The sequence below is a fragment of the Flagellimonas sp. 2504JD1-5 genome, from assembly GCF_053618295.1.
Genome location: NZ_JBSIOU010000002.1, coordinates 403,311 through 459,359, shown reverse-complemented (window position 1 = coordinate 459,359; position 56,049 = coordinate 403,311). Strand labels below are relative to the sequence as shown.

Sequence of the window (56,049 nt, the reverse complement as noted above, 5' to 3'; positions counted from 1 at the left end):
ATTAAAGGTTGGTCCACCACCATCATCAACAACGCATCTGGGTTTTCTTTTTTCAAAATGTGCTGTAATCCAAATGAAATGGAGCTTCCCATCCCTGCTTGCCATTCAGAATTCACAATTACTTCGGCATTAAGGGATACAGACTCCAAAATCTCATCTGCATATGCTCCCAGTACTACATACACATTTTCAGTTAAGCCCGTTGCTTGATTTACGGCGTTTTCCAAAAGTGTACTACTTCCCCATGGCAATAGTTGCTTGATCTCCCCATCCATCCTGATGGAGGCTCCAGCGGCCAAAATTAAAATGGTTATGGATTTGGGCATGGTTCAGCTATGGATGTTACCCATTTTATGCTTTAATAGCAAAGGTTCTTTGTTATTTACAACGGAAAGAATTTCACTTAAGATGGAAATTGCTATCTCCTGAGGTGTTTCTGCACCCACATCTATACCCGCAGGCCCATGAATGTTTTCGATAAATTCTTCTGAAATATCAGGATGCCTTTCCATAAGTTCATCAAACAATTTTTCTCTCCGCTTAAATGGCCCTAAAAGTCCGATATAGGCCGGTTCCGTATCTTTTAAGGAGATTAAAAATTGAAGGTCCTTGACAAAACTATGTGTCATAATGACTACAGCGGTTTGCTTGTCCAAAGCCGGCTGAAAGGCCTCGGGCTCAACATTTATTAGTTTATGAATTCCAGGAAAATCCTTTGCAGTTTTCCCCTCTCTTGGGTTGGCAATTACGGTAACTTCCCATCCCGTAAGTGAGGCATACTTACACAGTTGCACAGCATCATGTTCAGCTCCTATAATGACCAATTGAAAGCAAGGTTGCATTTCCTGTTCAAAATGAAGGTGTTCCTTTGCAATTTTTTGAACATGTTGATTCACAGGGAGTGACGCTTCCTCAAAATGGAAATAAGTGAAGTAGTCGGCACAATCACTCTGACTCTTTTTATAACAGGATTTGATTTTAAATGGCAGCCTCTTTTGAACCGTATCCCAAAATTGGGATAAAAACACATCACTGGGTTTAAAAACCTCCAGCAAAATGTAAAGTATTCCTTCACAGCCCAATCGGTATCTTCCATCATACTCCATAACTCTGGAAATTCCGGTATCAAAAACGGATTGGGCCTGACGCAACACTTCTTTTTCCACACATCCGCCACTTACAGCGCCAATAATGTCTCCATTTTCAAAAATCAGCATGCGGACGCCAGGACGTCTGTACGAAGAACCGTCCAACGCAACAACCGTAGCCAGAACAGCTCGTTGGTTTTCACGTTTTTCATATTGGTGGACAATGTTCTTTAATTCGTGAGTCATTCTTACAAGATTCTTTTTGCCGGGATACAAGGAACTAAACTGTTGACCTCATAAGATTCATTCGGGTTTAATCGGATGAACCCGTCCGCTTTGGACAGACTCAACAAATCTCCTGAACCGGTCGTGGAAACCTCTTTTGCCATCAATTTTCCGTCTCGCAAATAGATTTCAACTCCCAAAAACCTGGTCAAATCAGTTTTATTCATAATTGGCTCACTTAAAAATACAGTAAATTGGGTAGTGGACATTCCCAAAGTTTTGTTAAGCCAAGGTTTAAAATAAACATGGTAGTTTGTAAATGTGGAAACTGGATTTCCCGGAAATGAAAAGATTATAGTTTTATGGGATTCATGTTTTCCAAACCAAAAGGGCTTGCCAGGGCGCTGGAGTACTTTATGAAATATTTTTTTTACGCCTAATTCATCAAAGGTGGATGGCAAAAAATCAAATTTTCCTTTGGAAACTCCACCGCTAAGCAGCAGTACATCATAGTGTTCTATCAATTTCCCAAGTTTATTTTTTAAAACATCGGGTTCATCCACTAAATGGTACATATCAGCAGCTACCGATTCATTTCGCAAAAGAGCACTCAACGAATAGGTGTTCGATTTTCTGATTTGATGTGGAAGCGGTTTTTGATTGACATCGACCAGTTCATTTCCTGTAGCAATGACAGCAATTTTGGGCAATTTCTTAACCAAGACTTCTGATTTGCCGACGGTAGCCAAAACTCCAATTTCTGCCGAAGTTATCGCAGTACCAACAAACATCAGCTCATCCCCCACTGCTGTATCACTTGCTTGATAATGGATATTTTGCCCCTCCCTTATGGGTTTATGAATACTAAAACGATTATTTCCTTTCTGTGTATGCTCATACATTACAACGGTGTCCGCATTTTTAGGGACTACAGCTCCTGTCATTACCTCAATACATGTTGACTCATCTTCTAAAACAAGTTGCTGACTTCCTGCTTGTGCAATACCGGTGATTTGGAAAGATGTGTTTGTGTCAATACTCGAATTGAATTTTATGGCAATCCCATCTTTGGTGGCCCTATCGAAGGGAGGAAAATCCCTATCAGCTACAATGGTCTCAGCAAGTATTCGTCCTAAGGATGATTCCAACGAAACAATTTCAGTACCGTAATCCTGAGATTGGGCAAGTACCTTCTGAAATGCTGTATTAAATGCAATCATTAAAATAGCGTTAGTTGTAATCCATTTTTAATCAGTACCCGTATTCCAACAAAAAGTACCAGAAGTGCCGTAATCAATCGAATTCTATTTGCTGAGAGCTTCCCCAGACTGATCCGTACCCCAAGTTGCCCTCCTAACAAAACGGCCAGCAACAATCCCACAATTTCCGGCCAGAAAATCTGAAAGGAACCACTCCAAAACAAGCCTCCAAGTCCAGAAATTGAGTTCACCAAAATGAAAAAACTAGCTAATGCTGCTATCACTATGGGTTTATCCCATTTCATATGGTTGAGCACCGGGGCTAAAAAAATACCTCCACCTATCCCTACCAAACCCGACAAAAGCCCAATCGCACCTCCCAACAGATAGGAAAGATAATTTGGATATTTTTTCAATGTATAGTTTGGTTTAAGCACCATGGTTTGATAAATCAACGCAATTGCTGAAACGATAAGCGCCAAAGCAAGAATAATAAAAAAACTATGTTCTTTTAGCTGAAAAGATGCGCCTAAAAATGCCAAGGGAATACTCGTAATTACAAAGGGCAAAAACTTTTTGAAATTTAGGTGTCCGCTTTTATAAAATAAAACGCAGCTTCCGGTCACCACGGTCAAATTGCAAAGTAATGCTGTACTTCGGATGGTTAAAAAACTGGTCACAACAAGGGCCAAAATGGCCAAATAACTTGATCCTCCCCCAAAACCAACAGCTGAGTACAGTGTGGCTACAATAAAAAAGGAAATAAGTAACAAGATAAAGTCGCCAGGGGCTATGGACATAAGGCCATCATTTTGTTCATCCCTCCTAAAATAGAATAAAAAGTTAAGTTGGGATGGGCTTCTTGAAGTTGCTTGACCGCCAATTCGCTTCGTTTTCCAGATTGACAAATAACATAGACCTCCTTGTCCCCTTTGTTAGGAACATATTGACTTAAATCATTTAAAGGCATATTCAAGGCTTCCTTTAAATGGTTGCTGTTGAATTCCTCTTCGGTCCGGACATCAATTAAAGTGATTTTAGTCCTTGATTCGCGAATGGATTGAAAAGCTTCTCCACTTACAGATTGTACTATATTACAATCCAAAGGCTCATAAAACTCTTGTAATTGCTTTCTCTTTTTGTTAACCGCGTTGGTTTTGAAAGTAATTTTGCTGGTATGTTGGTTCAATCCATTAAACAACAGAAGTTTCCCAGAAAGTACTTCCCCTACTCCGGTTAATAGTTTTATCACTTCCAGTGCTTGCATAGTTCCAATGATTCCTGGAATCACTCCTAAAACACCATTTTCGTTACAATTGGGTACTTCATCTGGAGAAGGCATATTCGGATACAAACATCGATAGGTTGGTCCATCCAAATGGTTGAATACACTCACATGGCCTTCGAACCCATGTAAAGCACCATAAACAAAAGGTTTGTTTAAAATTACGCAAGCATCATTGATAAGGTAGCGCGTTGGAAAATTATCTGTGGCATCTACTACTACATCATAATCCTTGATGATATCCAAAGCGTTTTCCTTGGTCAGAAACGAATCGTGGGAAATTAAAGTTGTTTCAGCGTTTTGCTCCTGAAGCTTTTGAAGGACAACGTCCAATTTTTGCTTTCCCAGGTCATGCTCCGAGTATAAAATTTGTCGTTGCAAATTATGCAACTCTACAACATCTTGGTCCATCAATCCCAATGTTCCCACACCCATGGCATTTAGATATTGGAGTGCGGGAAGTCCCAAACCACCCAGGCCGATAACAAGTACCTTACCTTTGGTAAGTTTGGCCTGTCCAACTTCCCCAAAATCCTTGAGAACAGTTTGTCGGGAATATCTAGACTCCATTGGACAATGTGATTTTGGATTTTATAAATTCATAATCCTCCAGGGAATTGGCATTGTACAAAACTTCATCTTGTTCTGGATACGCTAGGCCTATTTCAGAATTGATTAAAAATTTACGTGGACAACTGCTATCCGTGGATTCTAAATGGGAAATTGCTCTTGCAAGACCTTTTGGTTCCCATATGGTAATCAAAGGTTCTGGCAATCCCGATTCTTTTGTCGCAAACGAAGTCGCCAATTTTTCAGGATTCCTGTTTTCAACCAACTTTTTTAACGAACTCAAATTTATTAGAGGAAGGTCACACGCCAACACCAACCAAGCGACCTCTGGATGTTTTTTATGGGCACTTAATATGCCATTGAAAGGTCCACGATATTCATTTTGATCCACTATAACATTGAAATCTTTTAATAATGAATCCTCCTGTTCTTCCCGCATGCTGAGATAAACTGTATCGCAAATCTCATTCAACAAGCCATAAAGATATTCTTGATGAGGCACGGAATGATACTTGAGCAATCCCTTGTCCGAACCCATTCGAGTGCTTTTCCCACCGGCTAAAACCAAGCCGTATAATTTCGGAATATCCTGTTTCATTATTTTTGGATTTATCAACCTCCTATTGAGGTCATGGAATTTTCAAAGATGGTACTTGCGTGTTCTTCTTGTGCTTCAAAACCGGTCTTTGCGCGGCTTCCAACCGCTTTTAGAATTGCATTCTGCACTCCTGCAACTTCATTTTTCCCTCTGATAATTTCCCTAAGATTGGCTTTAGGTTTACCATATAAACATGTAATCACATCCCCAGTTGCGGTAACCCGAAGTCGGTTACAACTTCCACAAAACGTTCTACTAAAAGAAGGTATTATTCCGAAAGTACCCTTATGACCTTCAACCTTATAATTGATAGAGGTGGATGTAGGAGGTGATTCAAGTTTTTCAAAATTTGGGTAGGATTTTGAAATATGTTCCAAAATCGCCTTGTAGTTCCACTTAATATTCGTGAAATTTTTGCCACCGCCATTAAAGGGCATTTCTTCCAAAAAACGAACGGAAACACTGTAGTGTTTCATCAGCTCTAAAATGGGAATGATGTCTTGTTCATTTTGACCTTCAAGGACTATAAAGTTGATTCTTACATTGAATCCTTCGGTTATCAATCGGATTAAATTATTGTGAACTGTATCAAATTGATTACGTCGAGTTATACGTTCAAAGGTTTCTCGATTAATGGCATCCAGACTCACATTGATGTGCCTGATGCCCAAAGACTTCAACTCATCTATATAAGGGCCAATTAATGTGGCATTTGTTGTTACTGAAATGTCATTGAGACCTTTCATTCCGCTTAATTTTCGCAATAAGATCATCAAATCTTTGCGAACAAAGGGTTCTCCTCCAGTGATTCGAATTTTATCTATTCCTTGCCCAACCAAAACCTCACTGATCTTGGTAAGTTCATCAATGGTAAGAAGCTTATTGTTCTTAACAAATTCAATTCCCTCAGATGGCATGCAATAGTTACATCGAAGGTTACATCGGTCCGTTATAGCGAGCCTTAAATAGTTTATTTTTCTATTGTGATTGTCGACCAGCATATTTCTTTGTCAAAGTATCCGAAAGATAATACTTCTACACCTATTATCCCCCGCTTACAGGGGGAATAAGTGCAATTTCATCGTAAGAATTGATTGTCTCCCCATCTTCAGCGTAGCTGTTGTTCACGGCTACTGCCAAAGAGGAAAGCTTATTGAGTTCTGGGTACGTTTCCCCCAAAAACTGTTTTAATTCTTTTACTGTTTTTGGAATTTTTCGGCCTGTGGCACTAGATGTGGGGACAGACAATGTGGAGCTTCCAACAATGTCCTTGGTAATCCCAAACAATAATATCGTCATAAAATCAACCTATAATTTCCTTTTCAGGTACTTTTAATAATTCTGGTGTTTTGGTGAATGGTTGTTTGTAGAGTCTATTTCCTGTAGCCGCTTTAAACGCATTTGCTATGGCGCCTCCAGCCGGTGGAAGCGTAGGTTCTCCTAAACCGGTTGGTGAAAGCTCATTTTGTATAAAATGGGTTTCCACCAAAGGTGCTTCTTTCATCCGAATTAGACGATATTGGTCAAAATTGTTTGCTGTGGGTCTTCCATCCTTGAATTGCAATTCTCCGTACATGGAATGCCCTACTCCATCAATCACGCCACCTTCTATCTGGTTAAGCGCACCCATTGGATTTACCACGATTCCGCAATCCACAACACAGGTAATTTTCTTCACCACAGGTTCACCATTTTCAATTTCAACGTCCGCTACTTGGGCCACATGCGAATTGTGACAATAGTAGTTTACGAATCCTTGATATACGTTTTTTGGTTTGGTTCCCCATCCAGATTTTTCAACTGCAGTTTTAATTACTTCCTTCATTCGATCTGGTGAATACTGAATTCGCTCATCTTCATCAGGTTTTACGTTGTCCAATAAATCCAACCGCAATTGAATCTTGTCAACATCCATTACTTCTGCTAGTTCGTCAAAGAAGCTCTGCTCGGCATAGGCCAAGAAATTTGTGTACGGGGCTCTCCAAGCTCCTGTAGTAATGTTACTATCATAACTGGCAACATCGACCTGATAGTTTTCCACAGCACCAGCAGGAAAGAAATTAGGTATAAGCCCGTACATATTATCATTTACTGCGGCTTCTTTCAAGTGATAGGCTGTAACTCTCCCATCTTTAAAGCCCGCTTTGATTCTATATTTAATAGCCATTCGATAGATACCATCTTCCATGTCATCTTCTCTCGAATAAACAACTTTTACAGGTTTTTTGATTTTATCCGAAATTTCGGCAGCTTCAATTACGAAGTCACCATATAACCTTCTTCCAAAACCACCTCCCATTCGGGTCATCTCAAGATGAATATCCGTTTCTTCGCGCCCCAACATTTTAGATACCAGCCCTGCTTTCCATGCTGGTGTTTGGATTGGGCCAACGAGATGTACTTTTTCATCGGTCACGTTTGCAAAGAAATTCATGGGTTCCATACAATTGTGCGGCAAAAAGGGAGATTCATAAGTACGCTCCAAAATTTCGTCTGCTTCAGCAAAAGCTTTTTTGATATTTCCATCGGAACGCATGGTGTTGAACTTGTTGCCATCCAACAAATCGTTCAGGATTTTATCGTGTTCCTCCGTACTTTCAACTTTTGAATCTTCTTCCCAAACTGCTTTGATTGCTTCCTTTGCCTTCATTGCCTGCCAGGTAGATTCCGCAATAACCACCACCTTATCACTTGAAGATATTTTACTGCCAAAGCTTGGGTCTTCTGCCAAAAGTCCGCGTACTTTTTCACCAATAGTGACAATATCTATAACACCGGACATGGCACGGGCTTCCGTATCGTCATAGGAAACCAATTTCTGACCAAAAGAAGGTGGGCGTAGCACCGAAGCGTAGACCATTCCATCCGCTTTATAATCCAATCCGAATAAAGGCTTTCCTGTAACAATCTTATTAATATCTACATTGGAAGCATCTTTCCCCATGATCTTATAGTCCTTGGGTTCCTTTAAGGTAACTTCTTCAGGTACTTCCAAAAGAGCTGCCTCATTGACAACATCACCGTAGCCCAAGGTTTCTCCGGCTGCATTGGTAATTACTCCTTCATTAACTGTACATTCGGAAGGGTCAACACCCCAACGGGCCGCTGCTGCGCTCACCAACATGTGTTTGGCTTTGGCACCCGTCTGACGAAGAGCATCCCATCCAAATCTAATGGACTGACTACCTCCGGCAACCTGACGTTGATAATTTTCAGTGTCCAAGATGCCTTGTTCTACATAAACATCTTTCCAAGCTACATCAAGCTCTTCAGCAATGATCATAGGCATGGAAGTCTTTACCCCTTGTCCAATTTCAGGGTTGGGCGAATATATAGTGACGGCACCGTTGTCCGCTATTTTTATAAAGGCATTGAAATCGTTATAGTCCAAACTGGCCAAATCTATTGCGGGTTCGGCTATGACCTTTGGTTTGCAGGATTGCAACAGATTAAAACCTATTACCATACCGCCTCCGGCTAAAGAGGAATTACGAATAAAGGCCCTTCTACTTAATGTGTTGGATTTATTTGCTGACATTTTTTAGTTTTTAGGTGTACAATGGAATGATTAATCCATATTCTCTGAAGCAATCATAACTGCTTTTCGAATTCTTGAATAGGATGAACATCGGCATATATTACCGTGCATGGCATTTTTTACATCCTCTTCGGAGGGACTTGGGTTGTTTTCCAAGAATGCTGATGCTGTCATAATCTGCCCAGCCTGGCAGTAACCACATTGTGGCACATCCACTTCTTTCCAAGCTTCTTGTACTGGATGGGTTCCATCTTCTGAAAGCCCTTCGATTGTTGTAATGGACTTCCCATCAACCTGTGATAAGGTAAGGGAACAGCTGCGCATTGCAGTCCCGTCTACATGAACGGTGCATGCTCCACATTGTCCTATTCCACAACCATATTTTGTGCCCACAAGATCCAAATGATCGCGTAGCACCCATAAAACCGGAGTGTCTGAAGCCACATCAACTGACTTAGACTCTCCATTCACTTTAATTTGATACGTTGGCATAGTTTTTTGAATTGAGATGTTGTCAGTTTGAAGTTACCAAGAATTTATCTCGATTGCTTTTTTTTTAACAACAACGGCATTTTTTTAACTTTTCTTTAAATCTATTATCGCCGTTCAAAATAATTTTCAGGGGAATTGAACGTTTTTCAAGCAGAACCTCAATTTTATGAAAATGAAAAACGCAATCAAGTACCTATCTATATCTTTTTTTATAATCTTCCTTGTTTCCTGCGGTAATGCCGATGATGATGTGAGCTTTGACATCAATCAAGGTGAACTTGGAAAAGGAAAAGAACCTGACAATTGTTTAGGTTTTGAAGATAACGGGCTCTTACTTTCCATTCAGGATCAATTTACCACCTTGCCCGGGAAAGTTTCCATTCTTTTTAAGGTGTCAGATCTGTTGGGAAATCCCATTTCTGGGCTTACCGCAAATCAATTCACCATTTATGAGCAAGGTAGAAATGATGATTGTTTCAATACGATTTCATCTTCTGAATCCCTGGCAAGAATTTCACCCAACTCCCAGATATTTAGCAACAATACCTTATTGGTGTTGGATTTAAGCAATAGCGTATTGGAAAGCAGTTTGGATGAATTAAAAACTGCATCCACAAGTTTTATCAATAATGTAATGCCTTCTCCAGAAACAAATTCTTTTAAAATGGCCATTTATTGGTTTGATGGGGAAGACCAGCTCCACCTTTTAAACGATCTTACCTCTTCTACTACAGAACTTACGGCCGCTATTGATGGGATTACGGCGGATATCAGCAACGATCCTTCAACCGATTTATACGGAGCGGTTATAAAATCGGTGGATTTTGCAGAGGATTTATTGCAGGAAAACAATCAAGCATCGATCATTGGAGCTGCTTCCATTGTTTTGTTCACTGATGGAACCGATCAAGCTTCCCGTTTCACAAAGGACGCTGCGCTTAAAGCAGTTGATCAGGCGGATCGAAATATTTCATTCTTCACCATCGGGCTTGGAGCCGAAATAGATACCGAAATCTTGAAAGAAATTGGGAAAACTGCCAGTGTTTTTGCCAGCAATAAAGAGGAATTGGAAGCAACATTTACCCAAATTTCCCAAAGAGTTTCTGAGCAAGCAAATAGCTTTTATTTATTTGAATATTGTACTCCTAAGCGTGATGGAAGTGGGGATAACAACTTGGTGATTCAGTTGACAGATGCGGGTTTACAGGGGGCTGTGCAAACGAAATTCAGCGCAAACGGATTCACAGGTGGTTGTGAATAAATAGGCTTCATTGTTGTTTTTCATGTAACAAAAGAACGGATTTGAGTCTGCTTTAAATTATTATCTTGAGCTCCAAACTAAACGTACTTAACATGATTTTTGGCAGAAAACTTTCTTATGTATTGATTCTCAGTGTTATTTCATTAAACCCATTCTTTGTTAACGCACAAAAATTTCATCCCCTTGAAGGAAGATGGGATTTGGAAATGGAATTCAAAGGAAAAACGGTGCCATCTTGGTTGGAGGTACGCCATTCCGGAGTTGAAACTTTGGTCGGCCGATTTGTTTTTGCCATGGGAAGTGCCCGACCAATATCTGAGGTGAAAATCCATGGGAATAAATTCAGTTTTGACATTCCAAAGCAATGGGAACCGGCTGGAAATGATATGGTTTTTCACGGAGAATTGATTGATGATGTCCTTAAGGGTACCATGATCTATACTGATGGTAGTGTTACTTCTTGGAAAGGTGTTCGGGCGCCTAAACTACTAACAACTGAAAATCCAAAATGGGATAAACCGGTGGCTCTTTTTAATGGAAAAAATTTGGATGGCTGGCATTTGGATTCGGACAATAGCCAGTGGTCCGTTGAAAATGGAATACTTACAAATGCAAAGGGAGGTGCTAACCTCATCAGTGACCAAAAATTTACCGATTTCAAGCTCAAGGTTGAATTTCGCTATCCCGAAGGGAGCAATAGTGGAATTTATCTAAGAGGGCGTTACGAAGTTCAAATAGCAGACAATAAGGGCCTTGAGCCTTCCGATATTTATTTCAGTGGTATTTATGGTTTTCTTGAACCCAATGAAAACACAGCCAAAAATCCTGGAGAATGGCAAACATATGACATCACTTTAATTGGAAGAAGGGTAACCATTGTAGCGAATGGCAAAACGGTGATTTCGGACCAAACCATTCCTGGAATCACTGGAGGCGCATTGGATAGCAAGGAAGGGGAACCGGGATCATTTATGATCCAAGGTGATCATGGCGCCGTTGAGTTTAGAAAGTTTGAGATTACACCAATAAAACAGTAATAAAAAAAAGCACATCTTTAAAGATGTGCCTTTTCATTGTTTGCATATTGGATAGAGTTACTTTATAGGTGTCAATTCAATATTTCTCCACTTCACACGAATTCCACCTCCATCATGAATTTGTAGGGCAACCCCACCTTCACCTTTTCCTATTTTCTCATCGGTCAGTTGCACCATCTCTACCCCATTGAGCCAAGTAGTAACGCTATCGCCATTTACCAAGATTTTCATAGTGTTCCACTCCCCCATTTTAAGGGCTTTGTCTTTTTCCGCATCTGGCTTGATTAACCATCCTCGGCCGTAAGATTCGTAGATTCCGCCAGTGGCATGTCCGGGAGGGGCAACTTCTACCTGCCAACCAGAAACTTTGGTGCCATCAACCGTAGAACGGATAAAAACCCCACTGTTTCCATTATTTTCCTGTTTGAATTCCAAAGTCAACTCAAAATTCTTATAGAATTTTTTTGTGCTCAAATATCCATAACCCGCCTTGGGGCCACTTTCACAGATTAATTCGCCGTTTTCAACAAACCATTTTTCTTCTCCATGGTTCACCCAACCTTTCAAATTCTTACCGTTGAACAGTTTAATTGTTTTTTGCGCATTTCCAAATTGTACTGAAAAGACCGCTAAAAGGATTAGGATAAATTTTGTTTTCATTTTTTGATTTTATCTTGTTTTAAAGGCATTCAAGGTAGTGATTTCCCTACTTAACTGATGGGTTTGGAACGGCTTTTGGTAGGGTTTTTAGACCAACGATTGTTTTTAAAGTATAGACAACAACTAATTGCATCCTAAGGACCAAGAAAAGTTTAACTCAAAAAAAAGAATATTATGGATGTAGTAAAAGAAATAATTCAGAACAGTGCAATAGGTCCGCTATCAAACGGATACAAAGGTGTAATACTTTCTCTATTTGCCTCGATTGTGGGAACTTTACTTACCATGTTGATTGTTTTACTGGTAAAAGGCTCTGAAATGAATATCCAATTTGGATATTAACGATAGATCAGTGCATTCCGAAAGTTTTGCCCCTTCAATGGCTTGGACAAATCCAAAAGGAATCCATTGATAACAGCATGGGTCAATTTCCCTTCTCTTTCCAAAAAGAAAGTGGGATTGACTCCCGGAGCAAGGTTAAAATCTTCCAATTTGAAATCCTTTCCAACAACGTGCATTGGTTCATTGTTATGGGTAAGCTCCACAATTGGTTCGGATTTGGTATAAGCAATACCTGCTTCCAAGCAAGATTTGATATCATTTCTTTTACAGTCAAATCGACCTTTGATTCTTGGAGGTACAATCTTATAACCAGAGGCATCAAAAGTTTCGTAACCATAGAAAGTGGATAAATCTCCTTGATCTATAATAATGCTTTTGTTGTAAAATGAATCATGCTCTTCATCATCCACTTCTTGTCGGTAGATTCCCAAATCAAGGATATAATCTTTGCCTAACAGCTCATAAGTGACATTCTCAATTTTTAAATCGAAAAGTTTTCTATCGTTTCTGGGGATTTTCTCGTAATCTTCAATGGGAATGTCCAAATAACTTTCTTGGGCAATGGTATAAAGCGCCGAAAGAATGGAAACATAGTTCAGCTTTCGTATCTCTTGTTTTTCAATATCGTTGGTATAGCCGCCAGATTCTATCAAAATAAGGCTTGTCCCCCATTTGGCGATGTTATCCCCAAAAGCACGAGGCTCAAAATCATCGCTGTAGCGTCCCACCTGTCCGGGAGCATAGTTTTGGATGATCTTGTTCATATAGACAATCACTTTCATGGCATTGGAACGCACCTCATTAATGTCCTTTTCATAATTATATGCCGTAGCCAAATACGAAATAGTGGCAGGTTTGTTGGTCAATTCGGCATTGTAATAGGTGCTTTGGTCATGCAGGTTGAAACCGAATTTGGCGTCAAGGCTATCACGAACCATTTTTAAGGTTCTCCCTTCGGGAGATTGTAATCTTAGGGCATCCCGGTTTATGTCAATTCCTAAGGCGTTACGGCGTTGATACACTTCTGCCCCATCTGGATTCAACATGGGCAGGAAATGGAGTTTGAGTTTTGATAAGATTTCTCTTTTTTCCTTTTCGAATTGCGGAGCATCCAAAAAATTGAGGATATCAAAAATGGCCTGGGTCGCCGTGGGTTCATTCCCATGCATTTGAGACCAAAGGAAAATATTTGTTGGTCCTGAACCAATACTGATCAAATGTAAATCTCTACCTTGAATGGACTCTCCTACTTTTTGCACCTCAAACTTTGGATTGGCGGCAAACCGTTGAATCAGTGGTTGTATTTGTTGATGTTTGATCCTGCGTTTTTGTAGGGATGACTCTTTATATTGCTCGTAAGTTTCGTATAGGTTGGTGGTAATGGTTTCTTGGGCGTATGAAAGAACACTGAAACATCCTATCAAAAGAAAAATTCTAAATCGCATATTATTTTTTTGCGGGTACGGGTTTAAAATTAAACCTTTTCGTCGCTTTTCTCACTTTTTTCATAAAATCCGTTCCAGGATCCGTTTTTTCGGTACGGTAACCATCATCTACTTCCAGCCATAATGGATGTCCCTCGAATAGCGTATACTCATAATGACCTATCAGATATTCGATGTCATATTTTTCAGCCAAATAACTCACAAGCCAAATATTTGAGTTTAATTGTTCCCTGGTCAACGGATGTTTATCCAATCCGCCAACATTTTCCACACCTATGGAACAGTGATTTAACCCAATCACATGTCTTCCCATATAATTTTCGGGCATCAACCTATAAATGGTTCCATCACGGTCCACCAAAAATTGGGTAGAAACATTTAAGCCGCTCACATTTTCAATATCTGGACGCCAATTGGGTAATTTTGTGTCCTTAAACGCATCAAATGATTCCTCAAGGGTTGGAATGGCGGTCCAGTGCAGCACTATCATTTTTGGCTGAATTTCTGGATTGTCTTGTTCAATATTGTATCGTTGGGAAAGATATTCCTTGGTCAATTCAATCCGTTCCTCATTGAAAACTATAGGCTGATCTATAATGTTTCGTTGTACTTGGCACGACCACAGCAAGCTTAAAAAGACTATTATATATGCTGTTTTTCTCATTTCAATCAGAAGTTGATGTGCTATCAATTGGAACAGCATAACAAATAAACAATTTCCTTTTTCCCCATTCCCTGGCTTTTTTTACATCGAGCCCCATGTAAAGATCAATTCGATTGCGCCATCGTTTGTTCATTTTATCTTTTACATAAAAGGTGTCGGGAAAAGTGTCAATTTTAACCATGGTATTATGTTTAAGACCTAGTTTAATTAAATCTCTGGATACAGCAATACTTTTCATTCCAGGTTTTAGGGTATCTCCCCAAGCAGCAATGCTGGGGCTAATGCTATCTGTTTGCCAGGCTACTGAATTATAAGCGGAGGCGGTAACCTCGAGTCCCCTCCAATCCAATGAATTATTCACCATGTACTTAGGCTCATTTTTACAAGCAAACAAAATGAACAGAAATAACAAATGGCTCCTCAAGGTGATGGTTATTGAAAGTTACTAAAGTTACGTATTCTTATTCTTGAAAGCCTCTTTCGGCAGCGGTACATAGGTATTATCATTCAACATCATCGGAAAAGTTTTGTTTTTCCAATCCTTTTTAGCCTGCGTTATGGTTTCCATGCTCGATGAAACAAAATTCCAATAGATATATCTTTCCTCTGGAAAAGCTTCCCCTCCAAACAACAATAAATGGGAATTTGAATGTACAGTGATGTCGCAAGTATCTTCAACTTTACTGACCAAAATATTCCCTTTTTGAATGACTTCGCCACACGCATCGATACTGCCTTTGTCAATACAAATTCCAATCTCACCTTTTAATTCCCCATTTACATTTAGTTTATAAGCTTCCTTTGTTTTGATCTCTACCATAAACAAAGGTGAATATGTAGGTACAGGGGATTTTTTTCCATAGCCTTCGCCGGCAACCAGGGTAAACTCGGCATCGCCATCTGTCCACCTCGGTAAATCCCTTTCTTCTATGTGATGGAACTGTGGCTCCATATCCTCCAAATCTTTGGGCAATGCCACCCAAATCTGATATCCCTGCGCCATAAATGTTTTGCCATTTCTCAAATGTTCCGGGGTTCTCTCCGAATGGGAAACCCCTTTACCCGCGGTCATCCAATTAACAGAGCCTGGTTTGATCAACTGTTTGGTCCCCAAACTATCTTCGTGCATAATCTCGCCGTCGAACAAATAGGTCAATGTGGATAATCCAATATGCGGATGCTGATTTACGTCCATATATTTATGGGGACCAAGTTGCACAGGTGCCATATGGTCGATAAATACAAATGGCCCAATCATCCTTTTTTTACGAAAAGGAATAAACCGACCAACCAAAAAATCCCCAATATCACGACTACGTTCTTCTATGATCATTCCAATGTTGGACATATTCTAATTGTTTATTTTAGTAACTGAAAGTTACAAATCTTAATTCATGAAACTACTCAAACGTATCCTAATCCTACTATTGCTGGTGATTGGGGTTGTAATTTATCTCAATTACCCAAAACTGACCATCATTTCAGGCTATGCATCAAAAAATATGGCTTCCGGGGTTTTTGTTGCTCAACGCTCTGTTGCTTCGCTGGCACAAAATGACAATAACGTACCTCTAATTGAACTCGCTGATACCGAGGTGGACACTGAGCATCAATGGGTATCGGCTTCCGTTTATGGCTTAATGAATCGGAAAGCTGTATTTCGGGAGGGGCTGGGTACCGTTTTGGTAAATGATGATTATGATGAAAGTAAAACTATACCTACGCCGTTTCGGAACCAGCCAATGGATACTATCCCTTATCCTTATGGCCAAGCGAATCCGAAGGATTCCATATTCGAAGATGTCGATATGGGACAATTGGACAAAGCTATAGCCATGGCTTTTGGAAATCCTGAAGTTCAAAAAACCCGAACACTTTTGATTTTGTACAAAGGACATTTACTGAAGGAAAAATATGTAGATGGTTTTACCAAGGATACTCCAATTTTGGGATGGTCCATGACCAAAAGCGTGTTGGCGACCTGTTTTGGTATTCTGGAACATCAGGGAAAATTAGACATGTCTTGGCCCGCCCCAATAACCGAATGGGAAAAGGACGACCGAAAAAACATTACCCTAAACCACTTGCTGCGTATGCAAAGTGGTCTGGAATGGGATGAAGATTATTCCAAAATTTCGGATGTGACCCGGATGTTATTTCTTGATACAGACATGACCCAAGCTCAAAGAATCAAGAAAAGCATTGCCAAACCGACTGAATTATGGAACTACTCATCAGGTACTACCAACTTGTTATCTGGGATTTTACGACAGCAATTTAGATCACATCAACAATATTTGGATTTTCCCTATGCCGCTTTTATTGATAAAATTGGCATGTATTCCATGATTCTCGAAGCAGACATTGCAGGAAATTTTGTTGGTTCTTCCTATAGTTGGGCCAGTACCCGTGACTGGGCAAGGTTTGGACAGTTGTATTTGGATAGAGGAAATTGGAACGGGGAACAAATCTTTGATCCGGAATGGGTAGATTATATAACAGAACCTACACTATATTCCGATGGCACATATGGCGCCCACTTTTGGTTGAATGTGAATGGCAAGTATCCTGACGTGCCCAAGGACTTGTATTCATGCAATGGGTACCAAGGGCAGTATGTTTTTGTAATTCCCTCAAAAAACTTGGTCGTTGTACGCACGGGATTGGCCGAAGATTCTGATTTTGATGTGAATAGCTTCCTGTCAGAGGTCGTAAAATCCGTACCGTAGGTCGATAATATATCTTAAAAAGAACAGCAAACCACAATAAAAAGCCACTTCACAACAATAATTTCATTTACGGGAACACTGGTGCTACATTTACAATGTAATAATAACGAAAGTAAATTTTTTCATTTTCATATAGTGTTCTCGTAAAAGAGTCTTGACCCAAGTGGCAAGGCTCTTTTTGATTTTGGATATTCCATTTGGAAATGTGACCCACTACAATTCTGGGTGTCCTATTTCAAAAACAACCCATGAGAACAATATTTTTTACACTTACCATAGTTTGTTTATCTGTTTTTCATGCCCAAGGGCAATCAACTGAACCTGAAGCCGTACTCGCTGAAGTTGAAGAAGTCTCTCAACAACAAAAATCAGATTACGAGTTGAAATTGGAAGAGAAAGCCGCCAAGAAAACGGTAAAGGCGCTTAAAAAGCGAAGCAAAATGGAAAGAGCTGTGCTAAAACTGAAAACCAAGCAACGCACGGATAGGATAAAACTGGAAAAACTAAATGCCAGACGTAAAACTTCAGCTCAAAATCTTTCTGAGGTTGCTAGTAAAAAATTGAACCTTAAAGTGTCCAAGTTAGAAATGAAAATGGCCAAGGATAAGGCCAAAATGGAAAAATTGGAGCATAAGCTACTGCAACTTTAATTGTCTTTCCAATTTGAATTAACGAAAGGATTCCTTAGGGGATCCACTTGTCCTTACCAAAGTCTGGCTTTCGTTTTTCCAAAAAGGCATTTCTTCCCTCAATAGCTTCGTCTGTCATATAGGCCAACCGAGTGGCTTCACCGGCAAAAACCTGTTGCCCTACCATCCCATCATCGGTAAGGTTCATGGCAAATTTGAGCATTTTAATAGAGGTTGGGGATTTTTCCAACACTTCTTGCGCCCATTGGTAAGCCGTTTCTTCCAATTCATCATGGGGAATAACAGCGTTCACCATTCCCATTTCATAAGCATCTTGTGCGGAATAGTTTCTGCCTAAAAAGAAAATTTCCCTGGCTTTTTTCTGTCCAACCATCTTTGCCAAATAGGCTGAGCCATATCCACCATCGAAACTGGTTACATCGGCATCGGTTTGTTTAAAAATCGCATGCTCCTTGCTAGCCAAGGTCATATCACATACTACATGTAGACTGTGTCCCCCTCCAACGGCCCATCCAGGAACCACTGCGATGACAACTTTAGGCATAAACCGAATCAAACGTTGTACTTCCAAAATATTCAATCTGTGGTACCCATCTTCGCCAACATAACCTTTATGTCCCCTAGCTTTTTGGTCGCCACCACTACAGAATGCCCATTTACCGTCCTTGGTCGATGGTCCTTCAGCAGAAAGTAGAATAACCCCAATAGAGGTATCCTCCTGGGCATCATAGAATGCTTTATAGAGTTCGCTAGTGGTTTTTGGCCGAAAGGCATTTCTAACATTGGGTCTATTAAAAGCAATTCGGGCTACCCCATCACATTTTTTATAGGTAATATCTTCAAATTCGATGGCAGTTTGCCAATTGGGTGTCTTGGTCATTCAAAAATTGTTTGTCCAAAGATAAATAGATTGCTAAAACTGGTTATAAAAAGTAGCGTTATGGTCAATTTGTCTGGATATCGACGAGCACTTCATCGAGATCTTGTTTTTTTTTAAAATATGTAATGTTGCTAAACGTTCATTTTATTAAATCAGAACACTTATGCATAGCCCCAAACCTTTTTTACGAATTGCCCTATTCCTTTTTCTTTCGCTTTTAATCTTTTCTTGCAGTACTGAGGAAATAGGTCTTCCTGAAACGGAATCGGAAAATGAAATGTCCGATTCTTATGGGCAGGATCCAAATGACACTGACAATCCTGATGATTCTCACCCTCCTGAAAACCCCGACACCCTTGTTTTGGAATCCGGGTTTACCATTGATGAGGGGCATAAGTTCACCAATCTTATTCTTTCAGAAAGTGATTATGATAAATTTTTGGTTGATGAAGGTGATATGAAATTGGTCACAAACAAGGTCTATGAGCATTTCAATGACGATTTTGATTTTATCATCATTTTAAATGTTGAAGCATCACAACCAGACAATCTTTATTATGGATTGTCAACACCGGCGCAAAACGATATTGAAGGACTTGGAAGAAATATTTGGGACAATACTACTGCTTATGGATCATCTGGAAAATTAAAAACCGTTATTCATATGCCAAGGGCAGAGTATATCCGAAATGGCCCATTCTTACATGAAATCCAACATTATTGGACTAATCATGGCCTTATACCTACCACTATTGGTGGACATTGGGGTTATTCCAGTGCAGGTGGGCAATTAGGAGGTTTTGATGAAATTGAGGACTTGGGCAATAACACCTATCGAGGAAAAATGGAAGGTGAAGTTGGTTTTGGCACTGTGGCCAATGGTGGAAATTCAGTCCCTTATTCCAATTTGGAACTTTACGCCATGGGGCTCATTGGTCCTGAAGAGCTGGAATCAGTGCTTGTTGCGGAGAACCCAGAATCCACCTCAGAATTTGGTGTATTTACAGCGGATGCCATCACTACTCATACTGCTACTGATATCATTGCGGAAAATGGAAATCGCGCACCCTCGCATGAAAACGCTCAAACTGAATTCAAAGCTTTGGTAGTTGTGGTTTCAAAAGGCACGGTTCCTCAAGAAAAATGGGATACACTGAATTCCAATCTTGAAAATTTTGCAAAGCAAGGTGATCCTGATGCGTCTTGGGGCAGTCTTTATAATTTTTGGAAAGCGACTTCAGGAAAGGCCTCCTTCAGTTTTGAGATAGTCAATGGGAATTTGAAATAGGTCACTCACCTTATTTAGATCTTTTCATTTACTGTCTTAACTTTTCCTGTTTTTCTCCTCAATCCATTTGGACATATATTTGGTGCTGGCATGGGTTTGGTGCTGTAAAAGTTGTCCGATATAGTTTTGGTTACGATGTGTGGCCAACTTCAGCAATATTGCATCCAATTTATGCTTTAATCTATCCAGCAACATCTTTTCATTGTAAACTGTGTTCACAATTTGAATCCCATTAAACTGCGCTTTTTCCCATCGTTCGTTATGTTGATATAGGGAAATGGCTTCCTTGGCAAATGAGGTTGCATCATTGGTAATACTTCCACCCCACTCCAATTCAGCGTGCATACCTTCTGCTGCAATTTGAGTGGTAATACTCGGCGTACCATTTCGCATAGCATCTACCAGTTTTCCTTTGATACCAGCCCCAAAACGAAGTGGCGCCAAGCAAATCCGGGAATTTTCTATTTCTTGGTCTAAGTTTTCTACCCACCCCACAACTTCAAAACCATTTTTAGGGTTATTCATTTGCATTATTTGTTGAGGCAAATAGGCTCCATATATTTTTAATTTGGCCTCTGGTAATGCTTTTCGAATCAAGGGCCAAATAGATTCCTTTAAATATATGATGGAATCCACATTGGGAGCGTGTTTGCCATTTCCATAGGAAATAAAATCCTGTCGTTCCTCAAAGCTGGACCAATTTTGCTGTTGTTTCTCCGCTATTCCTTTCAGTATAAAAGGAAGGTGCAGCATTATAGTATTAGGAACATTCAATTTTTTCGTCAGCAAACCCATTTCATAAGTAGAAACCATTAGTGTGAGGTCACTTCTGTAGATACTTGCCACCTCCCTTTTGGTTATGTCACTCGCCAACCATTCTTCCACGGTCCATTCAACACTCTTTTTATGGCAAGTTTCACGGGTCTTGCGCAAGGAATGCAAATCTTCCGTGTTTAAAATGCGAAGTGCACTCGGAGCAAACCCAGCTACACGCCATCCAAATTGTTCTTCGACCATGAACCGGTCAAACAATACAACTGTGGGCTTAAGCTGTTTAATGAATTCATCAAAACTTGGATGATTCAACTTCAGGGAAACACAATGGATGTCCAAAGCTTCCAGCTTCTCGCTGAAATTGGTTTTAGAGGAGGTAGAACCGAATGTTATTTGGTATCCGAAACTTTTAAAGGCATGGATCAATTGCATCATTCGATGTCCAGCAGCTGTTGTGTTGGGTTCAGGCCATACATAACCGATGATGAGGAGTTTTTTGTTCATTAGACAGAATCAAGTAAAATATATACTATCTGTTTCAATGGTTAAAATCTTAAATTCCAGGGACCAAATTCCTATCACTACAGAAATCCAAGAATTCAACAATTACATTAAGGCCGCAAACTTTTTGGAGATACTTGAGCGTAGCTTGCGCTCATAATCCTCCTCCAACCACTCCTTGTAGTTTTTGGTATTGTTCATAATGCAATAGGAGTATTGTCGCACGCGATAGGCAATTTCCTCTTTGAGTTCTTTGGCCAAGATTCGGGCATCAAAGACATCTTCACTGTTCTCTACACAGATTGTTGCATGTTGTTCTATACTCATTTCGAGTACTTGTTTGGATTTGCCTCCCTTTGCAAATACCTTTTTGTACTCTTCCTTGATATCAAAGGTAATATCTTCCGATTTGCTAAATTTCACCCTAAGGGAATCTGGCATTTCATAAACGAACTCACGTTCTATGTCCTCATCATTTTTGATGTTCTCTAGATAAAAATCTGGAAAATGAAATATTTCCTGCCAATCCACAGGAGCATCCCATGGGCCGAATCTGGCAAGATTGTTTCCAAGATCTATTACATTGAAATCATCTTTTTCCTCAAGCACGCGTGAACCGCGACCGATCATTTGAAAGTAAAGCGTTAAGGATCTTGTTGCTCTGTTCAAAATAATGGTCTGAACGCTGGGTTCATCAAAACCGGTGGTAAGTATACTCACCGAGGTGAGAATGGCGTTTGGGGTATTCGCAAACCAATCCAATATTTCTCGCCGCTCCGTGGCTGTATTTTTGTTATCCAGATGTTTAATGTCATACCCAGCCTTCTTAAAGGTTTCATAGACATAAAGTGAAGTACTTATTCCATTGTTGAAAATAAGTGTCTTTGTGCCTTTGGCTATTTCTTCATAGGCCGAAACCAATTTCCCCAACATGCTATGATTGCCATAAAACTCATCCGATGATTTAACGGTATAGTCACCATTTATTCCAAGTTTAAGGGTACGGAGGCTTACATCGTAATTGTACAGATTGGCTTTGGCCAAAAAGCGTTTTTCAATCAACGATTTGATGGACTCACCAATAATCAGGTGTTTATAGTGGTCCTTCATGGGCAATTTTATATTGGAACTCAAAGGGGTTGCAGTAACTCCCAATATGGTAGACTCTTCAAAATACTTGAAAAGTTTTCTGAAGGAATTGTAATGTGCTTCATCAATAATAACGAGTCCAATGTTATTAATGCTGACCTTTTCTTCTTGAAGTCTATTATTCAAGGTTTCGACCATGGCCACAAAGCACATGTACTCATCTTGATCATGAAGTTCTTTGACTTCACTATTGATAATTTTATTACTGACACCAAATCCATGCAACATTTTGGAGGTTTGTGCACTGAGCTCAATTCTATGTGTGAGCACAATGACCTTTTTACCCGTTTCTTGGATGTATCTTCTGGTTATTTCAGAAAAAACCACAGTTTTTCCCCCACCGGTAGGTAATTGGTATAAAATATTGGTTCCTTGCGGAAGCTCATTGATATGCTTGAAGATTTTCTTTAAATCTTCATGTTGATAATCGTAAAGTGTCTTTTTGCTTACTACTTTTTCTACTTCCAAAGAAATATTGAATTAAATGTTGGAAACTAACAAACCTTACAAAATTAGGCGTTTTTATCCTATGGATAGACCCCATGTTTTTATTTCTATCAACCTACTATCAACAACTGGATTATTGAAATAAAAACGCAATATTTTGTAGCTGGTTATAACATTTTGATAATAATATCAAATGCCACTTGGATAATTATCTTTTATGATGTATTATGTAAGCTATAACCACCTGTAACAGAATTCTCTTATGCGGCAGCTCAAAATTATTAAGCAAGTAACCAATCGCGAATCCAAATCCCTTGACAAATATCTACAGGACATTAGCAAGATTGATTTGATTACCGCTCAGGAAGAGGTTGAATTGGCACAGCGTATTAGAACGGGTGACCAAATTGCATTGGAGAAGCTTACCAACGCCAACTTAAGATTTGTTGTTTCTGTAGCCAAACAGTACCAAAATCAGGGGTTGACTTTACCTGATCTAATTAATGAAGGTAATGTAGGTTTGGTAAAAGCGGCACGTAGATTTGACGAAACCCGGGGATTCAAGTTTATTTCGTATGCGGTTTGGTGGATCAGGCAATCCATTCTGCAAGCCTTGGCCGAACAATCGAGGGTGGTTCGATTGCCGTTGAACAAAATTGGTTCCATAAACAAAATCAAAAAGACTTTTTCATATTTGGAACAGGCGCATGAACGGCCGCCTTCGGCAGAAGAAATTGCCAAGGAACTCGACATGACCGTGGATGAAGTAAAACAATCGTTGAAAAATACTGGAAGACATGTTTCCATGGATGCGCCTTTAAAGGAAGGTGAAACATCTAGCTTATATGATGTTTTAAACTCGAATGAATCTCCAAAACCTGACCGGGATTTGATGCACCAATCATTATATACCGAGATTAACAGGGCTCTTGAAACTCTCTCCCCAAGAGAAGCGGATGTCGTTCGTTTATATTATGGGATTGGAGACCAACAGTCTATGACTCTGGAGGAAATTGGCAGTACTTTTGACTTGACAAGGGAACGTGTACGCCAAATTCGGGAAAAAGCAATTAGAAAATTACGACATACGTCGAAGAGTAAAATCCTAAAGTCATATTTGGGAGGATAGATAGCTAATTCAAATAAAAAAAGGGATGCTCTAAACATCCCTTTTTTTATGCTTTCACTTTAAACAATTATGGACGGCTCAGCTGACTGATGTTGAAATCGGTCAAAATATCATTTAAATCCTGAATAAAATTTAAATAAGCCGAGTTTTCTAGATTTTGATTTTTCATAAGATATAGTTTTGGGGCTTTGACTATAGGTAGTCCAGTTCTACAAGTTCGTTGGAGCTCAAGATTTCGTTCAATTCGTGAAGAAATGCTAAATATTCTTCACCATAGGTATCGTATAACATAGTACAGGCAGTTTATTATTTGGGTTGTACTTATAACGTAAACCTAACAGAAACATTATGCTTTAACAATAAATTGTGGTGAAATTCCCAAATCAAGTTGTGAAATCCTTAAAATCATGTTTTGTAGGATTTATCAACACATAACTATAAGTGCTTTACTTTTATTAAAAATCTACATTTTAGTGTTGAAACGGCCCTAATCCATCTCATAAATATCAGGTGATATATCAAAATCCACACCAATACTTGGCCTATAATCAGAAGGTTTTATATCGAACTCATCGTATAAAAAGCAAAGACTCATAGGCAGGCGCTTGTTTTCCACTGTAACGGAGACTGTGAGTTGATAAAGAAGTTGCTGTTTAACCCTTGTAGCCTTTTGGCTTATTTTAGGATTTGGATTTTTTTCCAGTTCCAGCAACAATGGAATTTCTTTTTCGTCGCCGATTTCTAAAATTTGATTTAGTAAAATTAGTTTGCAATCTTGGTCAGAAGCGTGTTCAAACAACTGATGAAAGATGCTCTCATGGTACTCGGGGAGACTATGATCTTTCATGCTATGTTGGGTTTGGTTTTTACATATTGCGTAGTACTTCAATTTCAAAATCAACCAATTCGTCCACTTTTGGAAACTCAACCAGGAATTGGTTGTATAAGAAATTCAGGTATTTTAGGTCATTATCGGTTTTGCAAACGGTAATCATTTGCTCCGTAATTTCCAATAAACTCACGGTTTTCATCATTCTGAGACAGGGCTGAATTTTCTGGCAAGCAAAATCCACTCCTCTAAAGTTTTTTGTCTGCAAATGCACTTTTACAGCACCAATGAACTCCAAAATGTTCTGCTTGTACAAACGGATAAGCTCTTCCAAAAGCTCCATTTGGCCCATGCATTCGGTAAGTACAGGTTTCAGGTTTACCTTGTCCGTTTGCAGAAAAGATTCCAAGTTCTTCTCAATTCGTTGGGTTTTGGATTGGGATTTCCTGGTTTTTTTTTCATTCAAAAGTGCTTCCGACTTTGCAATACGATGTCCAACTGCGTTCAAGGCTTCTGTGATTTCTAACTGTTTAGGCGTTAAATCTGTTTTTTTCAATAGGGCCAAAAGCGAAACTAGGACATCGGTATCTTTCGCATTTTTGTTTTTTTCAAGAACCTCCGAATTTTTGTTCGGACTTTCGATACCCACTTGTTCATAAATTACATTAAGCTGCTCCATCTCCGGAACTCCAAAAACCTTGTCTTCCAATCCATTCTTAAATTGGTCAAAGGACTTTTTCAGTTTTCCTGCTTCAACGGTACCGAGTTCTTCATAAGAAAAACTGCTCAATCCAATTTCCAGCTTTTCCAAATACGTGAGTAATTCTCTTGTTCCCAAACTTCCCAATGATTATTGTTATACCTAAAAATGTGGATTTGACATTGGGATTCCAATTTAATGTTCTATAGTGCTATCATTTTGTTGTCAAATTGCTTTATTTGTATGTGTAAACCAACCGTCATGAAACATTTATCGATACTACTAGGCACCTTGTTGTTATTTTCATGCGCAAAAAAAGCAGAAACCTTGGAGGAAAAAGCGAAGCGAATCCATCAAAATGTCATTACAATTGATACCCATGATGACATCAATGTGAAAAACTTTACCGATAGTATCAATTACACCCAAAATCTTGAAACCCAGATTAATTTGCCAAAGATGAACACCGGGGATTTGGACGTGGCCTGGCTCATTGTTTATACTGGTCAGGATTCCTTAAATGCTGATGGATACGCAAAGGCCGCTGATAATGCCATTTCCAAGTTTGAGGCCATTCATAGATTATGCAATGTATATGCACCGGACCAAATTGAATTGGCCTTGACCTCCGAAGATGTTAGACGCATTGTAGACTCAGGTAAAAAAGTGGCAATGATCGGGGTTGAAAACGCCTATCCAATTGGCGAAGACTTGTCAAAATTTGAGGACTATTATAAGCGAGGAGCCCGCTATATTTCGCTCTCCCACAATGGTCATAGCCAATTTTGCGATTCCAATACTGGGGAAAAGGATGATGTTTGGCTACATAATGGTTTAAGTGAATTGGGCAAAGAAGCTGTAAAAGAGATGAATAGACTTGGTATGATGATAGACATCTCCCATCCTTCCAAAGCATCCATAATGCAGATGATAGCGCTTTCCAAAGCACCAATTATTGCTTCGCACTCTTCTGCCCGGGCACTGTGCGATCATAGTCGAAATCTTGATGATGAGCAGCTATTGGCCTTAAAGAACAATGGTGGTGTGGTGCAAACAGTTGCTTTTAGTTCGTACTTGAATACGGAGAAGCATGAAAAACGTGCGGCTTACATGAAACAAATCTATCAAGAAATAGCTGATTCTCTTGGAGTCAATTGGTACGAACGTTCCCAGTTTGCCAGTTTAACCAAGACGCAGCAGGAAGAATTCATGGAAAACTACCCCAAAGTAACAAAAATGGGAGACGAAAAAGCTGCTAAGAATGCCAACGCCCCAAGCCCTGTTAGCGTAACTGATTTAGTAGATCATATTGATTACATGGTGAAACTTATCGGTATAGATCATGTCGGTATTAGCTCCGATTTTGATGGCGGCGGCGGTATCGAAGGTTGGTCCGATGCCTCGGAAACCTTTAATGTTACTCTTGAACTGGTAAGGCGAGGCTATTCCGAAGAGGAGATCGCCAAACTTTGGGGCGAAAACCTACTTAGGGTATTGGACAAAGTACAGGAAATAGCTTCTCAGCACTAAGCACTTTTCTTTTTTCGTTCTTCGAGCCTGTCTTTTACATATTCCACTTTGGTTTTTCCGTGTGGTTTTGGATTCCCGTTCTCATCAAGGTTAACCATTATAATATGATCTACAGTAACAATACTTTCTTGGGTCATTTTATTGCGTACCTCACAGTTCAAGGTTATTGAGGTAACCCCGAACTTCACTACTTCAATTCCTATTTCAATGATGTCCCCCTTTTGTGCACTACTCATGAAGTTTATCTCGGACATGTATTTGGTAACCACCTTTTTGCTTTCAAGCTGAATGATGCTATAAAGAGCGGCCTCCTCGTCAATCCAGGCCAATAACTTTCCTCCAAATAAAGTCGCATTGGCATTTAGATCTTCTGGTTTGACCCACTTTCTTGTATGAAATCGCATAGCGTTTATTTTTTTGTTTCGCCCAACAAAATTTAACCTTTTCAGCAAAAATGAAGTGGATAAAGTGCTATTTAACAGAAAGATTCCTTAATTATAAATTTTGTTAATCAAAAAATAAATTTTTCTTAATTCGTTGGCGTATAAGATTTCAGCTCCATAAATTCAAGCATCAATCTAAATCAACGAACATTTATGGAGGCCATTTCCAACTACTATTCCGACCCTAGTTTTACTGTTTTTAAAGTACCCAAATGGAGAGCCAAGCTCTACAAATTTCTATCTGTGGATGTTTGGGGAAATGTACCGAGTAATTTACAAAGAGGTATCTCGTCACGGTACAGTGCTTTCTACAACAGGCCCATTTCCAAAAAGATTATTGAGCCTTATATCCGGTTGAATTATTCCGACAAAAATTATCTGGAAAAATTCAAGCCACCAAATGGAAAGATGGATTTTGAATGCTTCCAAGACTTTTTTATTCGGGAATTCAAATCCCTCCCAAAAGTGGATAGTCCATACGTTTGGCCCTGCGAAGGATTGCTTTGCGATGAGGAGCGAATTGATAATTTACGTTTGGTCTGTATAAAATCTGATATCCGGACAGTGGCAACGGTATTCGGGATTGACGATAAGCAAATTCCAAAAGATTATACCTTTACCAATGTCTTTCTGCATAACAAAAATTACCACAGAATCCATTCGCCCATAGATGGAACTATTACTAGAATCCAACATGTCCCAGGTGATTTAGTAGTCCTACGGCCTTGGATCTATAAAGAAAACCCATCTTTACCCGCATTCAGGAATGAACGCTACAATATTGATATTACCGATGAAAACGGAAAAATCTGGTATTTGTCCATTGTCGGAGGTCCGGCAGTGGGGACAATTGCCCTAGCGGAGGATATTGCCGAAGGAAGTAAAGTGTCCAAATTACAAGAGTTATCGCTTTTCTATTTAGGTTCTACCTGTTGCATGGCAGCTCCGACTTCACCTAGATTCCACACCAAAAACACTTTTGTGGAAGTTGGTGTACCTTATTAAAATAAGGTGTCTGGTTTTGCTTTCACCAATGTATGGGGTACGGTGAGACTTTCACCAAACTTCTTATTTAGTTTCTCGATGAAATGAGCCGACAACAATGGTGATTCAAGTTCCAAATTTTGATGCACAAAAAAATGGATGTTTCGCAGTCCCATGTTCTTCCATTGAGACAAGCGGTCAATCCACTCGTCCAATCTCGGATAATCCGATTTATGGTTTGCTCCTACGTATCGAACAAAGGCTTCGTTGTTGGTCAATCGCATATGCATCAAATCCCTTCTTCCGGCCGTATCAACCAGAACATTGGCCATATTGTTTTCTTCAAGCAAATGATACAACTCCTGGGCAACCTTTTCATCATTGAACCAATCCGTATGCCTAAATTCCAGCGCCAAAGGAAACTCCTTCGGCCAGTATTCTACAAAGCGTACTACCCTATCCCAGTTTTTAGGCCCGAAATTATTGTGCATCTGTAAAAAAATGGTTCCAAGTTTTTCTTTTAAGAGGGAGGTGACTTCAAGATAGCGGTCAGCTATTTCATACACCTTATCATTCAATCGCCGTAAATGGCTCACATCTTGGGTCATTTTTGGAAAGAACTTGAATCCTTCCGGGGTTTTGTCATACCATTTTTGATACTGTTCCGCCGGAAATATTCTGTAAAAAGTGGCATTCAATTCAATACTGTTGAACTGTGAAGAGTAATAAACCAGTTCATCTTTGGTTCCCCGTGGGTAGAAATTTTTCAGGTCTTGTCGGTTCCATTTAGCACAGCCAACATAAATATTGGTTTTGTCCGGAGCCTTGTTTTTGGACAGCACCACCGCAGTATCTGGGTGATCTTTTGGGATAGTGAAATCGATTAATTCTGGATGCTCAACCTTACCAAATTTCATGGAATTTGTTTTATCTGGTACTAAGTTATGAATAATTGAAAGCTGTTCATAACATCGTTAAAAACTAAAAACGCCTTTGTTAGCGCCGGAATGTTGATTATGTAACTTTAAGGGAAACTTATGGCCATGGATTCACGATCCAATTACCTCACGGGCATCCGTCCTGAGCTTAAACAAAGTCTTTTGCATGATGATATGAGCTCCGATGAGCGGTTTCAAAATCAAACTCTGCGCCCCATAATCAAGTTTCAAAACCCCTTGCTCCTGGATGTTTTTAAGAATTATACCCGAAAGCATAAGGGCACATTTTACGACCTATCGTTGGAAAAAAGATTGGAATACATTGAAAATTCAATCCAAAAGGACATCAAATTCAGAAATTCCCTTAAGGGAATGATCATTGGGCAGTTCACGGTGGAAGAATATCAAATCTATATCCAAAATTCATCTGCGTTGAACAAACGAATGATGAACATTGTAATTGAGCGCCTAAAAGATCAGGTCCAACTTTTGGAGGCAGAAGTCTTAGTCCAATAAAGATTCACCATTCAGATTCGTGGTCAATATATCGCTCATTAAATCGAAATAAGGTCGAATGGCTTTGAACGATTTGTCCACTTCCCCAATAAAATCTTTGGAATGTACTTCACTATCTGAAAAGTGTCGAACGAAAATAAACTGCTTTTTCTTGATCAGATCAATATTGGGATGCTCCTTGTCAAACCCTTTTGGAGCACTCTTCACTTCTTCCCCAATTAAATCGCCCCAGATTTGTTTAAAAGATTTTTCGTTGATCACCTTTCTAAAATCGGTTGCATCCATTTCAAGTTCCTTCCGAATACGGAACAAATCTTTTTTTTCCGGTCCCCAAAAACCCGTTGCGGCAAAACTCCCGCCAGGTTTTAGCTGGAGATAGTACCCACCGCGAAGTCTGGAGCCCATTCTAGAAAAAGAACCTGCAAAATGGGTTTTATAGGGTGTTTTATCTTTAGAAAAACGAACATCACGATAAATCCGGAACATTTTCATCTTTTCAATCTCGTCATGAAGGTTCATAAGCTCTTGCAGCGAAGCAAAAAATGACTTCACATGTGCCTCGTGTTGTTTAAAAATGGGCTTGTTTTTCTCGAACCATTCCTTGTTATTGTTTTGGGCGAGTTCCTTTAAAATGCCAAATGTTTCTTTTGATATTAAGGTATTATTCACAGTACAACGATGATGTGTTATTTTTAAGCTAAAGTTAGCCATTTCTTTAACCGTGCGATAATGATTTGGCTATTTTTAAACTTTATTTTGAATATGGATAAGGAAAAAATCATCTCAGAACTGAACAGACACAAAAAACAACCCTATTTAGACTATAGGTTAAAACAAGAAACAGAGGAATTCACCAATACGTTGTTTTATACATTGTTTGATGTAAACACCCCGGTTTCGGAAAACTTGGATGTTCTTGAACAAAAATTCAATAAACTGGTAGATCTGGCCTGCTGGGAATTGAAAAGACCTTGCAGCAAGGTTTGGGAAAATTATGTGGGCAAACTTCCTGAAATCTTGGAAAAGTTGAACCTTGATGCGGAGGCCATTCTGAATTGTGATCCAGCATCACTTTCAATGCAAGAAATCTATATGGCCTACCCCGGATTTTACGCCATTGCCATTTATAGATTGGCCCACGAACTCTATATAAGAGGATTCCCTTTGGTCCCCAGATTGATGACAGAATATGCCCATCGACAAACAGGTGTTGATATCAATCCTGGAGCGCAAATTGGAAAATCATTCTTTATAGACCATGCAACGGGTGTGGTTATCGGGGAAACGGCTGTGATACATGATAACGTGAAAATTTATCAAGGGGTTACTTTAGGTGCACTCTATGTTGCCAAGAATCTGCAGAAAACCAAAAGGCATCCCACAATTATGTCCAATGTGACCATTTATGCAAATGCAACAATCTTAGGGGGAGAAACGGTAATAGGCGAAAATTCGGTCATAGGTGGAAATGCGTGGCTGACCGCTTCCGTACCTGCCAATTCCACGGTATTCCATACTCCCGAAATAAAAATAAAAACTCCCACCAATGTCTAAAAACATTCTGGACCTTATCGGGAATACGCCCTTGGTAAAATCCCGAGTTTTGAACACTAATCCCAATGTAAACCTATACTTTAAGTTGGAAGGGCATAACCCCGGTGGTAGTGTAAAGGACAGACCGGCATACAATATGATCAAAAGCGGATTGGAACGAGGTGATTTTAATACCGATTCCAAACTTATAGAAGCCACCAGCGGGAACACGGGAATTGCTCTGGCAATGATTGCTGGAATCTACGGATTGGATATTGAATTGGTAATGCCTGAAAATTCCACTAAAGAAAGGGTACAAACCATGCGGGCCTACGGAGCTAAAGTTACCTTGACATCCTCCGATATTGGAATTGAGGGCGCTAGGGATTATGCGGAGGCCAAGGTTCAAAATGAAGGTTATCAGATGTTGAATCAGTTTGCCAATAATGACAATTGGAAAGCACATTATAAAACAACCGGGCCAGAAATCTGGCAAGATACCCAGGGAGAAATAACCCATTTTGTATCAAGTATGGGTACTACCGGAACCATTATGGGCACTTCTACTTATTTGAAAGAACAAAACGGTGACATCCAAATTGTTGGTGTACAACCGACCGATAACTCCAGAATCCCTGGTATTCGTAAATGGCCTGAGGAATATTTGCCCAAAATCTTTAATCCGAAAAAAGTGGATACCGTTATGGAGGTCAGTCAGGCCAAAGCAGAAGAAATGGCATTGCGACTGGCCAAGGAGGAAGGTATTTTTGCCGGGGTAAGCAGCGGAGGAGCTGCAACCATTGCATTACGTTTGGCCAATTCTTTGCAAAGCGGTACCATAGTATCCATTGTTTGTGATCGGGGCGATAGGTATTTATCGTCAGATTTGTTTGAGTAGCTATTCCAGTTCTTTTTGAATGGACTTTTGATACGATTCAAAGGTGGCCAAATCATTATGACCCCCATTTTTAATGGTGTAGAATTTTTTATCGCTATGCGGAATAGCGTCAAAAAGTTTTTTTCCGGATTCATAGGGAACAACATTATCCGTAGTACCATGAAAGATTCGTATGGGTGATTCCACGTTTTGGATAAAATCAAATGAATCAAACTTATATTTTAATAAATGTCGCAACGGTAAAAACGGAAAACGGTCTTTGGCAACATCCATCAAACTATAAAATGGGGTTTCCAAAATAAGCTTTCGTGGATTGTTGTTCGAGGCTACTTTGGTTGCAATACTTGCTCCAAGGGAACGACCAAAAACTATGATTTTATCCTCTTTAAATTTTTTCCGTGCGTGATCATAGAACAACTGAGCATCCTTATGCAAAGCATCTTCACTCAATCTACCCTTACTTTTTCCATATTTTCGATAGTCCATTATAAGAACATCATACCCCAAATCTGAAAACGGTTCAACAATTTTCCCCCATCGGGATAAATCCCCTGCATTCCCATGAAAATATAGAATGAGACCCTTAGGGTTCTCGGCATGAAATTGCAATGCATTCAAGGTAGCACCATCCGGAGCATCGATAAAAATTTCACTAAAATCTCCATCGAAGACATAGTTATAATTTTGTGGAAGTGTTGTGGGTAAAAAAATAAGTTTTTCTTGAAGCAAATAGAACATGGCAATAATTAAGGTAAAAAGAACCGCAATGAAAAGGGCTATCCGTTTAAGCTTTCGCATTGGCTCGTTTTGAGGTATGGACAACATTGATACTGGAACCTTCCAAATCTACTTTTTGAGGTCGTGAATGAATGATGTCGGATAACATTTTATGATAAGATTCAAAATTGTTCAAATTCTTATGTCCCCCTCCTATTACCGTATACAACTTGGTGAGTTCGGGTTTTATCTTCGATAACTTCACACTAGTTTTATAGGGAATAAGTTTATCGTCCGTACCGTGAATAATATGAATGGGGCAATTCACATATTTAAGCCATTTGTATGTTGGCATGGGAAACTTAATCAGTAGGGACAACGGCATAAATGGGATAAATTTCTTGGCGACTTTGCTCAAACTGTAATATGGTGCATCCAAAATCAACATTCTTGGATTGTTCATGGATGCCAATTTTGTTGCGAAACCGGAACCAAGGGAACGTCCGTACAGAATAATATATTTTTCGGTTACATTCTCCTTGATTTTGTTATAGATCACCTGCATATCCCTTTTGACAGCCTTTTGGGTTCTCCGGCCCGTGCTTTTGCCAAATCCGCGATAATCAACCATAATAACATCATATCCGTGTCTTGTGAAGTCCACAGCAAATTTGCCCCAGCCTTTAATGCTTTTTGAATTTCCTTTTAGGTAAAAAACAACTCCTTTAGGAGATTTTGATTTAAATCGAACCCCATTAATAACAGCACCATCCCTAGTCTCTACATTATATTCTTCTATTTCTTGGTTGGCATATGCAAATTGGAAATCCTTGGGCAGTTTCTCTGGCTTAAAAAGAAAAAGATCTTGAAAAACATACAGCAAGACACTCAGGAAGACATATACGGCCAGTATGATTAAAATTATTAGAAGCCAATCTTGCATAACGAAAGGTTTCACACAAAATACGAAAAAATTGGACTTAGCTTCAGAAGGGATTTATATTTAAGCACATCGGATCTGTTTAGGTGATAAAATAGCTGAAATTTCCAACTCCATTCCAATAATCTATGATAGCCTTCGCTACATCGAAATATTTCAATCACGTAAGATGTAATCTTTTTCTTTACATCAGAATTAAATCCAAATCTTTAAATAATGGGCATACTTGGTAAAATATTCAGTTGGAAGAATGTCAATTTGATCATATTTTTCTCTTTGCTTGTGCTGATTGTCCTAAATTTTTATGGCATCTACACAAACCGATTTTATTTTCTGAAACCCGATAATTTCATCATCCCTGTTTTGGGAATCATCCATTTTCTTTACCTATATGTAATTTGGTTTAAAATTAGGGAAGGCGAACTTCCCGATCCTAAAATGCGTAATTTGGAGTACACTTTATACGCCATTTTGATTGTTTACATTTTTAAAATCTATGACAGTGCAATGGTGGTGAGTTCCTATTCCCAATTTCAGGAACATGTATTGCCTACAACATTTAGGCCTATTAGCATTCTTGTTCTTTCACTGTATATATTGCTTACCGCAATGACAATACTATCTTTTTGGTATAGAAAAAAACTGATAGGACTTTACAAGTTTGATGATTGCAACAGCAACCTTAATGTTTGGCAATAGGTGTACTAGAGGTCTCTTATATAACTTCCATATAGATCTTTAAAAAGAACCCCTTTTACAAATCTGTGCTTACTCAATTTTTTATGGGCAACCAGTCCCCAGAGTAAAAGTTCTTTCATAAAATATGAATCTTCTTTAGGAATATCCGGTTGATTATCCTTTAAAAGCTCACTTAAAGGTGAAATGGAATCCAATTTATTGCGGTATTGCTTGTCCGTATCCTCATCAAGAAGTTCAAATCCCTGTCCCTCAAAAAACCAATTGATCAAATCATCATATTCGGTAATTGCATCCTTACGTTGCAGTTTGTCAATTTTTGGGAAATAATCAGAAAACAACGACTTTATCGCTTCCTCGACCAGATTCTCAGCAACGGAACCTGCCCCCTCTTGCTCACCTTCATATACCAATTCTATTTTTCCAGTGATGGATGGAATTACACCCATAAAATCGGAAAGCCGAACGGTTGTTTTTTTATCTCCTGACATAATGATTCGTCGCTCTGCGGTGCTCAATAGATTTTCAAATGCCGTGATACTCATTCTTGCGCTTACCCCGCTTTTTGCATCCACATATTCACTGTTTCTTGCTTCAAAACTTATTTGTTCCAGAACATCCAGGGCAATTTCAGGTACATAAACTGCGTCGGATTGCCTTTTATCAAGCACCGCTTCTTGCCGTGTAATTTTTTTGGCCATTGCGATGTCCTCTGGATAATGAGTCAATATTTGCGACCCTATTCTATCTTTGAGTGGGGTAACAATACTACCTCGATTGGTATAATCCTCGGGATTGGCGGTAAAAACAAACTGTAGGTCCAGAGGTAATCTCAATTTAAAACCTCGAATCTGTATATCTCCTTCTTGCAGTATATTAAATAAAGCTACTTGAATTCTTGCTTGAAGGTCTGGAAGTTCATTAATCACAAAAATACAGCGGTTTGCCCGTGGAATCATTCCAAAGTGAATAACTCGGTCATCGGCGTACGAAAGTTTAAGATTTGCGGCTTTAATGGGATCTACATCTCCAATCAAATCGGCTACGGTGACATCTGGAGTTGCCAGTTTTTCATAAAATCGTTCCTCACGATGTATCCAGTTGATCGTCGTTGCATCACCTTTCTCTTTAATTAGCTCAGTGGCGTATCGCGATATCGGCTGGAAGGGGTCATCATGTACTTCAGAACCCTCGATAACTGGAATCCACTCATCCAACAATTGAACCATCAACCGGGCCAATCGTGTTTTGGCCTGGCCACGTAATCCCAAAAGATTGATGTTATGACGTGAAAGTATTGCTCTTTCCAATTCTGGAATGACCGAATTTTCATATCCCCAAACCCCTGGAAAGGTTTCTTCTCCCTTAGAAAGTTTTTCTAGTAGATTCGCCCGAAGTTCATCTTTGATGCTCCTACTTGTATAACCAGCGGCTTTTAATTCTCCCAGATTTTTTATGTTGGTATGATTCATTTTAACTAATGGCTTATTTTGTCACGAATTTCAATAATAGTGCAAATTATTTGATTCGTTTTCTTCTATTTTGTTCGTAATCTTCAAAAATCATTTCACCTAAACCCTTTAAACCAGTGTAAAAGGCCTTTCCCTTGTTTGCTTGGGTAAATTCCCTAACAAATTGCATTAAATAGGGGTCTTGTGCGATCATAAAAGTGGTGATGGGTATATGCAATTTTCTGGCCTGCTGGGCCATGGCATAACATTTTTCAACAATATAATCATCTAGGCCAACACTATTTTTGTAATAATCGCCATTTGGTAGTCGTAAACAAGAAGGTTTTCCGTCGGTAATCATGAAAATTTGCTTGTTGGTATTTCGCTTTCTACGTAACATATCCATAGCCAGCTGCAGACCGGCAACAGTATTGGTGTGATATGGACCTACCTTTAAATAAGGCAAATCCTTTATCAGAATGGGCCATGCATCGTTTCCGAAGACCAATATGTCCAAAGTATCCTTCGGATATCTAGTGGTTATGAGTTCGGCCAATGCCATGGCCACTTTTTTAGCCGGAGTGATTCGGTCTTCACCATACAATATCATACTATGGCTGATGTCAATCATCAATACCGTGCTCATTTGGGCTTTGTACTGGGTGTCCTCAACCACCAAATCTTCCTCGCTCAAAGAAAAATTTCCAATTCCATGGTTGATTTGCGCATTCTTCAGGCTTTCGGTCATAGAGATATGCTCCAAAGCATCTCCAAAACGATATTCCCGAAACTCACCGGTATGCTCATCCCCTCTACCCGACTTCCCCGTTTTGTGGTTTCCGGCTCCACTACGTTTTAATTTCCCAAAAATTTGGTCCAGTGCCCGCTGCCTAAGCATTCGTTCCAGTTTCGCTGTTATAGACAGATTGCCTCCGCTCCCATCTTGCCCCTCCCCATCTTCACCTTCACCTTGTTGCCCATCGGTGTCAAATTCTTCACGGATAAAACCTTTGGCCTTTAAATCTTCAATAAAATCATCGATGGTGTAGTTCTCGTCGGTAAGTTCGTATTCTTTATCCAGTTCTCTAAGCCAATCCAAAGCCTCCTCAACATCACCAGAAGTGTGGGTAATGAGTTCTTGGAAAATCTCAAAGAGTTTTTCAAAAGGGGTTTGATCAGGCGCTTCGTACGTAGTGAAACGAAACCCTTTTCTTGTGTTCATAGCCATTACATAAAGTTAAGCTATTTCCTTTTTATGGAAATTCGTTTTAAACAAACCTTAACTTGTAGTAAAATCGAGTTGATAGAGATTTCATGAATTTCCACCAAATCGATAATGTTTCAAGGTGGGCAAACTGCTAACTGTTTATTTATGTCGACTTTTCAGCGTTTTCACGATATCCTCCAATTGAAAACCTTTGGCCTGCAAAAGAATAAGATAATGGAAAAGTAAATCGGCACTTTCATTAAGAAAGAGCTCGTTGTTGGAATCTTTTGCTTCAATGACGGTCTCCACAGCCTCTTCACCAACCTTTTGTGCTATTTTGTTCATTCCCTTTCTAAACAATGAAGCCACATAACTGTCCGGATTATCCACATCATTTTTTCTTGAAGTTATGATTCGCTCCAATTGCGATAAAAACCCATATTCTTGATTGTTGGCTTCACCCCAACAGGTATCTGTTCCCTTGTGACAGGTGGGCCCAATTGGATTGACAAAAACTAACAGGGCATCATTATCACAATCCTTTTTAATGTCGATTAATTCCAAAAAATTTCCACTTTCCTCACCTTTGGTCCATAAACGTTGCTTGCTGCGACTGTAAAAAGTGACCTTTTTGGTTTGCTGCGTAGCATCGAACGCTTCTTGATTCATGTAGCCAAGCATCAAGACATTTTTTGTTTTCGCATCTTGAACAATTGCTGGTACGAGGCCATCTTGGTTCTTATTGAAGTCTATTTGCATACTAGAAATCTTTGGTCACCTGGAGTGAAGTCGAAAGGTAAAGATTTCTCGACAGCGCTCGAAATGACAATTTTATTATAATCTGACGGGGATTCCGTCTTTTTTTAATTCTTCTTTTAAATCTTTTATTTCTATCTCTTTAAAGTGGAAAATACTGGCTGCCAGTGCTGCATCAGCCTTTCCATCAGTAAAGGTATCCGTAAAATGGGACACTTTACCTGCTCCACCCGATGCAATTATTGGAATATTGAGTTCAGTTGATAATCTTGCCAAAGCTTGATTGGCAAACCCATTTTTAGTGCCGTCATGGTCCATTGAGGTAAACAAAATTTCCCCTGCACCTCTTTCCTCGACTTCTTTGGCCCATTTAAAAAGATCAATTTCGGTTGGAACCTTTCCTCCCACCAGATGTACCTTCCAATCACCATCTATTTCCTTTGCGTCGATGGCTACTACAATGCATTGAGAACCAAACTTGGCCACCAATTCATTAATCAATTCAGGTCTTTTAACCGCAGAGGAGTTGATAGAAACCTTGTCGGCGCCGTTTTTCAATAGAACATCCACATCTTCCACAGAGGAAATCCCACCACCTACCGTAAACGGAATGTTCACCTTCTCGGCAACGTGATAAACTAAATCAGCTAAGGTCTTCCTTCTTTCCTCAGTTGCGGAAATGTCCAAAAAAACCAATTCATCTGCGCCTTCACGGGCATATATTTCTGCTAATTCAACAGGGTCTCCAGCATCACGTAAGTCAACAAAGTTGACTCCTTTGACGGTTCTTCCGTTTTTGATATCGAGGCAGGGTATGATTCGTTTTGTAAGCATAAGTTATAATTAGATATATGAAGTTAGAGGTTAGAAGTTTTGGATTTTTGATTTTTTCTTGCTGTATTGATAGATGCCACGATTATTGCCAGAATTTCGTTGGCCTCTTTATGCAGTTCCTTTATCTGAGTGTGGTTCATGTCTGATATCTCAAGAAATATTTCCAACCAATAAGCGGATTCATCTATTTCCTCCTCAACAATTTTTAGTTTATTGATGAAGTCCGCCGTGGATTTTGCCCGTTGAGAAGCTCTGTAGTTCGCACCAACAGAACTGGAACTCCTCAACAATTGGTTCACATAATTAGAAAACTCTCTTGTTTTTGGAAACTTTGCACAAAGGCCCCAAGATGAAATTGCAAATGCTTTAGTTCTTAACTTTAAATCTTGCATGATAATACTTCGTACTTTTAATCTTGTACTTCTAACTTATCAGTTTTTATTTTTGGCATTAAGGTCTATACCACTATAAAACCCTAAATCTCCGTTATTCAGCAATTTCGTCCAAAGGGTAATTTGACCTGTGTGATAGGAAAAATGTTCTACTACGTGGATGATGTTACCAATTCCCGAAAATTCAAACCCCTGGACTGCTCTTTTCCGAATTAACTCCGGTTCAGAGGTATTGGAAAAACTTTGCTTCGCTTTCTCAACAGTTTCTGAGAGTTTTTGAAAAAGTTCCTGTTTAGAATATCCCGAAAGGGTTTCAAATTCTTTATCCCGATTTCTATTGTCTTCCAAACCTTGGAGCGACGCAATGCCATATTGGGTAATATTTCCGCATAAGTGTAAAATCAGGTTTCCGATACTGTTGGAAGATGCATTTGGTTTTTTCCAAATCGATGTTTCATCCAATTTGTCCAAACATATTTTAACCATTCGTAAACTCTCGTCCATACGATAGTTGGCGTTTTGAATAAATTCGTCCTTAAAAGTGTTATCCCTGCCCATTTTCCAAAATATAATTTTCCAGTTGCTTTAAATCGATTCTATTCTCATAGATTGCCTTACCAATTATGGTTCCCTCACAACCCAATTCAGCCAATTTGGGAAGTTCATCAAAACTGGATATGCCTCCACTGGCAATTAAGTTGATTCCTAAAACTTCCCTATCCTCTACACCACTTCCTGTGACCAAAGTTTCTGTTTTTTTGGTCTTGTGCAATATCTTTTCATACAATTGAAATGAAGGCCCTTCCAGCATTCCATCCTTACTGATATCGGTACAAATCACGTATTTAATTCCTTTTTTTTGAAAAGATTCTATGAACGGAACCAAGGCTTTGTCCGATTCTTCCAGCCATCCTGAAACGGCGACTTTTTCTTCCTTTGCATCCGCACCCAAAATGATTTTTTCGGCACCATATGTATTTAACCAGCCCAAAAATGTATCCTTATCCTTTACCGCAATACTTCCACCTGTTATTTGACTTGCCCCACTTTCAAAAGCAATATGCAAATCTTCATCTGTTTTTAATCCTCCACCAAAATCAATCTTTAGATTGGTTTTGGCAGCAATCGTCTCCAGTATCTGGTGATTGACTATATGTTTGGACTTTGCACCATCCAAATCCACTAAATGCAGGTATTGGATTCCATGGTCTTCGAATTGTTTGGCCACTTCCAAAGGATTCTCATTATATACCTTTTTGGTATCATAATCCCCTTTGGACAATCGCACACATTTACCATCAATGATATCTATTGCCGGTATAATTCTCATTAGCTATTGTATTTTGCTGTGTCTCTTGCCATCCACATTTCAGAATTCCCAACTTTTTGGAAACCGAATGCTTCATAAAGCCCATGGGCATCTTTTGTTTTCAAAGCAACAGTATGTACTTGTTTAATCTCGGGATGCTCCAGAATATGCTGCATAAATTTTTTACCGAGTCCTTTACCTTTAAAAGGATCAAAAATGATGACGTCCATTATATATGCAAAGACAACCTTGTCAGTGAGTACCCTGGCAAAGCCGATTTGACCTTCATTCTCTGTATACACTCCAAAACACATAGAGTTTTCAATTGTTTTCAGTGTCATTTCTTTGGTCCTATAATTTCCCCAATAGGAATCCTTGACTTCCTCATGTACTCTTTGTACATCCAATATGTTCTTGTTATCTGAGATATAAAAATCCATATCAAATCTTCTCTAGAAAGTTCTGTAAAATTTTCTCCCCCACGCTTCCGCTTTTCTCTGGATGGAATTGTGTGCCGTAATAGTTATCCTTTTGCAAAGCCGCACTGTAGGGTAAAGCATATTCACTTGTTGCGATCGTATCTTCTCCTTCAGGAGCATAATAGCTATGAACCAAATAGATATGGGCCTTATCCTGCACTTCTCCGAAAAGGTCCGATTTTAATCCTTCTATCTGATTCCATCCTATCTGTGGCGCTTTAACCGTATTTGGAAACCGTACCACTTCCAAATCAAAAATACCAAGTCCTTCTGTATTTCCCTCTTCAGAAGAATTGCACATTAATTGCATACCCAAACAGATGCCCAACACAGGTTGTTTCAATTTCGGGATAAGTTTGTCCAACCCGCTGACCTTAAGCTTTTTCATTGCTGAACTGGCTTCGCCAACGCCTGGAAATATAACTTTATCGGCATTTTGAATTTCTTCAACCTTGTCAGTCAACACGGCTTCGTATCCCAAACGCTTTATGGCAAATTTGATGCTTTGAATATTTCCCGCACCGTAATCTATTATTACTATTTTCATGAAAAAAGGTTAAAAGTTAGAAGTACGAAACACAAAGTGAAAATTTTATTTGTCCCTGTTTTTTCTTGCTGTTTTTATTGACGCAACAATAATCGCCAGTAGTTCCTTTGCTTCCTTATGTAAACTTTCAACAGCATTAAGGTCATTTTTGTCCACCTCCATAAAAAGTTCTAGCCAATATGCTGATTCATCCACTTCTTCTTCAACTATTTTTAGCTTATTTATAAAATCAGCAGTGCTCTTTGCCCGCTGTGAAGCTCCATAATTAGCGCCTACGGAGCTTGAAGAACGAATTAATTGCCTTACCCAGGCATCAAGTTCTCTTGATCTGGGAACAGTTTTACAAAATCGAAAACAACCAACGGCAAATTTTTTAGTCCTTGTAATCAAATCCTGCATCCTTGTATTTTTAACCTTTTACTTTGCACTTCAAATCATTCCTTTGGTTGATGGTAATACCATTTTTTCTGGGTCGCGCTTCACGGCCATTTTTATGGATTTTGCAAATGCCTTAAAAATGGCTTCAATCTTATGATGCTCATTTATACCTTCTGCTTGTATATTTAAATTGGCTTTTGCTCCGTCTGAAAAGGATTTAAAAAAATGCAAAAACATCTCCGTCGGCATATCCCCTACTTTTTCACGTTTGAAATCGGCATCCCAAACCAGCCAATTCCGACCTCCAAAATCGATAGCTACCTGAGCTAGACAATCATCCATGGGTAAGCTAAAACCATATCGTTCCATTCCCAATTTATTGCCCAAAGCTTTCGAGAACACCTCTCCTAACGCTATAGCGGTATCTTCAATGGTATGGTGCTCATCAACATGAAGGTCTCCATCTACTTTTATTTCCAAATCCATCTGACCATGTCTTGCAAGCTGATCTAGCATATGATCAAAAAATGATAAGCCTGTATCGATATTACTCTTACCCGTTCCGTCAAGATTCAAATTGATTTTGATATCCGTCTCATTGGTTTTCCTAGAAATTTGCGAAACCCTAGATTCCAATTTTAAAAACTCATATATTTTTTCCCAATCATTGCTCTCTAAAGCAATAAAATTGCTCAATTCGTCCTGTTTTACAGTAATCTCGTTGGTTCCCAATTCTGTTTTATCATTGATAAAAATCCCTTTTGCTCCAAGATTCTTTGCTAGTTCCACATCGGTCAGCCTATCTCCAATAACAAAGGAACCGGATAGGTCATATGCCTCGGAAAAGTAATCTGTGAGCATCCCTGTTCCCGGTTTACGGGTATCTGCGTTGTCTTTGGGAAAGGTTTTGTCAATAAGCACCTTATCAAAAGTAACCCCCTCGTTTTCAAAGGATTTCAATACGAAGTTATGTACCGGCCAAAAGGTATCTTCTGGGTATACAGCAGTTCCCAGACCATCTTGGTTGGTAATCATAACGAGTTCGAAGTCCAATTCTTTGGCTATTTTACCTAAAAAAGTGAACGCTTTTGGGTAGAATTCCAATTTTTCGAAGGAATCTATCTGTTCATCGGCTGGTTCTTTGATAATTGTTCCGTCCCGGTCTATAAAGAGTACCCTTTTGCCCATTATTCCAATTCTTTTAAAATAGTAATCAATTTTTCATTTTCTTCCGAAGTACCTACCGTGAAGCGCAGTGTGTTTTCACATCGAGGTTGATTGCTTCGATTTCTGACCACAATATGTGCCTTCAATAGCTCATCATAACGTTTATCAGCATTGTCAACTTTGGCCAATACAAAATTGGCATCACTCGGATAGACTTTTTCAACAAAATCAAGTGTATTTAGAATTTGAATGAGTGCATCACGCTCCTTCAAAATTCTATCCACTTCTCCCAAAACCACTGTTGGAGCCACCACCCTATCCAGAGCCCTATCTTGAGTCAATTGGTTCAAGTTGTACGGCGGTTTTATTTTATTCAAGATTGCTATCACTTCTTTGGAGGCGTAACAAATGCCTAAACGAATTCCCGCCATCCCATAAGCTTTGGAAAGTGTTTGTGTAACTATCAAATTTGGATGCTTTGATAGAGAAGCCACCCAACTTTCATTATCAGAAAAGTCAATATAAGCTTCATCGATTATTACCAAGCCGTTAAATGAATTTAACAATTTTTCAATCTCGCTTCTTGAAAAGGCATTTCCGGTAGGATTGTTAGGAGAACAGACGAACATGAGTTTCGTGCCGTCATTCGTATTTTTTATGATGGTAGTAACATCCAACTCAAAATCAGGGGTCAATAGCACTTCTCTATTTTCCACAGCATTAATACCTGATAGTACTTTGTACATCCCATAAGTCGGAGGCATTGTTATAATGTTATCTTGGTTTGGCTCACAGAAGGCCCTAAAAATAAGATCCAGCACTTCATCGCTTCCATTTCCCAATAAGATGTTCTCCTCTAAAACACCTTTTTGTTTGGCCAACACCGCCTTTAAACTTCTTTGCTGAGGGTCGGGATATCGGTTGACCCCATTTTCAAAAGGATTTTCATTGGCATCCAAAAAAATCATTTTGGATCCATCGGATACGTATTCGTCCCTTGCTGAAGAATATGGTTTTAGGTCTTTGACCGTTTCCCGAACCAATATGTCTAAATCAAAATCCTTCATCCTTTTTTAAGTCTCTATATTGCTCCATCTGCTATTTGATTCTCTTCTATACTTTTTAATCGTAAAGTCATTGCATTTTTATGTGCCTGTAAACCTTCTGCCTCTGCCATTAACTCCACAGCGCTGCCTATATTTTGAATTCCTATCGTGGAGATTTTCTGAAAGGTCATACTTTTCATAAAACTGTCCAGATTCACACCACTATATTGTTTGGCAAAACCATTTGTAGGTAATGTATGATTGGTTCCAGAAGCATAATCTCCGGCACTTTCCGGGGTGTAATTTCCGATAAATACAGAGCCTGCGTTTTGGATATTATCTATGAAAAATTCTACGTTTTCCATACAGATGATATAATGCTCTGGGCCATAAGCATTAATCAAATCAACCGCAATCTTTTCATTTTCAACCAAAATCAACTTACTATTCGCAATTGCTTTTTCTGCAATCGCTTTACGGGGAAGTACTGCTATTTGGTCCTTGATTTCCTGTTCCACGGTGTTAAGCAAGTTTTCAGAGGTGGAGACCAAAATAACCTGACTGTCCGTGCCATGTTCCGCCTGGCTCAGTAAGTCTGAAGCTACAAAAGACGGTACTGCAGAATTATCAGCAACAACCAACAGTTCGCTTGGGCCTGCAGGCATATCAATAGCAACACCATGTTTTGTTGCCAATTGCTTGGCAATGGTCACATATTGATTTCCTGGACCAAAAATTTTATAAACGCTTGGGATAGTCTTCGTTCCAAAAGTCATTGCTGCAATGGCCTGAATGCCTCCAACTTTGAATATTTGGGTAACGCCGCAAAGTTGAGCTGTATACAAAATAGCAGGATTTATTTCCCCGTTGTTATCGGGGGGAGTGCAGAGAATGATTTCTTGGCAGCCGGCGAGTTTTGCGGGAATTGCCAACATTAAAATAGTCGAAAATAAGGGAGCGGTTCCTCCCGGAATGTACAGCCCCACTTTTTGAATGGCCCTTTTTTCTTGCCAGCACAGAACACCGGGCATTGTTTCAACCTCGACCCTTTTCGTTTTTTGGGCCGCATGAAACTTTTCAACATTGTTTTTGGCCAAAGTAATGGCCTGTTTTAAATCTGCCGATACTTTTTGCACTGCATTTTCCAATTCCTCCAGGGAAACCGAAAAAGAACCGAGCTTGACTTGATCAAATTTTTCGGTGTAGTTGGCAACAGCGGCATCTCCTTCCGTTCTTACTTCCAAAAAAATTGAACTAACAATTTCTTCAATGTCAGCAAGGGTTTGTGTAGGACGCTTTAGGAGTTTATCCCAGTTTTCTTGCTTTGGATAGTTGATGCGCTGCATTACAGTACCATTTTTTCGATTGGACATACTAAAATTCCCTCCGCCCCTGCTTGTTTCAGCTCATCAATCACTTCCCAAAAGGTATCCCTATTGATTACTGTATGCACCGAACTCCAACCTTCTTCTGCCAATGGAAGCACAGTGGGACTTCTCATTCCCGGAAGTAAGGAAATGATATCATCTAATTTTTCATTGGGAGCGTTGAGCAAGACATATTTATTCTGTCTTGCTTGTAATACCGATTTGATACGAAACTTTAATTTTTCTAAAATTTCTTTTCGCTCTTCCGATATTTTTGGGGATACTGCAAGTACTGCCTCACTTTTCAATATGACTTCAACTTCTTTTAGATTGTTCTTGAACAACGTGCTTCCACTGGAAACAATATCACAAATACCATCGGCCAAACCTATATTTGGAGCAATCTCAACCGATCCATTAATAATGTGCAGGTCAGCGTTTACTCCTTTCTTTTTGAAATATTCTTTAACCGTATTGGGATACGAGGTCGCTATTCTTTTACCTTCAAAGTCTTTAACAGAATTGTATGCTATTGCCTTTGGAATGGCAAGAGAAACCTTGCATTTGGAAAAATTCAATCTTTCAACAATTGAGATATCGTTTCCTTTTTCGATTAGAACATTCTCTCCAATAATGGCAATATCCACCACTCCATCCTTTAAGTATTGTGGTATGTCACCATTTCGTAAATAAAACACCTCAAGTGGGAAGTTTCGCGCTGTAGCTTTTAACTGATCCTTACCGTTATCTATGGATATGCCGCAGTCCTTTAGCATTTTCAGGGAATCTTCGTTTAAACGTCCGCTTTTTTGAACTGCAATACGAATCTTTGTCATCTTACTTTTAAATTTTGTTTGGAAACCAAACGGCATTAAAAACAAAACCCGTTTGATTTCTCAAACGGGTTAGAATATGTTTTACAAACAACAATACATTTCTATCTCGCTTGAGGGCAAGTATAAAAATGGTGATGATGTGTGTTTCTGTTTTTCATTTCGACTTCAAAAGTAGAATATATTTTTATATCAAAAAAACACAATTTAGTTATTTCCTAAAATCAAAGGGAGTCCATCTCCGCTAGATCCTACAACAACGACCTTCGAATTTGGCGATTCTGAAAGCTTCAAAGTGGCCTCAATTCCTTTGTCTTGAAGAATTTTGTCCGTCAAGGACGCACTCAATATTCTATTGGCATCAGCTTTACCTTGGGCTTCTATTCTTTGTCTATCGGCTTCTTTGGCTGCTATTTCCAGTCTAAATTGGTATTCCAAGGATTCTTGTTCTTGCTTTAATTTATTTTCTATAGCGTCCTTGATTGTAGTTGGTAGTTTTACATCTTCAACCAGTATTCGCTTAACATTTACGAATTGACCTTCCAATTCTTTTCTCACTTCCACAAGGATTTCTTGCTCAATAGCGTCACGCTTGCTGGAATACAATTGTTCCGGAGTGTACCTACCCACAACGCTCCTTGCTGCTGAGTTGATTGCTGGATCAAGTAGTTCCACAACAAAATCCTGTCCTTTGGTTTTTATCAAATTTCCAAGGTTCTCATATTCTGGCTCAAACCAAATGGTCCCGTTAACAGACACTTGAAGTCCGTCTACCGAAAGTACATTCATTTCATCTGAAATTGACTGTTGCCGTACTTTATGTATCAACATATCATTCCAAGGCGCGACAATATGCCATCCCTCACCGTAGGTTTGGTCGGTAACAACTCCTCCAGCTGCAGGTCTAAACAAAACCCCTCCTTCACCGGGGCCAATTCGTACAATTGTTTTGGCCACCAAAATGATTAAAATTATTGCAATAAAAACTGCGGGCAATGCAATTCTAGGTAATCTATCCATCATTAAATATTTTATATTAATCCGTTATATTTTCTCAAGAACCATTCCAGCGCAAGTGTTACTGCCATTAGGCCCAACAAAACCCTGAAATCGATTAAAGATACGACATTTTGTCTGCTCTTTTGCACGGGTGTGAATTGATTGGAAGTGGTTAATTTATCAACCAAAGAATCAATTGTATTCAGATAGTATATCTCTCCATTCGCTTTTTCCGCAAGTCGTTGCAGCTTTCCATAATCTGCAGAAACCATTAATTTTTCCGGATTGAATTCAAGAATTTTGAATGAACCGGAGCGTTTACTATTATTTTCCAGTTTGGTGACAGTAAACGAATACTCCCCCGCTGGAAAATCACTGAGGTCAGCTTCAAAATAATTGCCTTTTAACAACATGGGTAACTCCCTGGAAAAATTAGTGTCGTTAGAATCACAACGCAACACAAGGTTCGAGTTTGAATCAAAGTTAAAACTTTCATCAAAGCTGTATGCTCGAATCTTAGCTTCGCTAGAATTTTCATAGATTAACTTATAGTCCAATTCCAACCTACTTTTTCTCCCATCACTGGTCAAATACACCATGAGTTTACCCATGAACTCATCAAATTCATTAAAACTTTGGGTGTTTCGATAGGTCTGAGCCCGCCATCTCCAGATGTTTTCTCCAAAAAGTACTGCCTCTTTTTTTGAACCTTCCGTTAAAATGGCAAACAAAGGTTTGTCTAAATCTACCCCTCGTATCCTTTGGTGTACTAAAACATCGGAATTGATTTTTAGGTCGATATCTCCTAAATTTCCCAGCAAGGGTGGATAATTTTGAAGAGAGAAATCAGAAAGCCCGAAAGTGCCAAATGCATTGTTTATAACCGGTTCAATTTCCTCTGGCTGGTTATAATTCTCCTTGAAAAAACTAGATTGTACAGCATTAAGAAAACCCCAATTGGTTTTGGTTCCCGTGATGGTAAAGGTATTGGTCTTGCTATCACTTAAATAATCATATAGGGGCCTAAACCTGCTTGAAGGTTGATACAAAATGAACAAATCTGTTTCTTCCTTAGAAGACAATGCTTCTTGAGGGTTTGTAATTTTGACGGTACGTTGCTCATTGGCTTCTATGGCCTTTTTAAGGGCGCCAATGTCTGGATGGAGTACCTCCGCAACAATGGTAACCAAGGTTTTTTCATCTATAATTTCCACCGCGATTTCCTTCCTGTTATTTAAAGTATTCCTCTCGGTTGAAAGGGGCTCTACCTGAATTAAAATGTTTTTTATTCCCACAGATTCCGCTTCCAATAGCGCGTTTACGGTCCTGCTGTTTTCATTGCTTCCAAAATTCAACTTTTCCCGGAACTTCACATTACCATCAATGGCGATACTAACTGTTTTGGAAGTGTTATCATTTCCGTTGTAGTTCACAGTGACCTCCACAGGAAATTTATTCTTTAAAAAGGCATAGGTGTTACTGTTTACCAATCCGATGGAAATGTCCTCGTATGTGGTTGTATCCCCAACAACAACTGGATTTACCGAAATATTCTCACCCAAGTTCAGAAATTCGTAATCGCTTCCCAAGGTTTGGTTCCCATCTGTAAACAATACTAGGGTATTAGATCCACTTGCATAAATTTCGTTAAGCTTTGAAAGGGCATTGGCAATATTGGTATTGGTTCCTTCAAACCGTAAGGAATCCTCTTGACCTAACTTTGATTCAAAGTTGTAGTTTTCGATTTGAAAACGTCTGTTTAAATTCTCGTTTTCTGTAATCGATTTAATTGTGTTTACAAGTTGTTCCTTATCCTCATTTCCTATGGACGCTGAATTATCCGCTAAGATGATAAGATTGGATTTCTCCAAAAAGTTCTCATTTTGGGTAAATTTTGGGTTTACAAGTAGTACAAATGCACCCAGTAAGGTGCAAAATCGCAATACGGCCAAAATTTTATAAAATTGCCCCTTTCGTTGATTCTTGTAGAAATATTGATAGTATACGATGACAAACGCTGCTAAAACAGCTAAGATTAGTAAGAGCACCGTACGTATTTCCATTCAGGTTCAGGTTAGCATGCCTCCATCAACATTCAGTACTTGTCCCGTAACATAGGCAGAAAGGTCAGAAGCCAAGAATACACATGCATTAGCTACATCTTCAGGGTTTCCTCCTCTTTTTAACGGAATAGCATCCCTCCAGCCTTGAACGGTTTTCTCATCGAGCTTGTCTGTCATTTCAGTTTCTATAAAACCTGGTGCTATGGCATTGCAACGAATGTTCCGAGACCCCAATTCCAACGCAACCGACTTGGTAAAACCTATCATCCCGGCCTTTGAAGCAGCATAGTTTGTTTGTCCTGCATTTCCTTTTACCCCCACAACACTGCTCATATTGATAATTGAGCCTTTTCGCTGCTTAAGCATGGTGCGTTGCACTGCTTTGGTCATATTGAAGACTGATTTCAGATTGATCTCGATTACTTTGTCAAAATCCTCTTCTCCCATTCGCATCAACAGATTATCTTTTGTAATCCCCGCATTGTTGATCAATACGTCTATTGTATCAAAATTCTCCAATACTTGCTTTACCAATTCTTCTGATTCTGAAAAGCTGGCCGCATTACTCTTAAATGCTTTGGCTTTTACACCCATATTCAGTAGTTCCTTTTCAAGTTCAAGTGCGGGAGCTTCGCTCGAGCTATAAGTAAAAGCCACATTGGCACCGTGTTGTCCGAATACCTGGGCAATGCCCTTTCCAATTCCTCTACTGGCTCCTGTGATGATTACGTTCTTGCCTTCTAAAAGTTTCATAATGTACAATGTTTGTTTGTCTGGTTGTGTAACCAAATATAGTTTTTGTTTTATGTTTTGACACAAAAAAATCCCGTATAAAACGGGATTTACAATAGATTTAACTATTGATTATCCTATTACTTCCTTGACTTTTACACCAATTTCCGCAGGTGAGTCAACCACATGGATTCCACACTCTCCCATAATACGTTTTTTGGCTTGGGCGGTATCATCACTGCCACCTACAATTGCACCTGCATGGCCCATTGTTCTACCGGCGGGAGCAGTCTCACCAGCGATAAATCCAACAATTGGTTTTTTACTTCCACTTTCTTTATACCATTTGGCTGCGTCTGCTTCCAGTTGACCTCCAATTTCCCCAATCATGACCACACATTCGGTTTCTGGATCATTGATCAATAGTTCCACGGCACTTTTTGTTGTGGTTCCAATAATTGGGTCTCCTCCGATTCCTATTGCGGTAGTGATCCCCAAACCTTGACGGACCACTTGATCCGCAGCTTCGTAGGTCAATGTACCCGATTTGGAAACAATGCCCACATTTCCTTTTTTGAAAACGAAACCTGGCATAATTCCAACTTTAGCTTCTTCAGGTGTGATTACTCCTGGACAGTTTGGCCCTACCAATGTGCAATCAAACTTTTTGATATAATCGTTGGCTTTCACCATGTCAGCCACAGGAATTCCTTCAGTAATAGTAATGATTACCTTGATACCTGCGCTGGCGGCTTCCATAATGGCATCGGCAGCAAAGGCTGGTGGGACAAAGATGATGGTGGTATCCGCACCAACTTCCCTTACAGCATCTTCAACAGTATTAAAAACAGGTTTTCCCAAGTGTTCCTGACCACCTTTTCCTGGAGTGACACCTCCAACTACATTGGTTCCATACTCAATCATCTGACTGGCATGAAAGGTACCTTCACTTCCTGTGAAACCTTGTACAATTATCTTTGAATCTTTGTTTACTAAGACGCTCATATTTTTATTTTATTAGCCGCAACAAAAGTATACTATTGCCTCTAAAAGTTAAAGTAATTTATCAGCTATTTCCTTTTATGGATTTTAGCAACGATGGAAGGTTTTTAATAGCAGTGATTTCACGCATTTTAGATCTTGCTTCTTCTGCTGGGCTTCCGAAATATGTTTTACCGCCTTCCAAGCTCTTGGCTACACCGGATTGTGCATATACCACCGCCCCTTTGCCTATGGTTATGGCGCTGATGACTCCAACTTGACCCCACAAAACCACTTCATCTTCAATTACCACACAACCTGCAATACCTGTATGAGAGGCAATTTGGCATCTTCTTCCGATTACCGTGTCATGCCCAACTTGAATCTGGTTATCCAATTTGGTCCATTCCTTTATGGTTGTGTCACCGGTCACCCCTCTATCAATGGTGCAAGATGCACCGATATCCACATTATCTTCGATAATCACCCTACCGCTGGACAGCAATCGCTCAAAACCCTCCGTTCTTTTCTTATAGTAAAATGCATCGGATCCCAGAACAGTACCACTATGTATGACAACATTATCTCCAATGACACAATTGTCATAAATGGAGACATTGGCATGTATTAAGCAGTTTTTTCCGATTTGCACATTATTTCCAATAAATGTATTGGGTTGAATAACGGTACCTTCACCAATTACTGCTGACTCGGCTATTGCTGAATCCGAACTTTTAAAAGGTGAAAAATACTGGGTAAGTTTATTGAAATCTGTAAACGGTTCCTCCGAAATCAGCAGCGCTTTCCCATCAGGACATTCTACTTCTTTGTTGATAAGTACGACTGATGCATTGCATTCCAAAGCCTTGTCATAATATTTTGGATGGTCAACAAATACGATGTCGCCTTCCTCCACGACATGGATTTCATTCATGCCAAGTACAGGAAAATTTTCATCTCCAATAAATTTAGCATCAATAATATTGGCTATTTCCTTTAAAGTGTATGGCTTAGGAAATTTCATTTCAAGTTATTCTTTAACTCTTTCCTGATAAGTACCTTTTTCGGTCTCCACTTTAATTTTATCGCCTTCATTGATAAAAAGTGGCACATTTATTCTGGCCCCCGTTTCAACAGTTGCCGGTTTTGTGGCATTTGTAGCGGTATTTCCTTTTACTCCAGGCTCGGTGTGTGTTACTTCCAAGATAACACTGGCAGGCATATCAACTGAAAGCGGCATGCTATCCTCAGTATTGAAAAGAATGGTCACCACCTCCCCTTCTTTCAATAAATCGGGAGCGTCCAATGAATTTTTCTCCAATGAAATCTGGTTGTAATCATCCGTATTCATAAAGTGGAAAGTGTCTCCTTCGGCGTACAAATATTGATATGATCTTGTTTCCACTCGCACATCGTCAATTTTGTGTCCAGCGGAGAAGGTATTATCTATTACTTTTCCCGTGGTTACACTTTTTAATTTTGTGCGAACAAAAGCTGGTCCTTTTCCAGGTTTAACATGAAGGAACTCAATGATTTTATAAATATCGTGGTTGTACTTAATACACAACCCTTTTCGAATATCTGATGTATTTGCCATAAATCTTAGTTTGAACTAAAGTAACCTTTCATGATTCCGCGCTGTGAATCCCTAATGAATTGTAAAATCTCATCCCGCTCTGGAGTGGCCTCCATTTCAGCCTCAATAATCGATGCAGCTTGGGAATTATTATAGTTTTTCTGATAAAGTATTCTGTAAATGTTCTGGACTTCCCTGATTTTATCAGCCGTAAAACCACGTCTTCGCAGTCCAATCGAGTTAATGCCAACATAGGACAATGGTTCTCTTGCAGCTTTTACATAAGGCGGCACATCTTTTCTAACCAATGAACCACCGGTCACGAATGCATGATTTCCTATGGAAACAAACTGATGAACAGCCACCATACCTGCTAGAACCACATTTTCCCCGATGGTAACATGACCGGCCAAGGTAGAATTATTGCTAAAAATACAACCATCTCCTACCAAGCAGTCGTGGGCAACATGACAATAGGCCATAATTAAGCAATTGTTTCCGATAACCGTTTTCATTCGGTCTGCCGTACCCTTATTAATGGTAGCACATTCTCGAATTGTGGTATTGTCACCAATGTGGACAGTTGTCTCTTCTCCTTGATATTTTAAATCTTGGGGCATGGCCGAAATAATTGCGCCTGGAAAAATATTACAATTCTTTCCGATACGGGCACCTTCCATTATTGTAACATTGGACCCTATCCAAGTACCCTCTCCGATGGTAACATTATTATGTATAGTGGTAAAGGGTTCTATCACCACATTTTTGGCAATCTTGGCACCTGGATGCACATAAGCAAGTGGTTGATTCATGTTATAATCCTTTTACTTTAGTGATTTGGGCCATAATTTCAGCCTCCGATACCAACCTGCCATTGGCATAAGCTCTTCCTTGCATCTGGCAGATACCCCGTCGAATGGGAGATAACAAGTCCAGTTTAAAAATTAGGGTGTCTCCTGGAACCACTTGATGTTTATATCTAACATTATCTATCTTTAAAAGATAGGTAAGGTAATTTTCGGGGTCGGGAACGGTACTTAAAACCAAGATTCCCCCAGTTTGCGCCATGGCCTCAATCTGCAACACCCCGGGCATTACCGGAGCGCCAGGAAAATGCCCCACAAAAAAGGGCTCGTTCATGGTTACGTTTTTGATGCCAATTACATGTTGGTCGGACAGCTCCATAATTTTATCCACCAATAAAAATGGCGGGCGGTGTGGAAGCATATCCATGATCTGGTTCACATCCTTTACAGGAGTCGCTGCCAAATCCACATCGGGCACATAATTTCGTTTTTCTTGTTTGATAATCTTCTGGATTTTCTTAGCAAACTGTGTGTTGACAAAGTGTCCTGGCTTGTTAGCAATTACCTTGCCTCGAATTCGAGTGCCGGCCAGTGCCAAATCTCCGATTACATCCAACAGTTTATGTCGTGCAGCCTCATTTGGGTGGTGCAACGTAAGGTTGTCCAATATCCCATTGGGCTTAACGGACAGTTTCTTTTTGTTGAAAGCCTTTTCCAATTTTTTCATTGTGGATTCAGAAATCTCTTTATCCACATAAACGATGGCGTTGTTCAAATCACCACCTTTTATCAGACCGTGCTCCAATAGCATTTCCAATTCATGCAGAAAACTAAAAGTTCTGGCATCCGCAATTTGATCTTTAAAATTGGAAATTTTTTCCAAGGAAGCGTTTTGTGTTCCCAAAACCTTGGTGCCAAAATCGACCATGGTGGTAACTTGATAGGTTTCGGCAGGAATCACGGTAATTTCACTACCTGTGGCCTCATCCCTATACGTAATTACATCCCTGACCACATATTCTTCGCGCACCTGCTCTTGGTCAACTATTCCTGCTTCTTCCAAGGCTTGAACAAAAAATTTGGAAGAACCGTCCATAATTGGAGGTTCTGGCGAATCCAATTCAATCAGAACATTATCAATATCCAATCCCACCAATGCAGCCAGTACGTGTTCAGAGGTTTGAATCTTGACCCCGTTCTTTTCCAAGTTGGTACCTCGCTGGGTGTTTATCACATAGTTGGCATCCGCTTCTATGATAGGCTCACCTTCAAGGTCCACCCGCTTAAATGCAAATCCGTGATTTTCTTTTGCCGGAACAAAGGTCATTGTGACATTTTCCCCGGTATGCAACCCCACTCCTTTTAGGGTTACTTTCTCTTTAATTGTACGTTGTTTCGTGCTAATTTTGCTCACCTTCGACCTTTTTTTCTATGTCGTTGATTTTATTTACCAGTTTTGGTAGATTTTTGAAATGAACATATGATTTGTTGTAGTCACCATAATTTAGAGCAGGTGATCCCTGTAACACCTCATCATCCTTAACATTTCTACCAATACCGGATTGTGCTTGTATTTTTACCCGATCACCTATGGTAATGTGCCCAACAATACCAACTTGCCCTCCAATTAAACAATATTTTCCTATTTTGGTAGATCCTGCGATTCCTGTTTGTGCTGCTATTGCGGTATGCTCACCAATTTCTACATTATGGGCAATTTGAATCTGGTTATCAAGCTTCACTCCTCTTCTTAAAATGGTAGAACCAAGGGTCGCCCGATCAATGGTTGTTCCGGCTCCGACATCAACATTATCTTCAAGGATCACATTTCCTGTTTGGGGGACTTTGCTGTATTCTCCGTTTGAGTTTGGCGTGAATCCAAAACCGTCTGCACCAATAATCGCTCCGCTGTGAATAACGCATGCATTGCCTATAATGGACTCAGAATAAATCTTTGCTCCCGCAAATATCAAAACGTTATCTCCAATAGTGACATTATCTCCAATATATACATTGGGGTAGACCTTGACATCTTTACCAATTTTCACATTGTCGCCCAAATAAGAAAAAGCCCCAAGGTAAAATCCTTCGCCATAAGCAGCACTTTCAGAAACAAAGGACGGATTCTCGATACCGACCTTATTGTTTTTGACCTGATTGTAATATTCCAATAACTTGGAAAAGGATTTATATGCATCCTCTACCTTGATCAAGGTGGTGGATATAGATTGTTCCGGGACAAAATCCTTATTGACTATGGTAATGGATGCCTTGGTGGAATAGATATACGAAGTATATTTTGGATTGGACAGAAAGGTCAATGATCCCTTTTCTCCCTCTTCTATCTTAGACAATTTGTGAACAGCAATCTGAGGATTACCCTCAACTTCTCCCTCTAAAATTCCGGCAATTTGGGTGGCTGTAAATTTCATTTGTGCAAAAGTAACAAAA

At 39.5% G+C, this 56,049-nt stretch carries 61 protein-coding genes (1 of these 61 cut by a window edge); 13 read left to right on the top strand and 48 right to left on the bottom strand.

What is annotated here, in order from left to right; translation table 11 throughout:
• The 10 genes in view from ACULLG_RS11560 to ACULLG_RS11515 are tightly spaced (at most 43 nt apart) and all read right to left on the bottom strand, a layout consistent with a single transcriptional unit that may run on beyond the window.
• Positions 1-326, bottom strand: the 5' portion of a protein-coding gene (locus ACULLG_RS11560) for a nucleotidyltransferase family protein (protein ID WP_452126948.1). 280 nt of this gene lie to the left of the window's left edge; only the first 326 of its 606 coding nucleotides appear in the window; it begins with the start codon at positions 324-326; the stop codon falls past the left edge of the window.
• 3 nt (positions 327-329) lie between these two features.
• Complete coding sequence (locus ACULLG_RS11555; protein ID WP_452126947.1) at positions 330-1,334, bottom strand: XdhC family protein; 1,005 nt, start codon at positions 1,332-1,334, stop codon at positions 330-332.
• A gap of 2 nt (positions 1,335-1,336) precedes the next feature.
• Positions 1,337-2,533 (bottom strand): molybdopterin molybdotransferase MoeA, encoded by a 1,197-nt coding sequence (locus ACULLG_RS11550; RefSeq protein ID WP_452126946.1) that lies wholly within the window; start codon positions 2,531-2,533, stop codon positions 1,337-1,339.
• On the bottom strand, positions 2,533-3,312 hold the full coding sequence (locus ACULLG_RS11545) for a sulfite exporter TauE/SafE family protein (RefSeq protein WP_452126945.1): 780 nt from the start codon (positions 3,310-3,312) through the stop codon (positions 2,533-2,535). The genes ACULLG_RS11550 and ACULLG_RS11545 overlap by 1 nt, the downstream gene beginning before the upstream one ends.
• Positions 3,303-4,367: a ThiF family adenylyltransferase gene (locus tag ACULLG_RS11540; protein WP_452126944.1), complete on the bottom strand. Its 1,065-nt coding sequence runs from the start codon at positions 4,365-4,367 to the stop codon at positions 3,303-3,305. Before ACULLG_RS11540 ends, ACULLG_RS11545 begins: the two co-directional genes overlap by 10 nt.
• A complete protein-coding gene (locus ACULLG_RS11535) occupies positions 4,357-4,965 on the bottom strand; it encodes an NTP transferase domain-containing protein (RefSeq protein ID WP_452126943.1) in 609 nt (202 codons plus the stop codon). The genes ACULLG_RS11540 and ACULLG_RS11535 overlap by 11 nt, the downstream gene beginning before the upstream one ends.
• 14 nt (positions 4,966-4,979) lie before the next feature.
• A complete protein-coding gene (moaA, locus tag ACULLG_RS11530; protein WP_452126942.1) occupies positions 4,980-5,966 on the bottom strand; it encodes a GTP 3',8-cyclase MoaA in 987 nt (328 codons plus the stop codon).
• A gap of 43 nt (positions 5,967-6,009) precedes the next feature.
• Positions 6,010-6,264: a MoaD/ThiS family protein gene (locus tag ACULLG_RS11525; protein ID WP_452126941.1), complete on the bottom strand. Its 255-nt coding sequence runs from the start codon at positions 6,262-6,264 to the stop codon at positions 6,010-6,012.
• A 4-nt stretch (positions 6,265-6,268) separates the two neighbouring features.
• Positions 6,269-8,503, bottom strand: coding sequence for a molybdopterin cofactor-binding domain-containing protein (locus ACULLG_RS11520; protein WP_452126940.1), 2,235 nt, complete (start codon positions 8,501-8,503; stop codon positions 6,269-6,271).
• Positions 8,504-8,533: 30 nt separating this feature from the next.
• Positions 8,534-8,995 carry a (2Fe-2S)-binding protein gene (locus ACULLG_RS11515; RefSeq protein ID WP_452126939.1) on the bottom strand — a complete coding sequence of 154 codons (462 nt, stop codon included), beginning with the start codon at positions 8,993-8,995 and terminating at the stop codon, positions 8,534-8,536.
• Between the two features lie 172 nt (positions 8,996-9,167).
• Between ACULLG_RS11515 and ACULLG_RS11510 the strand changes: the two genes are divergently transcribed.
• Both ACULLG_RS11510 and ACULLG_RS11505 read left to right on the top strand, forming a co-directional pair.
• Positions 9,168-10,256, top strand: a complete 1,089-nt coding sequence (locus tag ACULLG_RS11510; RefSeq protein WP_452126938.1) for a vWA domain-containing protein — start codon at positions 9,168-9,170, stop codon at positions 10,254-10,256.
• 65 nt (positions 10,257-10,321) lie between these two features.
• Positions 10,322-11,293 carry a 3-keto-disaccharide hydrolase gene (locus ACULLG_RS11505; protein WP_452126937.1) on the top strand — a complete coding sequence of 324 codons (972 nt, stop codon included), beginning with the start codon at positions 10,322-10,324 and terminating at the stop codon, positions 11,291-11,293.
• A gap of 57 nt (positions 11,294-11,350) precedes the next feature.
• On the opposite strand, the gene ACULLG_RS11500 is transcribed toward ACULLG_RS11505, so the two are convergent.
• Positions 11,351-11,953, bottom strand: a complete 603-nt coding sequence (locus ACULLG_RS11500) for a 3-keto-disaccharide hydrolase (protein WP_452126936.1) — start codon at positions 11,951-11,953, stop codon at positions 11,351-11,353.
• Positions 11,954-12,127: 174 nt separating this feature from the next.
• Here ACULLG_RS11500 and ACULLG_RS11495 point away from each other — a divergent pair, with 174 nt between their 5' ends.
• Positions 12,128-12,295 carry a hypothetical protein gene (locus tag ACULLG_RS11495; RefSeq protein ID WP_452126935.1) on the top strand — a complete coding sequence of 56 codons (168 nt, stop codon included), beginning with the start codon at positions 12,128-12,130 and terminating at the stop codon, positions 12,293-12,295.
• Here ACULLG_RS11495 and ACULLG_RS11490 read toward each other — a convergent pair.
• From ACULLG_RS11490 to ACULLG_RS11475, 4 genes are all read right to left on the bottom strand, one after another.
• A complete protein-coding gene (locus ACULLG_RS11490; RefSeq protein WP_452126934.1) occupies positions 12,292-13,740 on the bottom strand; it encodes a M14 family zinc carboxypeptidase in 1,449 nt (482 codons plus the stop codon). The two genes, ACULLG_RS11495 and ACULLG_RS11490, sit on opposite strands and share 4 nt — an antisense overlap.
• A gap of 1 nt (position 13,741) precedes the next feature.
• Complete coding sequence (locus ACULLG_RS11485; RefSeq protein WP_452126933.1) at positions 13,742-14,404, bottom strand: peptidoglycan recognition protein family protein; 663 nt, start codon at positions 14,402-14,404, stop codon at positions 13,742-13,744.
• Position 14,405: 1 nt separating this feature from the next.
• Entirely contained in the window at positions 14,406-14,768 is a 363-nt protein-coding gene (locus ACULLG_RS11480) for a 3D domain-containing protein (RefSeq protein ID WP_452126932.1), read from the bottom strand.
• A gap of 87 nt (positions 14,769-14,855) precedes the next feature.
• Positions 14,856-15,752: a pirin family protein gene (locus ACULLG_RS11475; protein WP_452126931.1), complete on the bottom strand. Its 897-nt coding sequence runs from the start codon at positions 15,750-15,752 to the stop codon at positions 14,856-14,858.
• Between the two features lie 46 nt (positions 15,753-15,798).
• On the opposite strand from ACULLG_RS11475, the gene ACULLG_RS11470 reads away from it, so the two are divergent.
• Both ACULLG_RS11470 and ACULLG_RS11465 read left to right on the top strand, forming a co-directional pair.
• Positions 15,799-17,133 (top strand): serine hydrolase domain-containing protein, encoded by a 1,335-nt coding sequence (locus ACULLG_RS11470; RefSeq protein ID WP_452126930.1) that lies wholly within the window; start codon positions 15,799-15,801, stop codon positions 17,131-17,133.
• Between the two features lie 248 nt (positions 17,134-17,381).
• Positions 17,382-17,783 carry a hypothetical protein gene (locus ACULLG_RS11465; RefSeq protein ID WP_452126929.1) on the top strand — a complete coding sequence of 134 codons (402 nt, stop codon included), beginning with the start codon at positions 17,382-17,384 and terminating at the stop codon, positions 17,781-17,783.
• 34 nt (positions 17,784-17,817) lie between these two features.
• Here ACULLG_RS11465 and ACULLG_RS11460 read toward each other — a convergent pair whose 3' ends face one another.
• On the bottom strand, positions 17,818-18,663 hold the full coding sequence (locus ACULLG_RS11460) for a 1,4-dihydroxy-2-naphthoyl-CoA synthase (protein ID WP_452126928.1): 846 nt from the start codon (positions 18,661-18,663) through the stop codon (positions 17,818-17,820).
• Between the two features lie 163 nt (positions 18,664-18,826).
• Between ACULLG_RS11460 and ACULLG_RS11455 the strand changes: the two genes are divergently transcribed.
• Positions 18,827-19,951 carry a hypothetical protein gene (locus ACULLG_RS11455; protein ID WP_452126927.1) on the top strand — a complete coding sequence of 375 codons (1,125 nt, stop codon included), beginning with the start codon at positions 18,827-18,829 and terminating at the stop codon, positions 19,949-19,951.
• A gap of 36 nt (positions 19,952-19,987) precedes the next feature.
• On the opposite strand, the gene ACULLG_RS11450 is transcribed toward ACULLG_RS11455, so the two are convergent.
• Entirely contained in the window at positions 19,988-21,229 is a 1,242-nt protein-coding gene (locus ACULLG_RS11450; protein ID WP_452126926.1) for a glycosyltransferase, read from the bottom strand.
• 102 nt (positions 21,230-21,331) lie between these two features.
• Positions 21,332-22,843, bottom strand: a complete 1,512-nt coding sequence (locus ACULLG_RS11445) for a DEAD/DEAH box helicase (RefSeq protein WP_452126925.1) — start codon at positions 22,841-22,843, stop codon at positions 21,332-21,334.
• A gap of 241 nt (positions 22,844-23,084) precedes the next feature.
• On the opposite strand from ACULLG_RS11445, the gene ACULLG_RS11440 reads away from it, so the two are divergent.
• The gene (locus ACULLG_RS11440; RefSeq protein WP_452126924.1) at positions 23,085-23,951 is read left to right on the top strand and encodes a sigma-70 family RNA polymerase sigma factor; all 867 of its coding nucleotides are present in this window, start codon (positions 23,085-23,087) and stop codon (positions 23,949-23,951) included.
• Between the two features lie 487 nt (positions 23,952-24,438).
• On the opposite strand, the gene ACULLG_RS11435 is transcribed toward ACULLG_RS11440, so the two are convergent.
• Together ACULLG_RS11435 and ACULLG_RS11430 are read right to left on the bottom strand one after the other, a co-directional pair.
• Positions 24,439-24,798 (bottom strand): hypothetical protein, encoded by a 360-nt coding sequence (locus tag ACULLG_RS11435; protein ID WP_452126923.1) that lies wholly within the window; start codon positions 24,796-24,798, stop codon positions 24,439-24,441.
• A 19-nt stretch (positions 24,799-24,817) separates the two neighbouring features.
• Entirely contained in the window at positions 24,818-25,618 is an 801-nt protein-coding gene (locus ACULLG_RS11430) for a hypothetical protein (RefSeq protein ID WP_452126922.1), read from the bottom strand.
• 123 nt (positions 25,619-25,741) lie between these two features.
• Here ACULLG_RS11430 and ACULLG_RS11425 point away from each other — a divergent pair, with 123 nt between their 5' ends.
• On the top strand, positions 25,742-27,010 hold the full coding sequence (locus tag ACULLG_RS11425) for a dipeptidase (protein ID WP_452126921.1): 1,269 nt from the start codon (positions 25,742-25,744) through the stop codon (positions 27,008-27,010).
• Here ACULLG_RS11425 and ACULLG_RS11420 read toward each other — a convergent pair.
• Positions 27,007-27,414, bottom strand: coding sequence for an acyl-CoA thioesterase (locus ACULLG_RS11420; RefSeq protein ID WP_452126920.1), 408 nt, complete (start codon positions 27,412-27,414; stop codon positions 27,007-27,009). The genes ACULLG_RS11425 and ACULLG_RS11420 overlap by 4 nt on opposite strands.
• 192 nt (positions 27,415-27,606) lie before the next feature.
• On the opposite strand from ACULLG_RS11420, the gene ACULLG_RS11415 reads away from it, so the two are divergent.
• The gene (locus tag ACULLG_RS11415) at positions 27,607-28,458 is read left to right on the top strand and encodes a phosphatidylserine decarboxylase (RefSeq protein ID WP_452126919.1); all 852 of its coding nucleotides are present in this window, start codon (positions 27,607-27,609) and stop codon (positions 28,456-28,458) included.
• On the opposite strand, the gene ACULLG_RS11410 is transcribed toward ACULLG_RS11415, so the two are convergent.
• Positions 28,455-29,354 carry a DUF72 domain-containing protein gene (locus ACULLG_RS11410; protein WP_452126918.1) on the bottom strand — a complete coding sequence of 300 codons (900 nt, stop codon included), beginning with the start codon at positions 29,352-29,354 and terminating at the stop codon, positions 28,455-28,457. The genes ACULLG_RS11415 and ACULLG_RS11410 overlap by 4 nt on opposite strands.
• Positions 29,355-29,480: 126 nt before the next feature.
• On the opposite strand from ACULLG_RS11410, the gene ACULLG_RS11405 reads away from it, so the two are divergent.
• Positions 29,481-29,891 (top strand): glyoxalase, encoded by a 411-nt coding sequence (locus ACULLG_RS11405; RefSeq protein ID WP_452126917.1) that lies wholly within the window; start codon positions 29,481-29,483, stop codon positions 29,889-29,891.
• On the opposite strand, the gene ACULLG_RS11400 is transcribed toward ACULLG_RS11405, so the two are convergent.
• A complete protein-coding gene (locus ACULLG_RS11400; protein ID WP_452126916.1) occupies positions 29,880-30,560 on the bottom strand; it encodes a DUF2461 domain-containing protein in 681 nt (226 codons plus the stop codon). The two genes, ACULLG_RS11405 and ACULLG_RS11400, sit on opposite strands and share 12 nt — an antisense overlap.
• 93 nt (positions 30,561-30,653) lie before the next feature.
• On the opposite strand from ACULLG_RS11400, the gene epsC reads away from it, so the two are divergent.
• Together epsC and cysM are read left to right on the top strand one after the other, a co-directional pair.
• Complete coding sequence (epsC, locus tag ACULLG_RS11395; RefSeq protein WP_420322513.1) at positions 30,654-31,445, top strand: serine O-acetyltransferase EpsC; 792 nt, start codon at positions 30,654-30,656, stop codon at positions 31,443-31,445.
• On the top strand, positions 31,438-32,322 hold the full coding sequence (gene cysM / locus ACULLG_RS11390; protein ID WP_452126915.1) for a cysteine synthase CysM: 885 nt from the start codon (positions 31,438-31,440) through the stop codon (positions 32,320-32,322). The genes epsC and cysM overlap by 8 nt, the downstream gene beginning before the upstream one ends.
• Here cysM and ACULLG_RS11385 read toward each other — a convergent pair whose 3' ends face one another.
• The gene (locus ACULLG_RS11385) at positions 32,323-33,120 is read right to left on the bottom strand and encodes an alpha/beta hydrolase (RefSeq protein ID WP_452126914.1); all 798 of its coding nucleotides are present in this window, start codon (positions 33,118-33,120) and stop codon (positions 32,323-32,325) included.
• Positions 33,107-33,982: an alpha/beta hydrolase gene (locus ACULLG_RS11380; protein ID WP_452126913.1), complete on the bottom strand. Its 876-nt coding sequence runs from the start codon at positions 33,980-33,982 to the stop codon at positions 33,107-33,109. The genes ACULLG_RS11385 and ACULLG_RS11380 overlap by 14 nt, the downstream gene beginning before the upstream one ends.
• A gap of 213 nt (positions 33,983-34,195) precedes the next feature.
• Between ACULLG_RS11380 and ACULLG_RS11375 the strand changes: the two genes are divergently transcribed.
• Positions 34,196-34,678 (top strand): hypothetical protein, encoded by a 483-nt coding sequence (locus ACULLG_RS11375; RefSeq protein ID WP_452126912.1) that lies wholly within the window; start codon positions 34,196-34,198, stop codon positions 34,676-34,678.
• Between the two features lie 5 nt (positions 34,679-34,683).
• Here ACULLG_RS11375 and ACULLG_RS11370 read toward each other — a convergent pair whose 3' ends face one another.
• The 23 genes from ACULLG_RS11370 to lpxD form a co-directional block, all read right to left on the bottom strand.
• Entirely contained in the window at positions 34,684-36,147 is a 1,464-nt protein-coding gene (locus ACULLG_RS11370; protein ID WP_452126911.1) for a magnesium chelatase, read from the bottom strand.
• Positions 36,148-36,193: 46 nt separating this feature from the next.
• Positions 36,194-37,354, bottom strand: coding sequence for a vWA domain-containing protein (locus tag ACULLG_RS11365; RefSeq protein ID WP_452126910.1), 1,161 nt, complete (start codon positions 37,352-37,354; stop codon positions 36,194-36,196).
• A gap of 138 nt (positions 37,355-37,492) precedes the next feature.
• Entirely contained in the window at positions 37,493-38,092 is a 600-nt protein-coding gene (hisIE, locus tag ACULLG_RS11360) for a bifunctional phosphoribosyl-AMP cyclohydrolase/phosphoribosyl-ATP diphosphatase HisIE (RefSeq protein ID WP_452126909.1), read from the bottom strand.
• A 75-nt stretch (positions 38,093-38,167) separates the two neighbouring features.
• Positions 38,168-38,923, bottom strand: coding sequence for an imidazole glycerol phosphate synthase subunit HisF (gene hisF / locus ACULLG_RS11355; RefSeq protein WP_452126908.1), 756 nt, complete (start codon positions 38,921-38,923; stop codon positions 38,168-38,170).
• A gap of 23 nt (positions 38,924-38,946) precedes the next feature.
• A complete protein-coding gene (locus ACULLG_RS11350; protein ID WP_452126907.1) occupies positions 38,947-39,315 on the bottom strand; it encodes a four helix bundle protein in 369 nt (122 codons plus the stop codon).
• Positions 39,316-39,354: 39 nt separating this feature from the next.
• Positions 39,355-39,873 (bottom strand): DinB family protein, encoded by a 519-nt coding sequence (locus tag ACULLG_RS11345; RefSeq protein WP_452126906.1) that lies wholly within the window; start codon positions 39,871-39,873, stop codon positions 39,355-39,357.
• On the bottom strand, positions 39,860-40,645 hold the full coding sequence (locus tag ACULLG_RS11340; RefSeq protein ID WP_452126905.1) for a 1-(5-phosphoribosyl)-5-[(5-phosphoribosylamino)methylideneamino]imidazole-4-carboxamide isomerase: 786 nt from the start codon (positions 40,643-40,645) through the stop codon (positions 39,860-39,862). Before ACULLG_RS11340 ends, ACULLG_RS11345 begins: the two co-directional genes overlap by 14 nt.
• A complete protein-coding gene (locus ACULLG_RS11335) occupies positions 40,645-41,064 on the bottom strand; it encodes a GNAT family N-acetyltransferase (protein WP_452126904.1) in 420 nt (139 codons plus the stop codon). The genes ACULLG_RS11340 and ACULLG_RS11335 overlap by 1 nt, the downstream gene beginning before the upstream one ends.
• A gap of 1 nt (position 41,065) precedes the next feature.
• On the bottom strand, positions 41,066-41,650 hold the full coding sequence (hisH, locus tag ACULLG_RS11330) for an imidazole glycerol phosphate synthase subunit HisH (RefSeq protein ID WP_452126903.1): 585 nt from the start codon (positions 41,648-41,650) through the stop codon (positions 41,066-41,068).
• A gap of 45 nt (positions 41,651-41,695) precedes the next feature.
• On the bottom strand, positions 41,696-42,049 hold the full coding sequence (locus ACULLG_RS11325; RefSeq protein WP_452126902.1) for a four helix bundle protein: 354 nt from the start codon (positions 42,047-42,049) through the stop codon (positions 41,696-41,698).
• A 30-nt stretch (positions 42,050-42,079) separates the two neighbouring features.
• The gene (gene hisB, locus ACULLG_RS11320) at positions 42,080-43,216 is read right to left on the bottom strand and encodes a bifunctional histidinol-phosphatase/imidazoleglycerol-phosphate dehydratase HisB (RefSeq protein ID WP_452126901.1); all 1,137 of its coding nucleotides are present in this window, start codon (positions 43,214-43,216) and stop codon (positions 42,080-42,082) included.
• Positions 43,216-44,262: a histidinol-phosphate transaminase gene (gene hisC, locus ACULLG_RS11315; protein ID WP_452126900.1), complete on the bottom strand. Its 1,047-nt coding sequence runs from the start codon at positions 44,260-44,262 to the stop codon at positions 43,216-43,218. The genes hisB and hisC overlap by 1 nt, the downstream gene beginning before the upstream one ends.
• A 14-nt stretch (positions 44,263-44,276) precedes the next feature.
• On the bottom strand, positions 44,277-45,587 hold the full coding sequence (hisD, locus tag ACULLG_RS11310; protein WP_452126899.1) for a histidinol dehydrogenase: 1,311 nt from the start codon (positions 45,585-45,587) through the stop codon (positions 44,277-44,279).
• Complete coding sequence (gene hisG, locus ACULLG_RS11305; RefSeq protein WP_452126898.1) at positions 45,587-46,444, bottom strand: ATP phosphoribosyltransferase; 858 nt, start codon at positions 46,442-46,444, stop codon at positions 45,587-45,589. The genes hisD and hisG overlap by 1 nt, the downstream gene beginning before the upstream one ends.
• Positions 46,445-46,648: 204 nt before the next feature.
• Entirely contained in the window at positions 46,649-47,461 is an 813-nt protein-coding gene (locus tag ACULLG_RS11300) for a prohibitin family protein (RefSeq protein ID WP_452126897.1), read from the bottom strand.
• Between the two features lie 11 nt (positions 47,462-47,472).
• Positions 47,473-49,503 (bottom strand): VWA domain-containing protein, encoded by a 2,031-nt coding sequence (locus ACULLG_RS11295; protein ID WP_452126896.1) that lies wholly within the window; start codon positions 49,501-49,503, stop codon positions 47,473-47,475.
• A gap of 6 nt (positions 49,504-49,509) precedes the next feature.
• Positions 49,510-50,256 (bottom strand): 3-oxoacyl-[acyl-carrier-protein] reductase, encoded by a 747-nt coding sequence (gene fabG / locus ACULLG_RS11290; RefSeq protein WP_452126895.1) that lies wholly within the window; start codon positions 50,254-50,256, stop codon positions 49,510-49,512.
• Positions 50,257-50,367: 111 nt separating this feature from the next.
• Positions 50,368-51,240, bottom strand: a complete 873-nt coding sequence (gene sucD, locus ACULLG_RS11285) for a succinate--CoA ligase subunit alpha (protein WP_452126894.1) — start codon at positions 51,238-51,240, stop codon at positions 50,368-50,370.
• A 61-nt stretch (positions 51,241-51,301) separates the two neighbouring features.
• Positions 51,302-52,240, bottom strand: a complete 939-nt coding sequence (locus tag ACULLG_RS11280) for a UDP-3-O-(3-hydroxymyristoyl)glucosamine N-acyltransferase (protein WP_452126893.1) — start codon at positions 52,238-52,240, stop codon at positions 51,302-51,304.
• A 6-nt stretch (positions 52,241-52,246) separates the two neighbouring features.
• Positions 52,247-52,813, bottom strand: a complete 567-nt coding sequence (gene efp, locus ACULLG_RS11275) for an elongation factor P (protein WP_452126892.1) — start codon at positions 52,811-52,813, stop codon at positions 52,247-52,249.
• Between the two features lie 5 nt (positions 52,814-52,818).
• Complete coding sequence (gene lpxA / locus ACULLG_RS11270) at positions 52,819-53,604, bottom strand: acyl-ACP--UDP-N-acetylglucosamine O-acyltransferase (RefSeq protein ID WP_452126891.1); 786 nt, start codon at positions 53,602-53,604, stop codon at positions 52,819-52,821.
• Position 53,605: 1 nt separating this feature from the next.
• On the bottom strand, positions 53,606-55,012 hold the full coding sequence (locus ACULLG_RS11265; protein WP_452126890.1) for a bifunctional UDP-3-O-[3-hydroxymyristoyl] N-acetylglucosamine deacetylase/3-hydroxyacyl-ACP dehydratase: 1,407 nt from the start codon (positions 55,010-55,012) through the stop codon (positions 53,606-53,608).
• Positions 54,999-56,030, bottom strand: coding sequence for a UDP-3-O-(3-hydroxymyristoyl)glucosamine N-acyltransferase (gene lpxD / locus ACULLG_RS11260; protein ID WP_452126889.1), 1,032 nt, complete (start codon positions 56,028-56,030; stop codon positions 54,999-55,001). Before lpxD ends, ACULLG_RS11265 begins: the two co-directional genes overlap by 14 nt.
• Positions 56,031-56,049: the final 19 nt, after the last annotated feature.

What these genes read in the sequence shown, in the direction of transcription:
- ACULLG_RS11555 (WP_452126947.1), bottom strand. Translation starts at nt 1,334, where the DNA reads ATGACTCACGAATTAAAGAACATTGTCCACCAATATGAAAAACGTGAA.
- ACULLG_RS11550 (WP_452126946.1), bottom strand. Translation starts at nt 2,533, where the DNA reads ATGATTGCATTTAATACAGCATTTCAGAAGGTACTTGCCCAATCTCAG.
- ACULLG_RS11545 (WP_452126945.1), bottom strand. Translation starts at nt 3,312, where the DNA reads ATGTCCATAGCCCCTGGCGACTTTATCTTGTTACTTATTTCCTTTTTT.
- ACULLG_RS11540 (WP_452126944.1), bottom strand. Translation starts at nt 4,367, where the DNA reads ATGGAGTCTAGATATTCCCGACAAACTGTTCTCAAGGATTTTGGGGAA.
- ACULLG_RS11535 (WP_452126943.1), bottom strand. Translation starts at nt 4,965, where the DNA reads ATGAAACAGGATATTCCGAAATTATACGGCTTGGTTTTAGCCGGTGGG.
- moaA (WP_452126942.1), bottom strand. Translation starts at nt 5,966, where the DNA reads ATGCTGGTCGACAATCACAATAGAAAAATAAACTATTTAAGGCTCGCT.
- ACULLG_RS11525 (WP_452126941.1), bottom strand. Translation starts at nt 6,264, where the DNA reads ATGACGATATTATTGTTTGGGATTACCAAGGACATTGTTGGAAGCTCC.
- ACULLG_RS11520 (WP_452126940.1), bottom strand. Translation starts at nt 8,503, where the DNA reads ATGTCAGCAAATAAATCCAACACATTAAGTAGAAGGGCCTTTATTCGT.
- ACULLG_RS11515 (WP_452126939.1), bottom strand. Translation starts at nt 8,995, where the DNA reads ATGCCAACGTATCAAATTAAAGTGAATGGAGAGTCTAAGTCAGTTGAT.
- ACULLG_RS11510 (WP_452126938.1), top strand. Translation starts at nt 9,168, where the DNA reads ATGAAAAACGCAATCAAGTACCTATCTATATCTTTTTTTATAATCTTC.
- ACULLG_RS11500 (WP_452126936.1), bottom strand. Translation starts at nt 11,953, where the DNA reads ATGAAAACAAAATTTATCCTAATCCTTTTAGCGGTCTTTTCAGTACAA.
- ACULLG_RS11495 (WP_452126935.1), top strand. Translation starts at nt 12,128, where the DNA reads ATGGATGTAGTAAAAGAAATAATTCAGAACAGTGCAATAGGTCCGCTA.
- ACULLG_RS11490 (WP_452126934.1), bottom strand. Translation starts at nt 13,740, where the DNA reads ATGCGATTTAGAATTTTTCTTTTGATAGGATGTTTCAGTGTTCTTTCA.
- ACULLG_RS11485 (WP_452126933.1), bottom strand. Translation starts at nt 14,404, where the DNA reads ATGAGAAAAACAGCATATATAATAGTCTTTTTAAGCTTGCTGTGGTCG.
- ACULLG_RS11480 (WP_452126932.1), bottom strand. Translation starts at nt 14,768, where the DNA reads ATGGTGAATAATTCATTGGATTGGAGGGGACTCGAGGTTACCGCCTCC.
- ACULLG_RS11475 (WP_452126931.1), bottom strand. Translation starts at nt 15,752, where the DNA reads ATGTCCAACATTGGAATGATCATAGAAGAACGTAGTCGTGATATTGGG.
- ACULLG_RS11470 (WP_452126930.1), top strand. Translation starts at nt 15,799, where the DNA reads ATGAAACTACTCAAACGTATCCTAATCCTACTATTGCTGGTGATTGGG.
- ACULLG_RS11465 (WP_452126929.1), top strand. Translation starts at nt 17,382, where the DNA reads ATGAGAACAATATTTTTTACACTTACCATAGTTTGTTTATCTGTTTTT.
- ACULLG_RS11460 (WP_452126928.1), bottom strand. Translation starts at nt 18,663, where the DNA reads ATGACCAAGACACCCAATTGGCAAACTGCCATCGAATTTGAAGATATT.
- ACULLG_RS11455 (WP_452126927.1), top strand. Translation starts at nt 18,827, where the DNA reads ATGCATAGCCCCAAACCTTTTTTACGAATTGCCCTATTCCTTTTTCTT.
- ACULLG_RS11450 (WP_452126926.1), bottom strand. Translation starts at nt 21,229, where the DNA reads ATGAACAAAAAACTCCTCATCATCGGTTATGTATGGCCTGAACCCAAC.
- ACULLG_RS11440 (WP_452126924.1), top strand. Translation starts at nt 23,085, where the DNA reads ATGCGGCAGCTCAAAATTATTAAGCAAGTAACCAATCGCGAATCCAAA.
- ACULLG_RS11435 (WP_452126923.1), bottom strand. Translation starts at nt 24,798, where the DNA reads ATGAAAGATCATAGTCTCCCCGAGTACCATGAGAGCATCTTTCATCAG.
- ACULLG_RS11425 (WP_452126921.1), top strand. Translation starts at nt 25,742, where the DNA reads ATGAAACATTTATCGATACTACTAGGCACCTTGTTGTTATTTTCATGC.
- ACULLG_RS11420 (WP_452126920.1), bottom strand. Translation starts at nt 27,414, where the DNA reads ATGCGATTTCATACAAGAAAGTGGGTCAAACCAGAAGATCTAAATGCC.
- ACULLG_RS11415 (WP_452126919.1), top strand. Translation starts at nt 27,607, where the DNA reads ATGGAGGCCATTTCCAACTACTATTCCGACCCTAGTTTTACTGTTTTT.
- ACULLG_RS11410 (WP_452126918.1), bottom strand. Translation starts at nt 29,354, where the DNA reads ATGAAATTTGGTAAGGTTGAGCATCCAGAATTAATCGATTTCACTATC.
- ACULLG_RS11405 (WP_452126917.1), top strand. Translation starts at nt 29,481, where the DNA reads ATGGATTCACGATCCAATTACCTCACGGGCATCCGTCCTGAGCTTAAA.
- epsC (WP_420322513.1), top strand. Translation starts at nt 30,654, where the DNA reads ATGGATAAGGAAAAAATCATCTCAGAACTGAACAGACACAAAAAACAA.
- cysM (WP_452126915.1), top strand. Translation starts at nt 31,438, where the DNA reads ATGTCTAAAAACATTCTGGACCTTATCGGGAATACGCCCTTGGTAAAA.
- ACULLG_RS11385 (WP_452126914.1), bottom strand. Translation starts at nt 33,120, where the DNA reads ATGCGAAAGCTTAAACGGATAGCCCTTTTCATTGCGGTTCTTTTTACC.
- ACULLG_RS11380 (WP_452126913.1), bottom strand. Translation starts at nt 33,982, where the DNA reads ATGCAAGATTGGCTTCTAATAATTTTAATCATACTGGCCGTATATGTC.
- ACULLG_RS11375 (WP_452126912.1), top strand. Translation starts at nt 34,196, where the DNA reads ATGGGCATACTTGGTAAAATATTCAGTTGGAAGAATGTCAATTTGATC.
- ACULLG_RS11370 (WP_452126911.1), bottom strand. Translation starts at nt 36,147, where the DNA reads ATGAATCATACCAACATAAAAAATCTGGGAGAATTAAAAGCCGCTGGT.
- ACULLG_RS11365 (WP_452126910.1), bottom strand. Translation starts at nt 37,354, where the DNA reads ATGGCTATGAACACAAGAAAAGGGTTTCGTTTCACTACGTACGAAGCG.
- hisIE (WP_452126909.1), bottom strand. Translation starts at nt 38,092, where the DNA reads ATGCAAATAGACTTCAATAAGAACCAAGATGGCCTCGTACCAGCAATT.
- hisF (WP_452126908.1), bottom strand. Translation starts at nt 38,923, where the DNA reads ATGCTTACAAAACGAATCATACCCTGCCTCGATATCAAAAACGGAAGA.
- ACULLG_RS11350 (WP_452126907.1), bottom strand. Translation starts at nt 39,315, where the DNA reads ATGCAAGATTTAAAGTTAAGAACTAAAGCATTTGCAATTTCATCTTGG.
- ACULLG_RS11345 (WP_452126906.1), bottom strand. Translation starts at nt 39,873, where the DNA reads ATGGGCAGGGATAACACTTTTAAGGACGAATTTATTCAAAACGCCAAC.
- ACULLG_RS11340 (WP_452126905.1), bottom strand. Translation starts at nt 40,645, where the DNA reads ATGAGAATTATACCGGCAATAGATATCATTGATGGTAAATGTGTGCGA.
- ACULLG_RS11335 (WP_452126904.1), bottom strand. Translation starts at nt 41,064, where the DNA reads ATGGATTTTTATATCTCAGATAACAAGAACATATTGGATGTACAAAGA.
- hisH (WP_452126903.1), bottom strand. Translation starts at nt 41,650, where the DNA reads ATGAAAATAGTAATAATAGATTACGGTGCGGGAAATATTCAAAGCATC.
- ACULLG_RS11325 (WP_452126902.1), bottom strand. Translation starts at nt 42,049, where the DNA reads ATGCAGGATTTGATTACAAGGACTAAAAAATTTGCCGTTGGTTGTTTT.
- hisB (WP_452126901.1), bottom strand. Translation starts at nt 43,216, where the DNA reads ATGGGCAAAAGGGTACTCTTTATAGACCGGGACGGAACAATTATCAAA.
- hisC (WP_452126900.1), bottom strand. Translation starts at nt 44,262, where the DNA reads ATGAAGGATTTTGATTTAGACATATTGGTTCGGGAAACGGTCAAAGAC.
- hisD (WP_452126899.1), bottom strand. Translation starts at nt 45,587, where the DNA reads ATGCAGCGCATCAACTATCCAAAGCAAGAAAACTGGGATAAACTCCTA.
- hisG (WP_452126898.1), bottom strand. Translation starts at nt 46,444, where the DNA reads ATGACAAAGATTCGTATTGCAGTTCAAAAAAGCGGACGTTTAAACGAA.
- ACULLG_RS11300 (WP_452126897.1), bottom strand. Translation starts at nt 47,461, where the DNA reads ATGGATAGATTACCTAGAATTGCATTGCCCGCAGTTTTTATTGCAATA.
- ACULLG_RS11295 (WP_452126896.1), bottom strand. Translation starts at nt 49,503, where the DNA reads ATGGAAATACGTACGGTGCTCTTACTAATCTTAGCTGTTTTAGCAGCG.
- fabG (WP_452126895.1), bottom strand. Translation starts at nt 50,256, where the DNA reads ATGAAACTTTTAGAAGGCAAGAACGTAATCATCACAGGAGCCAGTAGA.
- sucD (WP_452126894.1), bottom strand. Translation starts at nt 51,240, where the DNA reads ATGAGCGTCTTAGTAAACAAAGATTCAAAGATAATTGTACAAGGTTTC.
- ACULLG_RS11280 (WP_452126893.1), bottom strand. Translation starts at nt 52,240, where the DNA reads ATGAAATTTCCTAAGCCATACACTTTAAAGGAAATAGCCAATATTATT.
- efp (WP_452126892.1), bottom strand. Translation starts at nt 52,813, where the DNA reads ATGGCAAATACATCAGATATTCGAAAAGGGTTGTGTATTAAGTACAAC.
- lpxA (WP_452126891.1), bottom strand. Translation starts at nt 53,604, where the DNA reads ATGAATCAACCACTTGCTTATGTGCATCCAGGTGCCAAGATTGCCAAA.
- lpxD (WP_452126889.1), bottom strand. Translation starts at nt 56,030, where the DNA reads ATGAAATTTACAGCCACCCAAATTGCCGGAATTTTAGAGGGAGAAGTT.